This window comes from Streptomyces sp. CNH287 (assembly GCF_000424825.1).
On record NZ_AUKQ01000006.1, the window covers coordinates 204,612 to 262,282 of the forward strand.

Annotated in this window: 44 protein-coding genes, 1 tRNA gene and 4 pseudogenes (2 of these 49 cut by a window edge); 36 read left to right on the plus strand and 13 right to left on the minus strand. The window is 70.0% G+C overall.

Features of this window, described 5'->3' with window-relative positions; translation table 11 throughout:
* A protein-coding gene (locus H299_RS0110290) for an HAD family hydrolase (RefSeq protein WP_027748344.1) crosses the window boundary here: on the minus strand, positions 1-470 show its 5' portion. The gene continues 370 nt to the left of window position 1, outside the view; 470 of the gene's 840 nt are visible here — the first part of the coding sequence; its start codon is at positions 468-470; the stop codon falls past the left edge of the window.
* A gap of 461 nt (positions 471-931) precedes the next feature.
* On the opposite strand from H299_RS0110290, the gene ssd reads away from it, so the two are divergent.
* The 7 genes and pseudogenes from ssd to H299_RS38235 all read left to right on the plus strand — a co-directional run.
* Positions 932-2,092, plus strand: coding sequence for a septum site-determining protein Ssd (gene ssd, locus H299_RS33275; RefSeq protein ID WP_027748345.1), 1,161 nt, complete (start codon positions 932-934; stop codon positions 2,090-2,092).
* 128 nt (positions 2,093-2,220) lie between these two features.
* Positions 2,221-3,351, plus strand: a complete 1,131-nt coding sequence (locus tag H299_RS0110300) for a TadA family conjugal transfer-associated ATPase (protein WP_051262345.1) — start codon at positions 2,221-2,223, stop codon at positions 3,349-3,351.
* On the plus strand, positions 3,348-4,259 hold the full coding sequence (locus tag H299_RS0110305; protein ID WP_051262304.1) for a type II secretion system F family protein: 912 nt from the start codon (positions 3,348-3,350) through the stop codon (positions 4,257-4,259). The genes H299_RS0110300 and H299_RS0110305 overlap by 4 nt, the downstream gene beginning before the upstream one ends.
* Complete coding sequence (locus H299_RS0110310) at positions 4,256-5,083, plus strand: type II secretion system F family protein (RefSeq protein WP_078512611.1); 828 nt, start codon at positions 4,256-4,258, stop codon at positions 5,081-5,083. Before H299_RS0110305 ends, H299_RS0110310 begins: the two co-directional genes overlap by 4 nt.
* Before the next feature lie 123 nt (positions 5,084-5,206).
* A complete protein-coding gene (locus H299_RS0110315; protein WP_078512612.1) occupies positions 5,207-5,422 on the plus strand; it encodes a DUF4244 domain-containing protein in 216 nt (71 codons plus the stop codon).
* A complete protein-coding gene (locus tag H299_RS33280) occupies positions 5,409-5,843 on the plus strand; it encodes a TadE family type IV pilus minor pilin (protein ID WP_486587223.1) in 435 nt (144 codons plus the stop codon). Before H299_RS0110315 ends, H299_RS33280 begins: the two co-directional genes overlap by 14 nt.
* Before the next feature lie 80 nt (positions 5,844-5,923).
* Positions 5,924-6,151 (plus strand): annotated as a pseudogene (locus H299_RS38235) (Rv3654c family TadE-like protein); the annotation flags it as partial.
* Positions 6,152-6,247: 96 nt separating this feature from the next.
* Here H299_RS38235 and H299_RS0110330 read toward each other — a convergent pair.
* Positions 6,248-8,629 (minus strand): DEAD/DEAH box helicase, encoded by a 2,382-nt coding sequence (locus H299_RS0110330; RefSeq protein ID WP_027748351.1) that lies wholly within the window; start codon positions 8,627-8,629, stop codon positions 6,248-6,250.
* 145 nt (positions 8,630-8,774) lie between these two features.
* On the opposite strand from H299_RS0110330, the gene bldG reads away from it, so the two are divergent.
* The 12 genes from bldG to H299_RS0110390 all read left to right on the plus strand — a co-directional run bounded on the left by bldG (position 8,775) and on the right by H299_RS0110390 (position 25,720).
* A complete protein-coding gene (gene bldG / locus H299_RS0110335) occupies positions 8,775-9,116 on the plus strand; it encodes an anti-sigma factor antagonist BldG (protein ID WP_027748352.1) in 342 nt (113 codons plus the stop codon).
* A gap of 148 nt (positions 9,117-9,264) precedes the next feature.
* Positions 9,265-9,708, plus strand: coding sequence for an ATP-binding protein (locus H299_RS0110340; protein ID WP_027748353.1), 444 nt, complete (start codon positions 9,265-9,267; stop codon positions 9,706-9,708).
* A 238-nt stretch (positions 9,709-9,946) separates the two neighbouring features.
* Positions 9,947-12,343 (plus strand): sodium-translocating pyrophosphatase, encoded by a 2,397-nt coding sequence (locus H299_RS0110345; protein ID WP_027748354.1) that lies wholly within the window; start codon positions 9,947-9,949, stop codon positions 12,341-12,343.
* A gap of 226 nt (positions 12,344-12,569) precedes the next feature.
* A complete protein-coding gene (locus tag H299_RS33285) occupies positions 12,570-13,139 on the plus strand; it encodes a hypothetical protein (RefSeq protein WP_037758465.1) in 570 nt (189 codons plus the stop codon).
* 157 nt (positions 13,140-13,296) lie between these two features.
* Positions 13,297-14,868 (plus strand): DUF7059 domain-containing protein, encoded by a 1,572-nt coding sequence (locus tag H299_RS0110355; RefSeq protein ID WP_027748355.1) that lies wholly within the window; start codon positions 13,297-13,299, stop codon positions 14,866-14,868.
* Between the two features lie 52 nt (positions 14,869-14,920).
* Positions 14,921-15,118, plus strand: a complete 198-nt coding sequence (locus tag H299_RS0110360) for a hypothetical protein (protein WP_027748356.1) — start codon at positions 14,921-14,923, stop codon at positions 15,116-15,118.
* A 154-nt stretch (positions 15,119-15,272) separates the two neighbouring features.
* Positions 15,273-18,158: a type I DNA topoisomerase gene (gene topA / locus H299_RS0110365; protein ID WP_027748357.1), complete on the plus strand. Its 2,886-nt coding sequence runs from the start codon at positions 15,273-15,275 to the stop codon at positions 18,156-18,158.
* 106 nt (positions 18,159-18,264) lie between these two features.
* Positions 18,265-21,381 (plus strand): dTMP kinase, encoded by a 3,117-nt coding sequence (gene tmk / locus H299_RS0110370; RefSeq protein WP_027748358.1) that lies wholly within the window; start codon positions 18,265-18,267, stop codon positions 21,379-21,381.
* Positions 21,382-21,522: 141 nt separating this feature from the next.
* Complete coding sequence (locus H299_RS0110375; protein WP_027748359.1) at positions 21,523-22,734, plus strand: DNA polymerase III subunit delta'; 1,212 nt, start codon at positions 21,523-21,525, stop codon at positions 22,732-22,734.
* 96 nt (positions 22,735-22,830) lie between these two features.
* Positions 22,831-24,432: an alpha/beta hydrolase gene (locus tag H299_RS0110380; protein ID WP_027748360.1), complete on the plus strand. Its 1,602-nt coding sequence runs from the start codon at positions 22,831-22,833 to the stop codon at positions 24,430-24,432.
* 107 nt (positions 24,433-24,539) lie between these two features.
* Positions 24,540-24,616, plus strand: a tRNA-Thr gene (locus tag H299_RS0110385).
* Between the two features lie 258 nt (positions 24,617-24,874).
* On the plus strand, positions 24,875-25,720 hold the full coding sequence (locus H299_RS0110390; RefSeq protein WP_027748361.1) for a DUF6414 family protein: 846 nt from the start codon (positions 24,875-24,877) through the stop codon (positions 25,718-25,720).
* A 186-nt stretch (positions 25,721-25,906) separates the two neighbouring features.
* Here the strand turns inward: H299_RS0110390 and H299_RS0110395 are convergent, their stop codons facing one another.
* The 4 genes from H299_RS0110395 to H299_RS0110410 all read right to left on the minus strand — a co-directional run bounded on the left by H299_RS0110395 (position 25,907) and on the right by H299_RS0110410 (position 32,011).
* A complete protein-coding gene (locus H299_RS0110395; protein ID WP_027748362.1) occupies positions 25,907-26,962 on the minus strand; it encodes a hypothetical protein in 1,056 nt (351 codons plus the stop codon).
* Positions 26,959-29,367, minus strand: coding sequence for a hypothetical protein (locus H299_RS0110400; RefSeq protein WP_027748363.1), 2,409 nt, complete (start codon positions 29,365-29,367; stop codon positions 26,959-26,961). Before H299_RS0110400 ends, H299_RS0110395 begins: the two co-directional genes overlap by 4 nt.
* 353 nt (positions 29,368-29,720) lie before the next feature.
* Complete coding sequence (locus tag H299_RS0110405; RefSeq protein ID WP_027748364.1) at positions 29,721-31,334, minus strand: site-specific integrase; 1,614 nt, start codon at positions 31,332-31,334, stop codon at positions 29,721-29,723.
* Positions 31,331-32,011: a helix-turn-helix domain-containing protein gene (locus tag H299_RS0110410; RefSeq protein ID WP_486587224.1), complete on the minus strand. Its 681-nt coding sequence runs from the start codon at positions 32,009-32,011 to the stop codon at positions 31,331-31,333. The genes H299_RS0110405 and H299_RS0110410 overlap by 4 nt, the downstream gene beginning before the upstream one ends.
* A 96-nt stretch (positions 32,012-32,107) precedes the next feature.
* On the opposite strand from H299_RS0110410, the gene H299_RS0110415 reads away from it, so the two are divergent.
* From H299_RS0110415 to H299_RS33295, 5 genes and pseudogenes are all read left to right on the plus strand, one after another.
* Positions 32,108-32,347, plus strand: coding sequence for a hypothetical protein (locus H299_RS0110415; protein ID WP_027748366.1), 240 nt, complete (start codon positions 32,108-32,110; stop codon positions 32,345-32,347).
* 233 nt (positions 32,348-32,580) lie between these two features.
* A complete protein-coding gene (locus H299_RS0110420) occupies positions 32,581-33,870 on the plus strand; it encodes a DUF3631 domain-containing protein (RefSeq protein WP_027748367.1) in 1,290 nt (429 codons plus the stop codon).
* Between the two features lie 481 nt (positions 33,871-34,351).
* Positions 34,352-35,152: a DUF2637 domain-containing protein gene (locus tag H299_RS33290; RefSeq protein ID WP_037758468.1), complete on the plus strand. Its 801-nt coding sequence runs from the start codon at positions 34,352-34,354 to the stop codon at positions 35,150-35,152.
* A gap of 328 nt (positions 35,153-35,480) precedes the next feature.
* Positions 35,481-36,040, plus strand: a pseudogene (mobC, locus tag H299_RS38240) (plasmid mobilization relaxosome protein MobC).
* Positions 36,037-37,775, plus strand: a pseudogene (locus H299_RS33295) (relaxase/mobilization nuclease domain-containing protein). Before mobC ends, H299_RS33295 begins: the two co-directional pseudogenes overlap by 4 nt.
* Before the next feature lie 116 nt (positions 37,776-37,891).
* On the opposite strand, the gene H299_RS33300 reads toward H299_RS33295, so the two are convergent.
* On the minus strand, positions 37,892-38,776 hold the full coding sequence (locus H299_RS33300; RefSeq protein WP_027748369.1) for an aminoglycoside phosphotransferase family protein: 885 nt from the start codon (positions 38,774-38,776) through the stop codon (positions 37,892-37,894).
* Positions 38,773-40,083 carry an NsdA family TPR-like regulatory protein gene (locus tag H299_RS33305; RefSeq protein ID WP_486587225.1) on the minus strand — a complete coding sequence of 437 codons (1,311 nt, stop codon included), beginning with the start codon at positions 40,081-40,083 and terminating at the stop codon, positions 38,773-38,775. Before H299_RS33305 ends, H299_RS33300 begins: the two co-directional genes overlap by 4 nt.
* A gap of 296 nt (positions 40,084-40,379) precedes the next feature.
* Here H299_RS33305 and H299_RS37500 point away from each other — a divergent pair, with 296 nt between their 5' ends.
* From H299_RS37500 to H299_RS0110485, 9 genes are all read left to right on the plus strand, one after another.
* On the plus strand, positions 40,380-40,862 hold the full coding sequence (locus H299_RS37500; RefSeq protein WP_158692310.1) for an ATP-binding protein: 483 nt from the start codon (positions 40,380-40,382) through the stop codon (positions 40,860-40,862).
* Between the two features lie 345 nt (positions 40,863-41,207).
* Positions 41,208-41,411: a DUF5999 family protein gene (locus H299_RS40375; protein WP_078512613.1), complete on the plus strand. Its 204-nt coding sequence runs from the start codon at positions 41,208-41,210 to the stop codon at positions 41,409-41,411.
* Entirely contained in the window at positions 41,408-42,076 is a 669-nt protein-coding gene (locus tag H299_RS33315; protein ID WP_037758470.1) for a hypothetical protein, read from the plus strand. Before H299_RS40375 ends, H299_RS33315 begins: the two co-directional genes overlap by 4 nt.
* A 113-nt stretch (positions 42,077-42,189) precedes the next feature.
* The gene (locus H299_RS33320) at positions 42,190-43,131 is read left to right on the plus strand and encodes an endonuclease/exonuclease/phosphatase family protein (RefSeq protein ID WP_037758471.1); all 942 of its coding nucleotides are present in this window, start codon (positions 42,190-42,192) and stop codon (positions 43,129-43,131) included.
* Between the two features lie 589 nt (positions 43,132-43,720).
* Positions 43,721-44,065, plus strand: coding sequence for an HAD hydrolase-like protein (locus H299_RS39575; RefSeq protein WP_158692311.1), 345 nt, complete (start codon positions 43,721-43,723; stop codon positions 44,063-44,065).
* Between the two features lie 17 nt (positions 44,066-44,082).
* Complete coding sequence (locus H299_RS0110470; RefSeq protein ID WP_199782424.1) at positions 44,083-44,922, plus strand: hypothetical protein; 840 nt, start codon at positions 44,083-44,085, stop codon at positions 44,920-44,922.
* Positions 44,919-45,980 (plus strand): hypothetical protein, encoded by a 1,062-nt coding sequence (locus tag H299_RS0110475; RefSeq protein WP_027748373.1) that lies wholly within the window; start codon positions 44,919-44,921, stop codon positions 45,978-45,980. The genes H299_RS0110470 and H299_RS0110475 overlap by 4 nt, the downstream gene beginning before the upstream one ends.
* 246 nt (positions 45,981-46,226) lie before the next feature.
* Positions 46,227-47,288 carry a tryptophan--tRNA ligase gene (gene trpS, locus H299_RS0110480; RefSeq protein WP_027748374.1) on the plus strand — a complete coding sequence of 354 codons (1,062 nt, stop codon included), beginning with the start codon at positions 46,227-46,229 and terminating at the stop codon, positions 47,286-47,288.
* A 21-nt stretch (positions 47,289-47,309) separates the two neighbouring features.
* A complete protein-coding gene (locus tag H299_RS0110485; protein ID WP_158692312.1) occupies positions 47,310-48,353 on the plus strand; it encodes a protein kinase family protein in 1,044 nt (347 codons plus the stop codon).
* 177 nt (positions 48,354-48,530) lie between these two features.
* Here the strand turns inward: H299_RS0110485 and H299_RS33330 are convergent.
* Positions 48,531-48,943: pseudogene (locus H299_RS33330) on the minus strand (NUDIX hydrolase).
* A gap of 88 nt (positions 48,944-49,031) precedes the next feature.
* On the opposite strand from H299_RS33330, the gene H299_RS39580 reads away from it, so the two are divergent.
* A complete protein-coding gene (locus tag H299_RS39580) occupies positions 49,032-49,208 on the plus strand; it encodes a hypothetical protein (protein ID WP_158692313.1) in 177 nt (58 codons plus the stop codon).
* Between the two features lie 641 nt (positions 49,209-49,849).
* Positions 49,850-51,784 carry a DNA cytosine methyltransferase gene (locus H299_RS33335; protein ID WP_037758473.1) on the plus strand — a complete coding sequence of 645 codons (1,935 nt, stop codon included), beginning with the start codon at positions 49,850-49,852 and terminating at the stop codon, positions 51,782-51,784.
* 193 nt (positions 51,785-51,977) lie between these two features.
* Here H299_RS33335 and H299_RS33340 read toward each other — a convergent pair whose 3' ends face one another.
* Positions 51,978-52,538, minus strand: coding sequence for a very short patch repair endonuclease (locus H299_RS33340; protein WP_078512615.1), 561 nt, complete (start codon positions 52,536-52,538; stop codon positions 51,978-51,980).
* Between H299_RS33340 and H299_RS0110510 the strand changes: the two genes are divergently transcribed.
* A complete protein-coding gene (locus H299_RS0110510; RefSeq protein ID WP_027748377.1) occupies positions 52,537-52,725 on the plus strand; it encodes an AbrB/MazE/SpoVT family DNA-binding domain-containing protein in 189 nt (62 codons plus the stop codon). The genes H299_RS33340 and H299_RS0110510 overlap by 2 nt on opposite strands.
* Positions 52,726-52,774: 49 nt before the next feature.
* Here the strand turns inward: H299_RS0110510 and H299_RS0110515 are convergent, their stop codons facing one another.
* The 3 genes in view from H299_RS0110515 to H299_RS0110525 are tightly spaced (each overlapping or abutting the next) and all read right to left on the minus strand, a layout consistent with a single transcriptional unit that may run on beyond the window.
* Positions 52,775-54,784 carry an AIPR family protein gene (locus H299_RS0110515; RefSeq protein WP_027748378.1) on the minus strand — a complete coding sequence of 670 codons (2,010 nt, stop codon included), beginning with the start codon at positions 54,782-54,784 and terminating at the stop codon, positions 52,775-52,777.
* Positions 54,777-55,796, minus strand: a complete 1,020-nt coding sequence (locus tag H299_RS0110520; RefSeq protein ID WP_027748379.1) for a PD-(D/E)XK motif protein — start codon at positions 55,794-55,796, stop codon at positions 54,777-54,779. Before H299_RS0110520 ends, H299_RS0110515 begins: the two co-directional genes overlap by 8 nt.
* Positions 55,793-57,671, minus strand: partial view of a Z1 domain-containing protein gene (locus H299_RS0110525; protein WP_027748380.1) — the 3' portion only. Its footprint extends 899 nt past the window's final position; only the last 1,879 of its 2,778 coding nucleotides appear in the window; its start codon lies off the right edge, out of view; it ends in the stop codon at positions 55,793-55,795. Before H299_RS0110525 ends, H299_RS0110520 begins: the two co-directional genes overlap by 4 nt.

A 57,671-nucleotide genomic window follows, 5' to 3' on the forward strand; every position in this document is an offset into this window, starting at 1 on the left:
CCGGTGAAGACGCCGTCCTCGACCACCATCCGCGTGGCCACCACGCGGTCGGCGCCGATCAACTGGCCGATCGGCTCGACGACCTCCGCGCCGGAGGTCGAGACGATCACGACGTCCCGGCCGGCGAGATGATGCTCCTCGATGAGGGCGGCGGCCTCGTCGTAGATGATCGGGTCGATCAGGTCATGGATGGTCTCGGCGACGATCTCCCGCACCTGCTGGACGTTCCAGCCTTTGCAGAGCGCGGAGAGGTACTCGCGCATGCGCTCCATCTGGTCGTGATCCGCGCCGCCGAGCAGAAACACGAACTGGGCGTAGGCGGTACGGAGTACGGCCCGGCGATTGATCAGGCCACCATGGTAGAAGGACTTACTGAAGGTGAGCGTGCTCGACTTCGCAATGACCGTCTTGTCCAGGTCGAAGAAGGCAGCCGTACGGGGCAGCGACTGGATTTCCACAACTGCGAGCATAGGCGCCCACCATTCGGCGTAAGCTAGGGCGCGGTGGTTTGCTTGAGAAGGCTCTCGGGTACACCATGGAAGTCACGGATCGTTCGCGACCGTGCTAACCCGGCCCGACTCCTCCCCCCCCCGAGTCGGCCGTGGGGACGACCCCCGCTCTCCCCCCCGGCGGGGGTCGTCGCATGTCCGGACGCCTTTTGGCTCTTGAGTCGGCACTCCCCTCCCTTCCGCGGCCGCACCTGGCCGCGTCGCGCCGGGCCGCTGGGACCAGTAAATACGTAACTGGGCGTAATCAGCGGGCTGCTCTCCGGAAGTCACCGGTATGAGCTAGCAAGTTATCCACAACTGCTGAGTTGTCCACGGATTTCGACCATGATCCCCAAGTTTTTCCGGTTCGCCGCATCGTGATTTCCGGCGGTGTCCGCAGGAGTTTGCGGAGCCGGTATCCGAAGCGTGAAGGGGGTTGGAGCGTGGCCGAAACCATCTTGATTGTCACGGAGGACGAGCGGCTCCTCGACGACCTGCTGCGGTTGTGTGCGGCAGCGGGCGCCGAGGCGGAAGTGGCGCATGGCGCGCCGGTGGACCGGGTGGAGTGGGCCCGGTGGGGTGGCGCGGCCTCCTGGGAGCGTTCGCCACTGGTGCTGGTGGGCGACGACTGCGCCGGCGTCTCGTCGGGCCTCGGCCAGGGCGGTGGCCGTCCGCCGGCCACCCGGCGGCGGTCCGGGGTGCTGCTGGTCGGCCGGAATCCGGACGACTCCGGTGTGTGGGAGCGCGGTGCCGGGATCGGGGCGGAGGGCGTGGTGGTGCTGCCCGATGCGGAGAGCTGGCTGACGGGCCGGATCGCCGACGCGGCCGAGGGCCTCGGAGATCCCGCGCTGACCGTCGGCGTGCTCGGCGGCCGTGGCGGTGCCGGGGCCTCCACCCTCGCCTGCGCCCTGGCCGTCACTGCGGCACACCAGGGGCGGCGCACGATCCTGATCGACGGTGACCCGCTGGGCGGCGGCCTCGACGTCCTGCTCGGCGCAGAGCGGACGGAGGGACTGCGATGGCCGGCGTTCGCGGAGTCGCGGGGCCGGGTGGGCGGCGCCGCGCTCGAGGAATCGCTCCCGAGGTCGCACGACTTGAGCGTGCTCAGCTGGGACCGTGGCGATTCCGTGCTGATCCCGGGCGAGGCCATGAGGTCCGTGCTGGGCGCGGCCCGGCGCCGCGGCGGCGTGGTCGTGGTGGATCTGCCCCGCCGGATGGACGAGGCGGTGGCCGAGGCGCTCGCGCAGCTCGACCTCGGGCTGCTGGTGGTGCCCGCCGAACTGCGCGCGGTGGCGGCGGCGCACCGGGTGGCCTCCAGCGCCCGGATGGTCCTGCGCGATCTGCGCGCGGTGGTCCGTACGCCGGGTGTGCGCGAGGGCCGAGGCGCCCGCGGGTACGGCCCGGGGCTCGACGAGTACGAGGTGTCCGCCCTGCTGGGGCTGAGTCTCGCTGGTGAACTGCCGTGGGAGCCAGGTCTGTTGGAAGCCGTCGAGCGCGGCCGGCCGCCAGGGTCCGAGGAGGGGGGCGCGCTGGCGCGCTTCTGCCGCGAGTTCTGGGACCGCTCACTGGCCGGCGGCGTCGCAGGCGGAGGTGTCGCCGCGTGAGTGGCGCGCAGGCGGGCGACGTGGGCCGGGCAAGCAGGGCCGTCGACAGGGCGATCGGGAGCCGGGCGATCGGGGGCGGGCCGGTCGAGCGGCACGGCGCGGGCGGTGCGCTGCTGGACGCGGTGCGGATGCGGCTGGCCGAGATGGGCGCCGAGCCGACCCCGGCCCGGGTCGCGGCGGCGCTGCGCTCCCAGGGACGCCTGCTCGGGGACAGCGCGGTGCTGCGGGTGGTGGAGGCGCTGCGCTCCGAGTTGGTCGGCACAGGGCCGCTCGAGCCGCTGCTGGCCGATCCTGAGGTGACCGACGTCCTGGTCACGGGGCCGGACCAGGTGTGGATCGACCGGGGCGGCGGCCTCGAGCGGACGCGGGTCCGCTTCCCCGACGCCGCAGCGGTGCGCCGTCTCGCCCAGCGGCTGGCCAACTCGGCCGGGCGGCGGCTGGACGACGCGCACCCCTGGGTGGACGCGCGGCTGCCGGACGGCACGCGGCTGCACGCGGTGCTGCCGCCGGTCGCCGTGGGCTCGACCTGCCTCTCGCTGCGTGTGGTGCGCCCCCGCGCCTTCGCCCTCGCCGAGCTGATGGCGGCCGGGACGGTGCCGCCCGGCGGCGACCGCTTGCTGCGGGCGGTGCTGGACGCCCGGCTGTCCTTCCTGGTGAGCGGGGGGACGGGGTCGGGGAAGAGCACTCTGCTGAGCAGCCTGCTGAGTCTGGTGGGCCCGCACGAGCGGATCGTGCTCGCCGAGGACTCGTCGGAGCTGCGCCCCGACCACCCGCATGTGGTGCGGCTGGAGGGGCGCCCCGCCAATCAGGAGGGCGTCGGCCTGGTGGCACTGCGGGACCTGGTGCGCCAGGCCCTGCGGATGCGCCCCGACCGGCTGGTGGTCGGCGAGGTCCGGGGCGTCGAGGTGACGGATTTGCTCATCGCCCTGAACACGGGCCATGAGGGCGGCTGCGGCACGGTGCACGCCAACGCCGCGGCCGACGTGCCCGCCCGGCTGGAGGCGCTGGCCGCGACGGCGGGGCTGGACCGTGCGGCCCTGCACAGTCAGCTGGCCGCCGCGCTGGATCTGGTGGTGCATCTCGTGCGGGACCGCACGGGCCGCCGCCGGATCGCCGAGATCCATGTCCTGGAGCGCGACGGGAACGGGCTGGTGAGCACGGTCCCGGCCGCGTTGTGGAGCGCGGAGGGGTTCGTGGCCCGGCGTGGCCGCCAGCGCCTGGAGTGGCTCTGCGCGCGCAGGGGCGGAGGTGCGGGATGACGGCCGGGGGAGTCGCGGGCGGTGCGGCCGTCGCGGGTGTGGCCGCGCAGCCGCTGCCGGTCGGCGTCGCGATGCTCTGCGCGGGCGCGGCGGCCTGGCTGGTCACCGGGCACCGCGCCGGGGAGCGGCGGGTCCGGGTGGTGCTGGAGGGCCGCGTCGGGGCGCCGCCTGGCGCGGCCCGCTCGGCGCGGGCCGCGGAGCTGCGGGCCCGGCTGCGGCGACGCGTCGGGCACGAGTGGTGGTGCCTGCCGGGCGGGTTCGTGCTGGCGCTGCTCGCGGCGTCACCGCTCCCGGCACTCGCCGGTGCCGCGGCGGTTCCGCTGGTCCGCCGCCGGCTGACGGTCCGTGGCAGGCAGCGTGCGGCGGGGCGCCGCGAGGCTGCCGTGATCGCTCTGTGTGCCGCAGTGGCAGGCGAGTTGAGAGCGGGGCTGCTGCCGGGGCAGGCCCTGCTCAGAGCCGGTGCCGCGACGCTCGGAGACGAGGGCTCGGCGCTGCTGGCGGCGGCCCGCTTCGGCGGCGACGTACCGGCGGCCTTGCGCGCGGCGGCGATGCTGCCCGGTGCCGACGGGCTCCGCGGGGCAGCCGCCTGCTGGCAGGTGTCGGCCGACGGTGGCGCCGGGCTGGCGACGGGGCTGGAGCGGGTGGCTGGTGCGCTGCGGGCGGAGCTCGACCAGCGCGAGGAGCTGCGGGCCCAGCTGGCGGGCCCGCGATCCACCGCCGTCGTCCTCGCGGTGCTGCCGCTGTTCGGCTTGTTCCTGGGCAGTGTCATGGGTGCGGAGCCGTTGCGGGTGCTGCTGCACACCACTCCTGGAGTGATCTGTCTTGCGGTCGGCGGTCTGTTGGAGTGGGCCGGGCTGGCGTGGGTGGCCTGGTTGGTGCGAGTGGCCGAGGGCGGTGGGCCGTCATGACTGGCGGGTCCGTCCCCAGCCTGTGGACAGCGCTCGCGGCTGCGGCAGCCGCGGTCTGCGCCCTGGACGCGCTGTGTGCCTGGCGGCGCGACCTGGAGCGCCGTCGGCGCATGCACGGTCTGCTGGTCACCAAGCTGCCCGAGCAAGTCGGTTCGGCGGCCGGCCGACGCGGGAGGAGGCCGGGCGGTGCGGCGGGACGTGCGGTGGCCGCGCTCCGGTCGGGCGGGGTGCTGGCGCTGGCGGTGCCGGCGGTGCTGGCGTTCGGGGTGATCGTCGTCGGCGGCGTGCCGGGCGTGCTCGGCGGCTGCGCCGCGGCCTACGCCGGCGGGCGCTGGCTGCGGCGGCGCGCGGGCGAGCGCCTGGCGACGGCGGCGCGGCGGGATGCGAAGGTCTCGGCCGCACAGCTGCCGCTGGCGGCGGAACTGCTCGCCGCCTGCTTCGCGGCGGGCTCGGGACCGGGAGAGGCCGCCGCGGCGGTCGGCCACTCGCTGCCCGGCCCGCTGGGCGACCGGCTGCTGCGGGCGGCCACCGAACTGCGGCTGGGCGGCGACCCGGGCGTGGTCTGGGAGAGATTCGGCGCCCTCGCCGGGCATGAGGGCCTGGGCCGCTGCATGGAGCGGGCCGCGACGACAGGGGTGCCCGCCGTGGAGCCCGTGTCCCGCCTGGCGGGGGAGTGGCGCGCGCGGCGGGCCCGTACGGCGGCGGCGCGGGCACGGCGGGCCTCCGTTCTGGTCACGGGGCCGTTGGGGCTGTGCTTCCTGCCCGCCTTCCTGGCGGTGGGCGTGGTGCCCGTGGTGCTCGGCCTGGCCGATTCGCTGCTGTGAACGGGCGCGTGGCTGGCAGCGGCGTCCCGGGAGCGGGATTCCCGGCGTGATTCCGGGCGTGATTCCGACAAAGCAGTACCGACACCGCAGTACCGACAAACGGATGTATGAGGGGGACGGGAAATGCTGGGGCGAGTACGCCGGGCCGCGCGAAGCCGATGGCACCTGCTGCGGTGCGCCCGGGGCGGCGGCGACCGCGGAATGAGTACAGCCGAGTACGCCGTGGGCACCATCGCGGCGTGCGCCTTCGCGGCGGTGCTCTACAAGATCCTCACCAGCGCCGCCGTCCGTGGCGCGTTGCAGGGGCTGATCGAGAAGGCGCTCCATGCGGGCGGCTGACGGGTATGGCGACCGGGGGCAGGTGACGGCCGAGACGGCCGTGGCGATCCCGTCGCTGGTGCTGCTGCTGGGGATGCTGCTGTGGGGGCTGATGTCTTCGGCAGCCCTGGTCCAGTGTGTGGACGGAGCAAGGGCGGGCGCGCGGGCGGCGGCGCGGGGCGAGCCGGGGAACGCGGTGGTGCGCGCGGCGCGGTCCGCGGCGCCGGAGGGCGCGGTGGTCGAGCTGTCCCGCGAGCGCGGCCTGATCCGGGTCCGGGTGCGGACCGAGTCGGCGGGCCCGGCCCTGTTGGCCGTGCCGCTGCGCGCGGAGGTGGTGGCGATGGCGGAACCGACGGCCACTAGCGGGCAGCCCGGCGAGCGGAGGCAACCGGCGGAGACTTACCGGTCCCCCGAGCGTGCGCGGCCCGAGGAGGCCCGGTGAACCCGGAGGCGGCCGTTCGGCCCGCAGCACTGGCGGCACCGCCCCCCTGGCGGAGCGACCGGGGTTCGGCATCGGTGTGGGTGGCGCTGTGCGCGGCGGGCTTGTGCGCGGTCTTCGGCGCGCTGCTGGCACTCGGTCAGGTGGTGAGTGCGCGTCACCGGGTCGCGGGTGCGGCGGACATGGCCGCGCTGGCCGCCGCCGACCGCGCGCTGGCGGGCACCGCCGAGGCGTGCGGTGCGGCCCGGCGGGTGGCCGAGGCCCAGGACGCCCGGCTGGTCCGCTGCTCGGTGGCGGGCGAGATCGCCGATCTCACCGCGAGCGTGAGCGCCGGTCCGTACGCCGCGCGGGCGCGCTCCCGTGCGGGGCCCGTCGGCGCGGAGCGCTGGAGCCGGGCCGGCGGGCGGTCAGGGGGCTCCGTCCAGGAGCCGCCGGAGCAGCCGGATCGCACCGGCCTTGTGCAGCGGGTCGTTGCCGTTGCCGCACTTGGGCGACTGGATGCAGGAGGGGCAGCCTGCCTCGCACTCACAGGAGGTGATCGCCTCGCAGGTGGCCGTGAGCCACTCGCGGGCCGTGCGGAAGGCCCGTTCGGCGAAGCCCGCGCCGCCGGGGTGGCCGTCGTAGACGAAGACGGTGGGCAGCCCGGTGTCGGGGTGCAGAGGCACGGAGACGCCGCCGATGTCCCAGCGGTCGCAGGTGGCGAAGAGGGGGAGCAGCCCGATCGACGCGTGCTCGGCCGCGTGCAGCGCGCCGGGCAGGATCTCGGGGCCGACCCGGGCCGCGTCCAGCTGGTCCTCGGTGACGGTCCACCAGACGGCGCGGGTGCGCAGCGTCCGCGGCGGCAGGTCGAGCTTCGCCTCGCCCAGGACTTCGCCGGTGGTCAGCTTGCGGCGGAGATAGGAGACGACCTGGTTGGTGACCTCGACCGAGCCGAAGCGCAGGCTGCCCTCCCCCCAGGGGACGACGGTGTCGGTCTCGATGACCGCGACGGCGGTGGTGTCCCGGGCCATCGTCGACCAGGGCGGGCTGGATTCCTCCACGAGCGCGACGGAATCCGCCAGGTCCAGCCGCTGTACGACGTAGGTGCGCCCCTGGTGCAGATGGACGGCGCCCTCGTGGACGCTGGTGTGGGCCGCCGCGGCGTCGACCGTGCCCAGCAGCCGTCCCGTCTCCGCCTCGACGATCTGGACGGGCCTGCCGCCGCTGCCGCGGATGTCGGTGAGCCCGGCGGCCCGTTCGCGGCGCGTCCAGTACCAGGAGGCGCCCCTGCGTCGGAGCAGCCCGCGCTCCTCGAGCTGCCGTACCAGGCCTGGGGCCTCGCTGCCGAAGAGCGCCGAGTCGGCCTCGGTGAGCGGGATCTCGGCGGCCGCGGCACACAGGTGCGGGGCCAGTACGTAGGGGTTGTCCGGGTCCAGCACGGTGGATTCGACCGGGTGCCGGAAGACGGAGTCGGGATGATGGACGAGATAGGTGTCCAGCGGGTCGTCCCGGGCGACGAGGACGGCGAGTGCGCCCCCGCCCGTACGCCCGGCGCGCCCCGCCTGCTGCCACAGGGAGGCGCGGGTGCCCGGATAGCCGGTGATCAGGACGGCGTCCAGGCCGGAGACGTCCACACCCAGCTCGAGTGCCGTGGTGGCAGCCAGGCCCAGGAGCGCCCCGGAGTGCAGGTCGCGCTCCAGCGCGCGGCGCTCCTCGGGGAGGTAGCCGCCCCGGTAGGCGGCGACCCGCCCGGGCAGGTCGCGGTCGATCTGGGCGAGCCGGTCCTGGGCGATGAGGGAGATCAGCTCGGCGCCGCGCCGCGAGCGTACGAAGGCGACGGTGCGGACGCCCTGGACGGCCAGGTCGGTGAGCAGTTCGGCGGTCTCGGCCGTGGCCGTACGGCGGACGGGCGCGCCGCGCTCGCCCCGCAGTTCGGTCAGCGGCGGCTCCCAGAGCGCGAAGACCAGTTCGCCGCGGGGCGAGGTGTCCTCCGTGACGGCGGTGACCGGCACCCCGGTGAGCCGGGACGCCGCCTCGGCGGGGTCGGCGGAGGTCGCGGAGGCGAGGAGGAAGACGGGGTCGGAGCCGTAGCGGGCGCAGACGCGGCGCAGCCGCCGCAGAACCTGGGCGACGTGGGAGCCGAAGACGCCGCGATAGGTGTGGCACTCGTCGACGACGACGTAGCGCAGCGCGCGCAGGAAGGAGGACCAGCGTGCGTGGGCGGGCAGCAGGCTCCGGTGGAGCATGTCCGGGTTGGTGAGCACGTAGTTGCCGAAGAGTCGAACCCACTCGCGTTCCTCGAACGGAGTGTCACCGTCGAAGACGGCGGGGCGTACGGCGGTGCCCAGCGGCGCGGCCAGTTCCGTGACGGCGCGGCGCTGGTCGGCGGCCAGCGCCTTGGTGGGGGCGAGGTAGAGGGCCGTGGTGCCGCGGCCGTTCGGTGCCTCGGAGCCGTCCAGCAGGGTGCTCAGCGTCGGCACGAGATACGCGAGGGACTTGCCGGAGGCGGTGCCGGTCGCCACGACGGTCGAGGTTCCGCCCAGCGCGTAAGCGGCGGTGCGCGCCTGGTGTTCCCAGGGGCGTTCGATACCGCTGGCATGCACGGCATCGATCACTTCCGGCCGGATCTGAACAGGCCAGTCCGCATGGCGTCCGGCCCGAGGGGGCACATGCTCCGTATGGGTGATGCGGGCAGCGCGTTCGGGCCCGGCCGCGAGGCGGCCGAGCACGGTCAGCGGCTGGTGGTGGTTGGCCATCGGCACCGAGTCTGTCACCAGCCTGATGGACAATGGCCGCAAGGCGTCGTGCATGCCTGCTGGTAAGTGATTGAATGCTTCTGCGGCTGCCGATCCGTCCCCTGCCGTCGCCCGCCTCGGGCGGGAGACCCCAGGAGGGGAGCCCCCAGAGGGGATGCCCCAGGGGCGGACCGCTCGATAGCAAGGTGCTGGAGGATCCGTGGACCTGTCCCTGTCGACCCGTACTGTTGGCGATCGTACGATCGTCGAGGTCGGTGGCGAGATTGATGTATACACCGCGCCCAAGTTGCGCGAGCAGCTCGTCGAGCTGGTGAACGACGGCAGCTACCACCTCGTCGTGGACATGGAAGGCGTCGACTTCCTGGACTCCACCGGTCTCGGTGTGCTCGTCGGCGGGCTCAAGCGCGTGCGCGCGCACGAGGGCTCGTTGCGCCTGGTCTGCAACCAGGAGCGCATTCTGAAGATCTTCCGTATCACCGGTCTGACCAAGGTGTTCCCGATCCACGGCTCGGTCGACGATGCCGTGTCGGCCACCGACTGACGTACCCCGCCGTCCGGTCCGGCCACCGGGCCGGACGGCTGGACCGGACACCGGAAGCGCGGGTGCCGGGCCCCGGCGAGGGCCTGGCGTCCGTGGACGCACAGATGAATGCACATCCGCAGATCACCCGTAGACCGAGGGGGATGGCATGGCCACCGTGGAACTCCGTTTCAGCGCGCTTCCCGAGCATGTGCGGACGGCGCGGCTGGTGGCCGCCGCTGTGGCGCGCCGGGCCGGGGTCGACGAGGCCGTGCTGGACGAGGTGCGCCTCGCCGTCGGTGAGGCCTGCTCGCGCGCGGTGGGCCTGCACATGAGCAACGGCGTCGACAGCCCGGTGCGGGTGGCGCTGATCGAGGACGAGAAGAAGTTCTCCATCGAGGTCGGCGACGAAGCGCCCGGATCGACCGGAGCCCTCGTGCCCGGGGCCCGTGGCGAGACCTCCGGCCGTGCCGCCGACGCCGACGGGGCCGAAGGCGAGATGGGCCTCGCCGTGATCAGTGGACTGGTCGACGATGTCGAGATCACCGCAGATGAGAAGGGCGGGATTATCCGTATGAGCTGGCCTGCGACGCCCGCTCCGGTACTCCCCTGACACCTCTCTGATTGATCGTTAAAAAGATCATTTACTGGCCGAGTCAATTCGGCGACCCCCCTCTAACGGGGGAATTCTTCACGCTCACTCCATTCGATCTTCGCTGTCTGGCGGCGAATTCCTGCTGCTGCGCTCTGTTTTGATCTAGAGGCGCTACCTAGAATCCGTCCACCATCTTTGCAGCAGGACGCCTGAGCGTGCTTGCGCGCGCCCATGTGCCAAACGTCAAGGAGGACGAATGGCAGGGCATATCAGCCCACTTCAGAAGCACCAGCACCTCGCTGATGCCGTACTGACGAGCGGCAACCGCGGTCTCGTGATCGTGATCGCGCTCGTGGCGCTCGCCGCCCTCGGTGTCGGCGTGGTGCTGGTGCGGCAAGTACTCGCCGCCGGCGAGGGCACCGACAGCATGAAGGAGATCGCGGCAGCGGTGCAGGAAGGCGCGAACGCCTATCTGGCCAGGCAGTTGCGCACGCTCGGCGTATTCGCCGTGGTGGTCTTCTTCCTGCTCTTCCTGCTCCCGGCGGACGATTCGACACAGCGGCTCGGCCGTTCGTTGTTCTTCCTGGTGGGTGCGGGATTCTCGGCGGCCACCGGCTATATCGGCATGTGGCTGGCAGTGCGCAGCAATGTGCGTGTGGCGGCGGCGGCCCGAGAGGCGACGCCCGCACCGGGTGAGCCTGCCAAGGACCTCACCGCGGTCGCGCATGCCGCGACGAAGATCGCTTTCCGTACGGGCGGTGTCGTCGGCATGTTCACCGTCGGGCTCGGTCTGCTCGGCGCCGCGGCGGTCGTGCTCGTCTACACCGACGACGCGCCCAAGGTGCTGGAGGGATTCGGTCTCGGCGCCGCACTGATCGCGATGTTCATGAGGGTCGGCGGCGGCATCTTCACCAAGGCCGCCGACGTCGGCGCGGACCTCGTCGGCAAGGTCGAGCAGGGCATCCCCGAGGACGACCCGCGCAACGCCGCCACCATCGCCGACAACGTGGGCGACAACGTCGGCGACTGCGCGGGCATGGCCGCCGACCTCTTCGAGTCCTACGCCGTCACGCTGGTCGCCGCGCTGATCCTGGGCACTGCCGTCTTCGGCGACGCGGGCCTCGCGTTCCCGTTGCTGGTCCCGGCTATCGGGGTCGTCACCGCGATGATCGGCATCTTCACGGTCGCGCCGCGCCGTTCCGACCGCAGCGGCATGACCGCGATCAACCGCGGCTTCTTCATCTCCGCGGTGATCTCGCTGGTGCTCGTCGCCATCGCGGCGTTCACCTACCTCCCGTCCAGCTACGCGGACCTGGACGGCGCGCCGGAGGACATCCTCGCGCAGGACGGCAACCCGCAGGTGCTGGCCGTCCTCGCGGTCGCCATCGGCATCGTGCTGGCCGCCCTCATCCAGCAGCTGACGGGGTACTTCACGGAGACCAGCCGCAAGCCCGTACGGGACGTCGGCCGGACGTCCCTGACCGGCCCGGCCACGGTCGTCCTCTCCGGGATCTCCCTGGGCCTGGAGTCGGCCGTGTACACGGCGTTGCTGATCGGCCTGAGCGTCTACGGCGCCATGCTGCTCGGCGGCGGCACCCTGATGCTGGCGCTGTTCGCGGTCGCCCTGGCCGGCACCGGCCTGCTGACGACCGTCGGCGTCATCGTCGCCATGGACACCTTCGGACCGGTCTCGGACAACGCGCAGGGCATCGCCGAGATGTCGGGTGACGTCGAGGGCGCGGGCGCGCAGGTGCTCACCGACCTCGACGCGGTCGGCAACACCACGAAGGCCATCACCAAGGGCATCGCCATCGCCACGGCCGTGCTCGCCGCGGCGGCGCTCTTCGGGTCGTACCGCATCGAGCTGTCCAAGGCGCTGGACGAGGAGCTGGGCAGCGTCGGCGCGGCCACGGCCGAGATGCTGGAAGTGCTGGACATCGCCCAGCCCAGCACCCTGGTGGGCCTGATGCTGGGTGCCAGCGTCGTCTTCCTCTTCTCCGGGCTGGCGATCAACGCAGTGTCCCGTTCGGCGGGGGCGGTCGTCTTCGAGGTGCGCCGCCAGTTCCGGGAGAAGCCCGGGATCATGGACTACACGGAGAAGCCGGAGTACGGCCGTGTGGTGGACATCTGCACCAAGGACGCGCTCCGCGAGCTGACCACGCCAGGGCTGCTCGCGGTCTTCGCGCCGATCTGCGTCGGCTTCACCTTCGGAGTCGGGGCGCTCGCCGCGTTCCTCGCGGGCGCGATCGGCGCGGGCACGCTGATGGCCGTCTTCCTGTCCAACTCCGGTGGTGCCTGGGACAACGCCAAGAAGATGGTCGAGGACGGCCATCACGGCGGAAAGGGAAGCGAGGCCCACGAGGCGACGGTCATCGGCGATACCGTCGGCGACCCGTTCAAGGACACCGCCGGACCGGCGATCAACCCGCTGCTGAAGGTGATGAACCTGGTGGCTCTGCTGATCGCCCCCGCCGTGGTGCAGTTCAGCTACGGCGACGACAAGAGCGCGGGGGTGCGTGCGGTCATCGCGCTGCTCTCCGCCGCGATCATCGTCGGCGCGGTGTACGTCTCCAAGCGGCGCGGGATCTCGGTGGGTGAGGAAGACAACACCGAGCGGGTGGCCAAGTCCGGCGACCCGGTGGCCGCCTCCTGAGCGAGACCGGTCAGCCGGCTGGCTGACCAGCCGTAATGTCGGGGTGGGCGGGGCGCGTTGGCGTCCCCGCCCACCCTTCGGTCTGCCTGGGTCGGGTGGCAGGGCGGCAGCGCCGTAGGGTGGCGCAAATGGCGCAACTAGGAGCAGAAGCCTCGCCCGACTCTCCGTGGATGGCCGCCTGGCGTGTAAGTTCCGGGCCGGAAGAGCCACGGAAGGGACCGATCCGGTGAAGAAGAAGCTCACGGCCGCACTGTCCGGCGGTGCGGCACTCGTACTGGCGCTGATGGGTTGCAGCAGCGACGACAGCGACGCGAAGACGGACGACTGGGCCAAGAAGGTCTGCGACCAGGTGAAGCCACAGGTCACGAAGATCCAGAAGGCGAACGCCTCCATCAACGAGGCGTCCCAGCAGAAGAAGTCACCCGAAGAGGTGAAGAAGATCGACTCTGCCGCCTTCCAGAACATCTCCGAGGCGTACAAGGCGCTCGCCGACGCCGTCGACAAGGCCGGCGAGCCGCCCGTGGACAAGGGCGAGAAGCTCCAGACGGACGCGGTCAAGGAGCTGCGGGGGCTCTCCAAGGAGTACGCCGGCCTCAAGACGACGGTCGACGAGATGAGCACCAAGGACCAGGCCGACTTCGCCTCCGGGCTCACGGAGCTGGCGACCAAACTCGGCAAGCTCGGCAAGAGCGGCGACGAGTCGCTCCAGAAGCTCCAGTCCGGCGACCTGGGCAAGGCGATGGCCAAGCAGGAGGGCTGCAAGAGGCCGTCCACGGGGGCCACGCAGGGCGCGTGACGCCCCGTCGGCCCGCGCCGCGCCGCGCTTCCTCCCGTCCCGGAAGTGCCTTAGTTCCCGCCTCGCCCGCCCCGTGTCAGGGCCCCCTGTGCCCGGTGGCGGGCCCTTCCCGGTGCGCCCCGGCGCCGAACATGCCCCGCGCGCCACAATGGATGCCGTGAGTACGCACCCGCTCCCCGAGCCCAGGCCCGAGTCCGTCCGCCGACTGCGCGAGGCACTGCTCGCCACCCGATTCACCGCCGACGGACTGCTGGAGCTGCTCGGCGCCCCCGCCTACACGGCGCTCGCCCGCAGCGAGACCGTCCCGGCGCTGCGCGCCACCCGGGCGGGCGGGCGCCTGGCCACGCTTGTCCAGCTGTTCCTGCTCCAGCAGCCCGTCAGCCGCGAGCGGGTACGGGCCGTGCTGCCGCTGGACGAGGCGCTCGCGGGCGGCTGGCTCACCGACGCGGCCGAGCCCCCGCACACCACCGCGCCCCGCTCCGCCGCAGCCCCCGTCCGCGCGACCGTCGACATCCGCCCCTACAGCGGCCCCGAGGGCCAGGACTGGTGGATCGTCTCCGACCTCGGCTGCGCCGTCGGCGGTGCGGGAGGTGCCGCCGGTGCCGCGCGCCTCTCCGGCGTGCCCCGCCAGGACGTCGTCCTCGGCGTCGGCGGCGCCTCCACCACCCTCGCCGGGATCACCGTACGTACGCCCGTCGCCCGGGTGCTCGACCTCGGCACCGGCTCCGGCCTCCAGGCCCTGCACGCCGCCCAGCACGCCACCCGCGTCACCGCCACCGACGTGAATCCGCGCGCCCTGCGGTTCACCCGCCTCACCCTGGCGCTCTCCGGCGCGCCCGAGGCCGACCTGCGACAGGGCCCGCTCTTCGCGCCGGTGGCCGGCGAGGAGGGCTACGACCTGATCGTCTCCAACCCGCCGTTCGTCATCTCCCCGGGTGCCCGGCTCACCTACCGCGACGGCGGGATGAGCGGCGACGACCTGTGCCGCACCCTCGTCGAGCAGGCCGCCGCGCACCTGGCCGCCGGCGGCTACTGCCAGCTGCTCGCCAACTGGGAGCACCGCGAGGGCGAGGACTGGCGGGACCGGGTGTCCTCGTGGGTGCCCGGCGGCTGCGACGCCTGGATCGTGCAGCGCGAGGTGCAGGACGTCACGCAGTACGCCGAGCTGTGGCTGCGCGACGGCGGCGACCACCTCTGCGACCCGGCCGACTACGCGGCCCGCTACGACGCCTGGCTGGACGAATTCGCGTCACGTGGCACGAAGGCGGTCGGATTTGGCTGGATCACGCTGCGCGCGACGGACGCGGCCCAGCCGTCCGTGATCGCCGAGGAGTGGCCGCACTCCGTCGAGCAGCCGCTCGGGGAGGTCGTACGCGCCCACTTCGACCGGCAGGACTTCCTGCGCGGCACCGACGACGCCGCGCTGCTCGCCTGGCACTTCAAGCTGGCCGACCACGTGGTCCAGGAGCAGGTCGGACTGCCCGGCGCGGAGGACCCCGAGCACGTCGTGCTCCGCCAGCACCGGGGCATGCGGCGCGCCACCCAGGTGGACACCGTCGGCGCGGGGTTCGCCGGGGTGTGCGACGGGTCACTGCCGGCCGGCCGGATTCTGGACGCCATCGCGCAGCTCCTCGGCGAGGACCCCGTCGGGCTGCGCGACCGTACGCCGGAGGCGATCCGGCTCCTGGTCGAGCAGGGCTTCCTGCTGCCGGTCCCGGCGGCGGCGTAGCGTTCACCCGGCGTTCGTGAGTACGTCCACCGCGGGTGCCAGGGTGGCCCGCATGGAAAGCGGACCCGCGGTCCTGGCCGGAGCGTCCTTCGCCGCCTTCGGCGCCGGACTGCTGCTGTGGACGGCGACACGCGCGTGGCGGCACGAGCCCGTCGCCGAGGGGGTGCCGCCGGGTCTGGCCGTGGCGCTGACCGGCGGCTTCGGTGTGCTGGCGGCCGTCGGAGGTGTCTGGATGCTGCTCTCCGCCTGACCGCGTCCGGTCTTCGAGGCGGCAGGAATGGCGGTTGTCGGGTTACCGTTCGAGTGGCGTTGTGGACTTTTCCCGTTTGACATGGGGGCGGGAGGTACCGTCACACTCCGCAGCGACACAGCGACACCGATGCCGACCGGAGAGAAGAGCGAAGTTGTCCCCGACCAGCGAGACCGCGAACGGCGGGCGCCGACTCGTGATCGTAGAGTCGCCCGCCAAGGCCAAGACGATCAAGGGCTATCTCGGCCCCGGCTACGTTGTCGAGGCCAGCGTCGGGCATATCCGCGATCTTCCGAACGGCGCGGCCGAGGTGCCGGCCAAGTACAAGGGCGAGCCCTGGGCCCGCCTCGGCGTGAACGTCGACCATGACTTCGAGCCGCTGTACGTGGTCAACAGTGACAAGAAGGACCAGGTCAAGAAGCTCAAGTCGCTGCTGGCCGAGTCGGACGAACTCTTCCTGGCCACGGATGAGGACCGGGAGGGCGAGGCCATCGCCTGGCACCTCCAGGAGGTACTCAAGCCGAAGGTCCCCGTCCGCCGGATGGTCTTCCACGAGATCACCAAGGACGCCATCCGCGCCGCCGTCGACAACCCGCGCGATCTGAACCAGAAGCTCGTCGACGCCCAGGAGACCCGCCGCATCCTGGACCGCCTCTACGGGTACGAGGTCTCGCCTGTCCTGTGGAAGAAGGTCATGCCGAAGCTCTCGGCGGGCCGGGTCCAGTCCGTGGCCACCCGGCTCGTCGTCGAGCGGGAGCGGGAGCGGATGGCCTTCCGCACCGCCGAGTACTGGGACCTGACCGGCACCTTCGCGACGGGCCGCACCGGCGACGCCTCCGACCCGGGCACCTTCGGCGCGCGGCTGACCGCCGTCGACGGGCGGCGCGTCGCCCAGGGCCGGGACTTCGGCTCCGACGGGCAGCTCAAGAGCGCCAGCGCCACCGCGCGGGTGCTCCAGCTGGACGAGGCCGCCGCCCGCGGGCTGGCCGCGGCGCTGGCGGACACCGCGTTCTCGGTCCGCTCGGTCGAGTCCAAGCCGTACCGCCGCTCCCCGTACGCCCCCTTCCGCACGACCACCCTCCAGCAGGAGGCGAGCCGCAAGCTCGGTTTCGGCGCGAAGGTGACCATGCAGGTGGCGCAGAAGCTGTACGAGAACGGCTTCATCACCTATATGCGCACCGACTCCACGACCCTCTCGGGCACCGCGATCGCCGCCGCCCGCGCCCAGGTCACCCAGCTCTACGGGGCCGACTACCTGCCGGACAAGCCGCGTACGTACAACGCCAAGGTCAAGAACGCGCAGGAGGCGCACGAGGCGATCCGCCCCTCCGGCGACCGCTTCCGCACGCCGGCCGAGACGGGCCTCACCGGTGAGCGCTTCAAGCTCTACGAGCTGATCTGGAAGCGGACCGTGGCCTCGCAGATGAAGGACGCGACCGGCCAGTCGGTCACCGTGAAGGCCGGCGGGCGCAGCTCGGACGGCCGGGACGCCGAGTTCAGCACCACCGGCAAGATCATCAGCTTCCACGGCTTCCTCAAGGCCTACGTCGAGGGCGCCGACGACCCCAACGCCGAGCTGGACGACCGCGAGCGCCGCCTCCCGCAGGTCACCGAGGGCGACGCGCTGAGCGCCCAGGAGATCACCGCCGACGGGCACGCCACCAAGCCCCCGGCCCGCTACACCGAGGCCACCTTGGTCAAGGAGCTGGAGGAGCGGGAGATCGGCCGCCCCTCGACGTACGCCTCGATCATCGGCACCATCCTCGACCGCCGCTACGTCTTCAAGAAGGGCACCGCGCTGGTGCCCTCCTTCCTCTCCTTCGCCGTCGTCGGCCTGCTGGAGAAGCACTTCGGCCGCCTGGTCGACTACGACTTCACCGCCAAGATGGAGGACGACCTCGATCAGATCGCGGCCGGCGACGCCGAGTCGGTGCCCTGGCTGCGGCGCTTCTACTTCGGCGTCGGCGAGGGCGAGGACGCCCCCGGCACCGCCGGAGCAGCCGCCGGAACGGCCGCCGACTCGGGCAACGGCGACGGCGACCACCTGGGCGGCCTCAAGGAACTGGTCTCCGACCTCGGCGCGATCGACGCGCGGGGTATCTCCTCGTTCCCCATCGGCGACGGCATCATGCTGCGCGTGGGCCGCTACGGCCCGTACGTGGAGAAGCCGTCGGAGAACCCGGACGAGCCCGGCCAGCGCGCCGACGTGCCCGACGACCTCCCGCCGGACGAGCTGAGCGTCGCCTACGCCGAGGAGCTGCTCGCCAAGCCGAGCGGCGACTTCGAACTGGGCGCGGACCCGGAGACGGGGCGGCAGATCGTCGCCAAGGACGGGCGGTACGGCCCGTACGTCACCGAGGTGCTGCCCGAGGGCACGCCGAAGACGGGCAAGAACGCGGTCAAGCCGCGTACGGCCTCCCTCTTCAAGTCGATGTCCCTCGATTCGGTGACGCTGGCGGACGCGCTCAAGCTGCTGTCCCTGCCCCGCGTCGTCGGTACGGACCCCGAGTCGGGCACCGAGATCACCGCGCAGAACGGCCGCTACGGGCCCTACATGAAGAAGGGGACGGACTCGCGCTCGCTCGAGTCCGAGGACCAGCTCTTCACCATCACGCTGGACGAGGCGCTGGCGATCTACGCCCAGCCCAAGCAGCGCGGCCGGGCCGCGGCCAAGCCGCCGCTCAAGGAGCTGGGCACCGACCCGGCGAGCGAGCGTCCGGTGGTCGTCAAGGACGGCCGGTTCGGCCCGTACGTCACCGACGGTGAGACCAACGCGACGCTGCGCCGGGACGACGAGGTCGAGACGATCACCGCCGAGCGGGCGTACGAACTGCTGGCCGACAAGCGGGCGAAGGGGCCGGTCAAGAAGAAGGCGACGGCGAAGAAGACCGCTGCCAAGAAGGCACCCGCCAAGAAGGCCCCGGCGAAGAAGGCTGCGGCCAAGAAGACGGCGGCGAAGAAGACCGCTGCCAAGAAGGCCCCCGCCAAGAAGACGGCCGCGGCGAAGAGCGCCGCAGGCGAGGCCCCGCCGGCCGAGTAGTCCGCCCGAGTAGCCCGTCGAACGGTCCGCGCAGGTCCGGCCGCGGCCCCGCCCAATTGTTCGGGCGGGGCCGCTCCGTGTCGGCGGCTGGCTATACGCTGGCAGGATGACGCGTGCAGAGCAGCCAACAGGCGTGGCCCCCGGCGGGCCCGCCGCAGACGACGCCCTCGCTGCGGAGTCCCGTGAGCGCGCCGTGCGGGCACTCCTGCGCTACGGGCCGCTCCGGCGGCTGTGGAGCGCCCAGTTCACCGGGGGGATCGGCGACGCGCTCGCCGTCCTTGTGCTGTTGCTGCTCGCGCTCCAAGCGGCCGACCTCGCCCCGCTCGTCGGCGGTGAGGCGGTCTTCGGCGGCGGTTACCAGGGCTTCGCGTTCGCCGTCGCGGCGGTCCTGGGCACCCGGATGCTGGCGACGTTCCTCTTCGGCGCCGTACTGCTCGGCCCGCTCTCCACGCTGACCGCACCCGGCGGCCCGCTCGACCGCCGCTGGACGATGATCGGTGCCGACGGCTTCCGTGCCGTCGCCCTCATCATCGCCCCGCTGTGGATCGACTGGACCCCGTCGAGCGCCTTCGCCGTCCTCCTCGTCACCGTCTTCGTGACGGGCGTCGCCGAGCGCTTCTGGACGGTGGCCAAGGACGGCGCCGCCCCGGCGCTGCTCCCCGCGCCGCCCCCCGAGGGTGCGGCCGTCCGCCCCCTGCCGGACCATCAGGACGCCCTGCGGCGGCTGTGGCTGCGTACGGGCTTCGTCGCCCTCCCGGTCGCCGCCGCCGCGCTGGTCGCCGTCACGCTCGTGAGCAACCTGCTCGGCGCCGGCATCGACTGGTTCGACACGCACCAGGTGGCCCTCGCCTCCTACGTGGCCGCCGGGCTGTTCGCCGCCTCGCTCTCCGTCCTCTACTTCCTGGAGCTGCCGGAGACCGAGACGCCGCGCCCGCGCTCGCCGCTGGAAGGGCTGCGCCGCCCCCGCTCGGGCGAGGTCCCGGACCGCGGGCGCACCGGCTCCCTCCCGCTCTTCGTCGTCGCCTGCGCGGCCATCGCCGCCGCCATCGCCGCCGCCGTCTCCCTCGCCGCGCTGCACGCCGCGGACCTGGGCGGCGGCCCGGTCAGCTTCGGGCTGCTCGTCCTCGCGCTCACGGGCGGCACCGCCGCGGGCATCCGCCTCGCGCCCCGTACGCTGCCCGCGCTCTCCCGGCGCAGGCTGCTCGCCCTGGCCATCGGGGTTACCGGCATCGTGCTGCTGGCGGCCGGCCTCACCCCCGATCCGGCGACGGTGCTGGCGCTCGTCCTCGCTGCCGGAATCACCGCCGGCGTCGCCGCGCACACCGGGCACACGCTGCTCGAGCAGGAGACCGAGACGTTCCGGGTGCCCCGTACGACGGAGCACCTCCAGGCGGTCGTCCGGCTCTCGATCGCGCTGGCCGCCGTCATCGCCCCGCTGCTGGCCGGGGTCATCGGCCCGCACCGCATGGAGAACGGCGCCTTCGTCTTCGCGCACGGCGGCGCCGCCTTCACCCTGATGCTCGTCGGCGCCCTGCTGCTGCCCGTCGCGGCGCTCCTGCTGGGCCGCGCGGACGACCGTGCCGGCGTGCCGCTGCGGCATGACCTGCGGGACGCCTTCGGCGGCTCCGGCCCCACCCAGGCGCCCGCCGCGCAGGGCTTCTTCCTCGCGGTCGAGGGCGGCGACGGCGCGGGCAAGTCGACCCAGGTCGAGGCCGTCGCCCAGTGGATACGGAACAAGGGCCACGAGGTCGTGGTCACCCGAGAGCCGGGCGCGACCCCCATCGGCAAGCGCCTGCGGTCCATCCTGCTGGACGTCTCCTCGGCCGGTCTCTCCGACCGCGCCGAGGCCCTGCTCTACGCCGCCGACCGCGCCGAGCACGTCGACTCGGTGGTCCGTCCGGCGCTGGAGCGCGGCGCCGTCGTCGTCTCGGACCGCTACACCGACTCCTCCGTCGCCTACCAGGGCGCGGGCCGCGAGCTGTCGCCGACGGAGGTCGCGCGGATCTCCCGCTGGGCGACGGACGGCCTCGTCCCGCACCTGACGGTGCTGCTCGACATCTCGCCGGAGACGGCCCGGGAGCGCTTCACCGAGGCGCCGGACCGGCTGGAGTCGGAGTCCCACTCGTTCCATCAGCGGGTGCGCGCCGGATTCCTGGCGCTGGCCGCCGCCGACCCCGCGCGCTACCTCATCGTGGACGCCGGGCAGGAGGCGGAGGACGTCACCACCGTCGTCCGGCACCGGCTCGACCAGGTGCTGCCGCTCTCCGAGGCCGAGATCAAGGCCCGCGAGGAGGCGCGCCGCGCGGCCGAGGAGGAGGCCCGCAGGCTGGCGGAGGAGGAGGCCGCGCGCAAGGCCGAGGAGGAGCGCCTCGAGCGCGAACGGCAGGCGCAGATCGCCCGGTTGCGCGCAGAGGAGGAGGAGCGCAAGCGCCGCGAGGCCGAGTTGGAGCGGCAGCGCGAGGAGGCCCGCCGTGCCGAGGAGGCTCGGCAGGCGGCCGAGGAGGCCCGGCTGCGCGCCGAGGAGGAGCGCAAGCGGCGTGAGGCCGAGGAGGAGCAGCGCCGCCAGGAGCAGGAGCGGCTGCGCCGCCGTGCCGAGGAGGAGGCCCGGCTGCGCGCCGAGGCCAACGAACGGCGCCTGGAGAAGCAGCGCAAGGCCGAGGAGGCGCTGCTCCGGGCGGAGCGGGTCCGTGCGGCCGAGCGCGAGGCGGAGGCGGCAGCCGCCGCTGCGGCCGAGGCGGCCCGGGTGGAGGCGGCCCGGGCCGAGGCGGCAGCCGCGGAGGCGGCCGAGCGTGAGCGCGCGCACCCGGACAACGCGTCCACGGCGCAGATCCCCGTCGTCGGCGGACCGGACGACTCGGATGCCGAGAGCACCCAGGAGGTGCCGCGCCCGCAGACCGACGCCGACGCGGCGCAGACCGTCCAGATCCCGCGCGTCGCCCCGCAGGAGGACGAGACGACCGTCATGCCGGCCGTGCGGCCGGAGGGCCCGGGAGAGGCGGAGCGCACCCGGGAGCTGCCGCAGCTGCCGGAGGACGCGGTGCCGGGCGGCGGCACCCCGCAGCCCGGCGCGCGGCGGCGCCGTCCCGAGTGGGCCGAGGAGACCCCGCTGGACGACATGCCGACGCTGGCCGACGAACTGCTCGGCCCGCGCGAGGACGCGGACGAGGAGCGGCGCGAGGACGGCGCGGAGGACGGCGCGGAGGACGGGCGCCGCCGCCGCTGACCGCAGGGCCGGGCGCCGGTGCGGCGCGGTGTGCGCGGCGCGGTGTGTCAGTGGCGTCGCGCACAATGGGTCCGGTGCGGTCCGTACGGCGTGTCCGGGCCGTGGAGCAGCGGAGCAGCGGCGTACGCAGTCGGGAGAGCCATGCCGGTATGGGACGACCTGGTCGGGCAGGACCGCGTGATCACGCAGCTGGCCGCCGCCGCCCGGGACGCGGACGCGTACGCCACCGGCGGCGCCCCGGCCGCCGGTGGGAGCGCGCTCAGCGGCTCGTCCATGACACACGCCTGGCTGTTCATCGGGCCGCCAGGCTCCGGCAGGTCCACCACCGCGCGCGCCTTCGCGGCGGCGTTGCAGTGCGTCAGCCCCGACCGCGCGCTCGGCGGCCGGCCCGGCTGCGGCTTCTGCGACGGCTGCCACACGACGCTGGTGGGCACGCACGCCGACGTCGAGTTCGTCCGTACGGACCTGCTCACCATCGGCGTCAAGGAGACCCGGGAGCTGGTGCGCCGGGCCCAGCTCTCTCCGGCGGGCGGGCGCTGGCAGGTCATCGTCATCGAGGACGCCGACCGGCTCACCGAGGGCGCGGGGAACGTCCTGCTGAAGGCCGTCGAGGAGCCCGCGCCCCGTACGGTCTGGCTGCTCTGCGCGCCCTCCACGGAGGACGTGCTGCCCACGATCCGGTCGCGCTGCCGCACGCTGGGGCTGCGTACGCCGCCCGTGGAGGCCGTCGCCGAGGTGCTGGTGCGGCGCGACGGCATCGAGCCGGAGACGGCCGCCGTCGCCGCCCGCGCCACGCAGGGCCACATCGGGCGGGCCCGCCGGCTCGCCACCGACGAGCGGGCGCGGGAGCGCCGGGCCGCCGTGCTGCGGCTGCCGGGGCGGGTGGCAGATGTGGGGGAGGCGCTGAAGGCCGCGCAGGAGCTGGTCGACGCCGCGGCGGAGGACGCCAAGCAGGCCGGTGACGAGCGGGACACCCAGGAGACGGAGGCGCTGCGTGCCGCGCTGGGCGGCGCCGAGGGGAAGCGGATGCCGCGCGGGACGGCGGGGGCGATGAAGGAGCTGGAGGACCGCCAGAAGCGGCGCGCGACGCGGACGCAGCGCGATTCCCTGGACCTGGCCCTCACCGACCTGACGAGCTTCTACCGCGACGTGCTGGCGCGGCAGCTGGGCTCTGGCGTCGCGCTGGCCAACGACGAGGTCCGGCCGGCGGTGGAGCGGCTCGCCGCCGCGTCCCGACCGGAGCACACGCTGCGGCGTATCGAGGCCATCCTCGACTGCCGCCAGGCCCTCGACCGGAACGTCGCGCCGCTGCTCGCGGTCGAGGCACTGGCGATGTCGCTACGGGCGGGCTGACACCCCGTCCGGATACGCTCGTGAGCGATCATGAGACCCCGCACGCGCGACGCCTCCGGCGCCTGTACGGTGCCGCACTGCTAGGGATTGGGCGCAATGGACACCAGGCGACTCCTCCGGACGACCTCGACCCTGTTGGTGGCGGCCGTGCTGCTGGTCCCGGGCTGCTCGTCCGGGGGCGGCGACGGGGACTCGGAGGGCGAGGGCGGGCGCAAGGACGCCGCCCCCACCACCACCCGCGAGCCCGGCGGCGGCGCCGAGCCGCTCAAGGCGCTTCCCGCCAAGGTCCCCGCCGAGCTGGCGCCCTACTACGAGCAGAAGCTCACCTGGCGCGACTGCGGAGCCCCCGGCTTCCAGTGCACCACCCTGCGGGTCCCGCTCGACTACGAGCAGCCGGACGACGACGCGCGCCTTGAGCTCGCGGTCTCCCGTAAGAAGGCGGGCGGGGACGGGGAGCGCATCGGCTCGCTGATGGTCAACCCGGGCGGTCCGGGCGGCTCCGCGATCGACTACCTCCAGCAGGCGGCGGCGATCGGCTTCCCGGCCGAACTGCGCGAGCGCTACGACCTGGTGGGCATGGACCCGCGCGGAGTGGCCCGCAGCGAGCCCGTCGAGTGCCTCTCCGACCGCGAGATGGACGCCTACACGCGGGTCGACCAGACCCCGGACGACGCCGCGGAGACGGACGCGCTGGTCGACGCGTACCAGGGCTTCGCCAAGGGCTGCGAGCAGCGCTCCGGCGGCCTGCTCGGGCACGTCTCCACGATCGAGGCGGCCCGCGACATGGATGTGCTGCGCGCGGCGCTGGGCGACCGGAAGCTGTACTACTACGGAGCGTCGTACGGCACCTTCCTCGGCGCCACCTACGCCGGGCTCTACCCCAAGAACACCGGCCGCCTCGTACTGGACGGGGCGATGGACCCCTCGCTGACCGCCCACGAGCTGAACGTGCAGCAGACCGGCGGCTTCGACACCGCCTTCGAGGCGTTCGCCAAGGACTGCGTCCGCCGCTCCGACTGCCCGCTGGGCGGCAAGAGCGCCAAGGACGCGGCGGCCAGGCTGAGCGCCTTCTTCAAGAAGACCGACGCCAAGCCCGTGGCCACCGGCGGGCCGCGCACGCTCACCGAGTCGCTGGCCACCACCGGCGTGATCCAGTCGATGTACGCCGAGGCGCTCTGGCCGCAGCTGCGCGAGGCGCTGTCGGCGGCGATGAAGGGCGACGGCAGGGGCCTGCTCGCCCTGGCCGACGGCTACTACGAGCGGGAGCCGGACGGCAGCTACGGCAGCATCATGTTCGCCAACCCGGCGGTGAACTGCCTGGACCTGCCGCCCGCCTTCTCCGGCCCGGAGGAGGTGGAGAAGGCGGTGCCCGAGTTCGAGAAGGCGTCCTCCGTCTTCGGCCGCGGCTTCGCCTGGGCCTCCCTGGGCTGCGCCTACTGGCAGCAGGAGCCCACGGGCGAGCCGCATCACATCGAGGCCGACGGCGCGGCGCCGATGGTCGTCGTCGGCACCACCCGCGACCCGGCCACCCCGTACATCTGGGCCCAGGGCCTGGCGGGCCAGCTGTCCTCGGCCCGGCTGCTGACCTTCGAGGGCGACGGGCACACGGCGTTCATGGGCAACGACTGCATCGACTCCGCGATCACCGGCTACCTCCTGGACGGCAAGGCCCCCGACGACGGCAAGCGCTGCACCTGACCCCGCCCGCACGCCCCTCCGCGCGCCCCCCCGCGAAAGGCGGTCGGACCACCCCGCAGACCTGTGTAAACTGTTCCCGCTGCGCCCGCTTGCCGGAGCACCAGCAAGCCGCCTTAGCTCAGTCGGCCAGAGCGACGCACTCGTAATGCGTAGGTCGGGGGTTCGACTCCCCCAGGCGGCTCCACCAAACCCCAGGTCACACACCCCGTGACCTGGGGTTTTTGCTTGCTCAGGGCGCGACACCTCTCACGTCTGTGGTGCCGTCGGTTTGCTTGCGTGAGCGATGCGTGAGCGCGTGAGCTTCGTGACCCAGTGTCGCCCACCAGGAACAGCCTGCAATGAATCGCCGGGCGGCCGAACCCAGACAGTCGGAAGACGCAGCACATAGCAACCGACAGCTCGCGATCTCTCGTTGTCAGAGGAAAGTGCGACACTCTTCTCTATGGCACTGCGGTCACCCATCTACCTCGACACTGAAACTCTGCTCGCTCAGGCGGAGTACCACGAAATTCCCATAGCGCCCAGCCAGGCGGAGGTCGTTGAGAAGACTGTGCGCAAGAGGTCCGGAGGCGGAAAAGCCAGCATCTCCGGCCTTGGATTGGACGCCTCTGTGGGTACCGATGTAGAGCGCCAGTCGACCTACAGCCTGCAGCCGAGGGAACTCGCCACGGTGAGCAAGGTGATCGACTCACTGATCGCCGAGTCCGCAGTCACGGTCAACCCAGAAGGTGATACAGCTCTCACAAGAGATGCCCTCATTGAGATCGAAGGACGCACACGCATCACCGCAGCGAGTCTGGCCGGCAAGATGTTCTTTATCTTTCGTCGACTCATGGAGGCTGCGGAAGGGGACCTGGACAGCATCCTCAACTTCAGTGCCGATGACCTTCCAGTTGTCGAGCAGTTCAGGCAGGTCTACCTGAGGAATGAGCTGCTCCCCATTCCGATCTTGTTGGAGTTGGCGGATTCATCCTTGCCGCACAAGGTCTACATCAACGTGCGACCTGACCACTTCATCGATGACGCGTCAGCCAACAGGGTCGAGGGTGATGTTCGCGTTCTCGGAAGCATTAGGCGGCTGATCCCAGGAGGTGACGAAGGGTATTTTGGTGCCGAGGAATGGCTACTTCACGGCTGGGAACACATGATGCGGCGCACGCTCATGACTCAAATCGACGAAGTCGTGAGAGATGTAGTAAGTGAGCTGCAGCTAAATCTGCCGTCCGAGGACGTCCATGCCTATATCGCGGGACCAGCCGTCGTCGTAGATGCGATAGCGCTCTACTGAAGGTTCTCTGCGAGCCTCATGTCCTGCCGGTCGGTGTAGCCACCTACCCCGACTCAATCCTGAGCCCTGCCTAACCGTCATCGCAGCATGGTGATCGAGTAAGGAGGCCATGTCCCATGGCGATCACCCCGTATCCCACTTCGGGATTCCTTCGGCCCACCAAGGGGGACACCGGGCAGGACTCGGTCATCCCGTGTATGGGTCCAGGGTGATGAAGGTCCGCCTGGCGTCGGCCAGGGTTTGGCGGAGGTCGAAGGATGTCGAGCGGATCAGGGGTATCGGGTAGCTGGGGTAGGCATCGGCGTGCGCGGCAGCCGTGATCAGTTGACAGGTGGCGAGGACCGTGGTCAGTAGGCTGGTGGTGAAGAGGGTCTGAGGGTCTGGGGTGGTAGGGGTGTTGGGGCGGACCAGAACGGCAACGATGCTGCGGTGCCAGGGAAGGGCCAGCCCGTTGGGGAGTGCCAGGGCGCGGGCGAGGGCCTTGGCTAGGCGGCCTATGGCATCGGGGGAGGTAGCCTGCGTATTGCCCCAGATGCGGGCCAGCAGGGAATTGCCGTGCCGCACGCTGGGACGGTATGAGGACGGGTTGAGTACCTCGCGTCGTGCGTGTCGTACACTCTCGAGGAAGTCACCAAAGGATCCGTACGTGTCCTCGTCGCGCTTCACCCGGTCCCAGAAACTGGCCGTTACCGACTTGTTCCGCGCGTGCACCGACTGGAGCCGCTCCAGCATGGCCCCTTCCAGGGCAAATATGAGGTGGCAGAGCTGGTCGACGGAAGCTTCTTCCGAGTTGAGAGGGCAGGCGATGCGCCAGGTGAGGTCCTCGATCATGACCGTGGCCAGTCGGCCGCCGAGTCGCGGAAACCAAACCGGGAGGCTGACCGGGGAGGAGATTTGGGGGAAATCCAGAGTGCTGCGCGCCAGCAGGACCACTGCCCGCCGGTCTGAGGTGTCGTTGCCGATCAGGTGCTTTTCACAAGCCTCTTGGTTGTTCTGGAGCAGTTCGACGAAATCGTCGAGTACTGCATTGGTGTTGTCGAAGCGGGTCTTGCGCACCACCAAGACCACGACGGGATGGCCCGCGAGGTGTTCCTGTACCTCTCGGGCGTAGTCGGCCCGGTTCTCGCGAACCTGGAACCAGAACCCGCTGAGCTCACTGTCCGACGCGGCGAGCCGGTCCCTGATCTCGGCGGCAAGGCGGCCTGGTGGGAGCTGCTCGTCGGCGAAGGTCGTAGGGATCATGCGGCCACTTCTCCTTGGGTAGTCGCGGCGATTCGGCCCAGCAGACGGATCTTGGGCCAGACCCATTCGTCGTCGTGGTTGAGGAAGTTGCTCTCCGTTGCACTGGACAGCAGGCGGTCCGCGGTGATCCCGGTACTCGGACCGAGCCGCGCGACGATTTCGGTGAAGTCGTTCATGCTGCATCGCATGCTCTCCGGTGAAGCGCGAACGATCTCACTCAGACAGCGGTACACAGAGCGCAGCCATACCGTATCCGTGCCTTGACGCTCACCCATCGCCTCGGAGGCCGCCCTCCGGAAGAATTCGTACTCCCGGCTGCGTGCGATGTGGCTCACGCGTAGCCGCAGTTCGGCGAACTCCGTGGCATCTTCCTGCTTGAGGTGCAGGTCGGACTGACGCCGTTCCTGCTTGATGAGGAAGTCGACGAAGTCGCGAAGCAGGTTCACGGTGAGCCACGGGTGGCCAGCCGTCTCCGCGTAGACAGAGTCGATGAAGCCTGCGTCCAGGGACACTTGCTGGCTCAGCACCTTCTGCATGAACCGGGCGAACTCGCTGTCCTCCGAGCCGCTTTCGTGTGCGAACAGCGGGAAGGGATCCTGACGGACGTACGGACTGAGCTGATTCTGTTCCATCAAGATGAAATGTGCGTCAGGCTGCTGCCCGAGGAACACCAGAAGGTTTTCCCTGGCGAACTGGACCATCTGGTTGAGAAGGGGCTGGACCACCGTGTACCTCATGCCGGGGTCACGCCTTAGGGCTTGTTCAAGGACCCCGAAGAGGGTTTCGTACTCGTCGAGGACGAACACTGTGCGCCTGCTGTCCGGCGCCGCGCCGTCCGCACAGTGGTTGACCAGCCGCGCGAAGAACGTGCCGGGAATCCGACGGCCCTCGTCTAGGGCGTCGCAGATACGCTCGTAGCAGTCGCCGTCGTTGGCGAGTTCACCAGTGGAGGAGCAGGTCTGGCTGACCACGACCGCCTCCCCGGTCGTCGAGGCGAGATCGAAGCCAGCGGTGGTCTTGCCGCTGCGCCGCACACTGCACCAGAGTCGAACACCGTTGCGACTCTCGAAGGTCCGGAGTAGATCGTGCACGCTGTGCCGGTGCACGCGGTAGTACCTGAGTTTGCCGGGTTCCTCCAGCGGGAAGTCGCGGGCCAGGTTGACCTGGAGGCGCTGGTTGCGCACAGACGCGGTGCCCTGCCGGTAGGAGCGGCCCACCAGGAGCTCGAGTACCTGGTCGCGTGTCTGTGCGATGGACTCGGAGGCGGGCTCCCCTGGGACGACGACAGCCTCTCTCAGCCGCCCGTCCTGCTCGATGAAGGCCCGTAGGTCGGACGGAAGCGGCGCCACGATGACGGCGACCCCTCGCCTGTGGGCCTCCTCCAGGTCGCGTCGGTTGACATAGCCACCGTCGAGGTAGCACTGCACCTCGATCATTTGCTGGTATGGCGACCGGGTGGACGGGCGGAGAGAAATGTCGAGTCGCTGCTCCGCTAGGGAGTACTGGGACAGGGCCGGCAGCGGTACGTGCTGGCGATTGACGCCCAACCGATCGAACGCTGACACGGTAGGCAGGACGCTGCTCAGCAGGCCGTGAATAACGTGCTTGCGGCCGATCTGCTGCTGGAGTAGGAGCACATCGTCCATGACAAGGAAGGGCAGCGTGTGGAACCAGGCCCGTGTGTGATCCAGGAGGACGTCCCGCCCGGTGAGGTTGCCGAAGTCGACTCGGGCGTAACCCACGATGATGCTGAACAGCATGCAGGAGTTCAGAGCGCGGAGGTCGCGTGCTGATTCGAGGTCCATGGCGGTGGGCAGGCGCGTGGAGTAGAACTCGATAGGCAGGTCGAGGAACCGCTGCAGGCCATTGAGTGATTTCACCAGGGCGTACTGCTCAGACTCGCCCTGTCCGATCTGATAGTTGAAGCCCTTCTGGAAGATGTCCTGCGCGTGTCCGGACAGGGCGAGGGCGATCTTTGGGAGCAGCGTCCTGGCTTCTTCCTGGCCCGCCAGACGGTCTAGGAAGGAGGTGAAATCCTCGGCGAGGCGGTTCCGGTAATAGGTAGACCACTGGAAGATGTGCCGGTCGCTGAGATCTTGGAGGGCCTCAAGGAACTCCTCCAGCCAGCCCTCCTCTGCGGTCTCGACCTGCGCCAACTCTTCGGGCGCCAGCGCCTCCGAGGGTGGCGGCCCGTGCAGCTTCTCGTCGAGACGGGCCAGCAGGGCGTTCCGGCGTTTCTTCAGGAATGCGTGTGTGAACACGGTCCGAATCCGGGCCTCCCACTCGGCCAGGTCATGGATGGGAAGGCTCCCTATCAACCCGTTGGCCAGATCCTGCGCCTGGTCAGGCTTGACGGCCCTGCACAGTCCTTCGATCTCACGCAGAGCAGCGTCGACAGTGGACATCCACCACCCGTTCTGAAGGGCCGTCACCTGACTCGGAAAGCCTATAGGAGAGGTCGCGCTGCAGTGGGGGAAGTCGCATCTCCGGTGGTCCCGTCGGCTCGCGGCCGGGGAAGTAGGGGACTGCTGCATGCGTGGATGAGGTCGAGTCTCATGCTCAGAGGGCCGCGGCGGGCTTCAAGGCGGTCTAGCACTGGATGGGTCAATCGGTGCCCAGTCGGCTTCGTTGGGGGCGCCGGTGCGGTAGGCCCGTTCGATCTCGGTAACGATCTTGTGCCCAAGTCTTTCCGGATGGTTCAGGGGCGGCGGTCGAGATGCTGCGAAGGTGGCTTCCGTGCACGGAGGAGCCGCGAACCCTATTGCTTGGACTTCTTTCGCTTGCTCTTCCTCTTGCCCTCGGCCTGCGCCTTCTTGGCTCGCTTGGCCTTCTTGCGGGCCTTCTCCGCCTTGCGCGCGGCCTCTTCCGCCTCTGCCTTCCGCTGGAGCGGCACCAGCTTGGCGGTGGCCTCGGCGGCGTTCTTGCCGACGTGAGGGAGGACGCTCTGGTAGATGTCCCGCGTGATCCGGGTGTCGCTGTGGCCGAGGGTGTCGGACACGATCTTGACGTCGACGCCGGCGGCGAGCATGAGCGTGGCCGCGCCGTGGCGGAGGTCGTGGAGCCGGATTGGCGGGAGGCCGGAGGCGGCGACGAGGCGTTCGAAGAGGTCGGTGACCTTGCCGGGGTGCAGCCAGGAGCCGTCTTCCTGGGTGAAGACCAGACCCGTCTCCACCCAGGCTGACCCCCACTCGACGCGGTCGGCCTGTTGCTGCTTGCGGTGGCGCTTGAGGACGCGGACCGTGTCGTCGTCGAGGGCGACGACGCGAAAGCCGCTGTCCGTCTTGGGCTCGGACGCCTCGACCTCCCAGCCGTCCTGTACGAGCTGGCCGATCACGGTGAGGGAGTGCCGGTCGAGGTTGGTCTCCGACCAGGGCTGCCCGCACGTCTCACCGCGTCGCAGGCCGCGGAAGGCGATCAGGTGCCACATGGCGTACAGGCGGTCTTCGGCGACGAAGTCGAGGAAGGCGCCGGTCTGTTCCGGTGTCCAGACCATGACGGGGGAGGGCTTCTCGCCGGTCTGCTGCCACCTGGCGACCCGCTCGTCCGTCCACACCAGCGCCTTCGGCCGACGGACGGGGTCGATCTCGACGTGGGCTGCCGGGTTGAACGTGATGATCTGCTGGCCGATCGCGTCGTTCAGGGCGGCGCGGAGCGTGGCCTTGATGTGCTGGCGCGTGGAGGGCCCGGTGACGCGGCGGAAGGGAGGCATCGCGGCGATCGCCGCCTTCATGGCCTTGCGGCGGGCCCGGTTCCTTGCGCCCTTCCACGGGATGGTCGCAAGCTCTTCTACCGCCGCGCGCCGCTGGGCGTTCTGCTCCAGGAGTTCGGCGTTGGCGTCGGCGATGGCGGTGAACATCTCGCTGAGGTGGCTCACACGCAGCCGGTCGAGGCGCCGGCCGCCGATGCGGGGCTTGAGGTGCACCCGGATGTCGGTCTCGTAGCGGCTGATGCCTGACTTCCGGATGCGCTTGCCCGCTAGCCACCTGTCCAGCCACTCGCCCACGGTGAGGCTGCCGACCAAGTCCTGCCCGGCTTTGAGTCGCCGCCGGGTCTCCTCCACGTCGGGGACGGGCAGCTTGTCGCGGCTGACCTCGGCCAGCATTTCGGCGATCAGCTGAACGCCCTCGGGGTCGTCGCCGTCAGCGAGCCCGAGCAGGGCGCGTACGTGGTCGAGATCGGCCTGCGCGGCCTTGAGGCTGCCGTACCCGCCTCGGGCGAAGGAGCGTCGGCGGCCGTCCTCGTGAGGCGGCAGCTCCTGGCGTATGGAGTAGGTGCAGTGGTTCCTGCTGTTTCGCCTGGGACAGGAGGAGCCGAGTTCCTTGCCGGTCTTGGGGTCGCGGCAGGAGCAGCGGCGGTAGGTGGAGCCCTTCAAAGGCGTTCCTCCGGGGTGGTTCCGGGTTCGGTTTCTGGTGGGTCGACGTCGCCCAGTGCGGGTGGCAGGTCGGGTGGGGTAGCGCCCTCCTCGCGGAGTTCGCGGCGTAGGTGGCGAAGGGTGTACTTGGCGGAGGTGGCCTGGTCGGCGTACTTGGTTCGCTTGCGCTCGGCTTCTTCCTGCTGGGCGCGGGTGGTTGCCGTCCTGGTGGTGAACCGTGCCTGTTCTTCCTCTTCCAGCGAGGCGAGGGCGGTGCGTACGAGGCTGGCGTGGTGCTCGAATTCGGGGACGAGGCCCGCGTCGTACATGGACACCTCCTGCTCGCCGGTGAAGCGCCGCAGGGCGTCCCAGGTGGGGATGAGGTCGTGGAAGGGGAGTTCCTGGGTCTGCTCGACGTATCCGACCGGGAAGATCAGGCAGACCGGGTACGTGTCCAGGGCCGCGGCCAGGACCATGACGTCCACCAGCGGGAGGTTGGCCCGGCGCCCCGACTCCATGTTGGCGATCACGTTGCGCGGGATGGGGTGACCGAGCCGCTCGCACGCGTCCGCCAGCTCCTGCGCGCTCCACCCCATCTCCCTCCTTCTCCGCCGGACTTCGCCGGCGACGTTGGCCTTGACCCGGTCCGCCCACTCCGGGACGTCGTCCTCATCAGCATCCAAACTGCACTGTGTCATACAGACACATTAGCTTCCCGAAGATGGTTGGTAGACGCCTGGAGCCGAACGTGAGGGCCACGTTCGCCGAGGGCTGTGCTGAAAGGGACGCACTGCATGCGCGAAAACGCGACGGCCGGACCCGCGAAGGGCTCGAAGGGGATGAGCCGGGAGGAGCTGCTGGCCCTTCCGGTGGCTATTGATCTGGACACAAGTAACCGGGCGCTGGGGCTCGGACGCAGCAAAGGCTACGAGTTGGCGAAGCGGGGTGCGTACCCGTGCAAGGTGCTGCGGCTCGGCAACGCCTATCGGGTCGTGACCGCGGATCTGCTCGGCCTGCTGGGGATGGCGGCTTGAAGGGGCGGCACCGTAGCAGGCGGTTCTGCGCTGAGCTGACACAGAAGCGCTGGACTGTTGCCGGGGATGGACGTACGGTCCGTGTTCCCCCGCGACGGCCTGGTGCCCGCGAGAAGGGGACGGGCCCCCGGCGGCGCAACGCCGGAGGCCCCAGCAACCCCGAACGGCCCGTGAAGAACCAACTCGGCGGCAAGGGCGCGCAAGCCCGCCACCGCCAGACGAGGAGCTGCCCTGTGGAACCTGCCGGACCCGAGCCCTATTCCGAGCCGAGCAAGACTTCGTGGCCGCCGGTCGCCACTCCCGGCAGACCTGGCTGCCACGCAGATGAAGTCGGCGCGACCACCGACGGCAGTACCTCAGACCCGCTCTCGACGGACCGGCCTGCGGATGAGGAGGTAGAGCCTGATCCCGAGCCGACGGACGGCTCGGAACTGCTGGACGAACTGCGGTCGCAGATAGCCAAGTTCGTGATCCTGCCTTCGGCGGAGGCACTGGACGCGGTCACGCTGTGGGTGGCGGCGACACATCTGCAGCCCGCGTGGCAGCACGCGCCACGGCTCGCGGTGGTCGGACCGGCGAAGCGGTGCGGCAAGTCGAGACTGCTGGACGTGCTGACCGAGACGGTGCATGAGCCGATGCTCACGATCAACCCCACACCGGCGGCGGTCTTCCGCTCGATTACCGAGGAGCCACCCACCCTCCTCGTGGACGAGGCGGACACCATCTTCGACACGCCGAAGCAGGCGGAGAAGAACGAGGAGATGCGCGGCCTGCTCAACGCGGGCCACCAACGCAACCGGTTCGTCACCCGGGTCGTCGGCAACGATCACACCCCGCACCGGTTCGCCACCTTCGCGATGGCGGCCCTCGCGGGGATCGGCGACCTGCCCGACACGGTCATGGACAGGTCGGTGGTGATCCGTATGCGGCGTAGGGCCGAGGGCGAGAAGGTCAAGCCCTTCCGCTCCCGCCGCGACATCCCCGCGCTGCATGATCTTCGCGACCGCATCGCCGCCTGGGCGAGGCCGCTACTCGATGAAGCCGCGGGTCTGGAACCGGAGCTGCCGGTCGAGGACCGCGCGGCCGACACCTGGGAGCCCCTGGTGATCGTCGCCGACCTGGCCGCCGAGTCTTGGCCACGCCGGGCCCGCGCGGCATGTGCGCGGATGGTCGCCGCCGAAGTGGCAGCCGAGGAGGACCACCCCAGCGGTGCGCGGATCCTCGCCGACATCCGCCGGGTTTTCGCCGCCCAGCGTGAGGTCGACAGCCTCTCCACCGAGGAACTCCTCCACCATCTACGCCAGGACCCCGAGAGCCCCTGGGCGGAATGGGGGCGCAGCGGGCTGACCGCCCGTGACCTCAGTGCGATGCTGCGCGAGTTCGGCATCAAGTCCGGCAACGTACGTATGACGGACGGAACGCAGCGCAAGGGGTACATGCGCAACAAGTTCCTCGACGCTTGGCGGCGCTACTGCCCCACCGTCCACCCCGTCGACGCCGCCCCCGCACCCAGCGAGGGCTGAGACCTCGCACCCCCGGTTGCCGTACTTGCCGTCCCTGACGTGATGCCGCAGGTCAAGTGGCACGCGGTCAAGACAGCAGCCGGGGCCAAGACGGCAGCCGGGGCCAAGACGGCAACGCGATCATGACCGGCACGCTGTCCGCGCAAGACGCTGCCCAGATCCGTCTTCCACCGTCTTGGGGGTCTCTGCCGTATCACCGCAGTTCACGGCCCTGTCGGCCGAGACGGAAGCCGCAATGGCGCTGTAGCGGCCGGTCAGGGTCACACCGGAGGGGACCCCGGCGGGAAGACGCCGACAGGGCTGCCGAGACAGAGGTCCGAGGCCGCTGCCGTAACGGCCCTGACCTGCACATGCAACGGCCAAGACTGCCAAGACACCGCCCACGACTACCCCAGGAGTATCCGCACTTGACCACCCAACCCCCGCTTCATCCCGAGCGCCGCAAGCCGCCGATTCGCCGACCCGGCGAAGGCCGGTCGCGATGACGAAGCAGGACGCCGAGCGGTCCGTGGTGATTGCAGCAGGCGCCGTCATCGTGGCCCTCACCGCCGGAGCATTCTGGCTCTCGTACGCACATCTGGCCGAGGTCGCCGGGCAACACGGATTGGGCGACTCCCCAGTGCGCCGCTGGGCCTGGCCCGCCACGCTGGACACGTTCATCGTCGCGGGCGAGCTGCTCATGCTCCGTGCGGGCCTACGCCGGATCACCGACCGGTGGGCCATAGGCGTGACCGCCATCGGATCGGTCGGCTCCATCGCGCTGAATGTGGCCGGGGTCAGCGGTACCCGCGACGCCGGCGCCGTGCCCTGGCTCGACTACGTGGTCGCCGCTGTTCCCCCGACAGCCGCGCTGCTGGCCTTCGGTGTCCTGATGCGACAGGTTCACCAGCTCGTCGACGGCCCGGCCGCCCACCCGGGCGCAGGTTCCGGACAGGCGCCGGAACCACCGGTCACCGTGCCTATCCGGCCGGCCGAGCCGCCGGCCGCAGCTGTCCACCCCGCTGAGCCCCCGACCGCCGTATGCACCCCTCCCTCGGAACCATCCTCCGAGGTTTCGGAGAGCAGGCCGCGTGGTGGCCGCCCGCCCAAGGCCACGATCGAGGAGCTTGCGGAGATCGGCCGAGCCGCCGCCTATGAGCACCGCAAGCTCTCCCGGAACCTTCTCCGAAAGGCCGTGAAGGCGAGGGAGCTGACGATCGGCAGCGAACGGCAGACCGAGGTGATGGAGATCCTCCGGCCGGAACTCGAAGCCGCCGGGATCACCGTTGCCGCCAGCGGCTGACCGCCTGCCCCACTGGGTGACCGGAACCCTTCCGGTCACCCGGTCACCCCTTCGCCATCCGCTATCCACACCTGTGGACCGGGGGCCCGGCCGTCTCCCCACCAAGCCCCCGGCCCTCTGCAACCGCCTGCCCTCCAGCCCTCCCCGGAGAACGCCCGTGATGCACGACCAGCACCACCCCGAGGGAAGCCCCGACGAGCCGCTGCCGCTGACGACCACGACCCTGATGGGGCGGTTGCGCCGCGCATTCGGACGGCCTGCCCCTGGCGGAGCCAGTAGTACCCCGAGTCCGACTCAAGGCCGGTCTTCGGGGATCTCCGCCCCGGGGGTGGCGGAGACGGCCCAGCGCCAGGGGGCGCCGAGCCCGGAGGCCGGGGCCGAGGGTGGCCCCGACCCGGACACACTCCACGCCGCTCAGCGCGAGATCCTCCGCCCCTCCCGTACCGCCGAGCCCACGACAGGCGAGCCCGTCGTGAAGAACGTCCGCCCCGCGATCCGCCGCTTCACCGGCGACAAGCGCGTCGAACGCGTCGCCCCCTGCGCTTCCTTCCCGAGGAACGCGACCGCCTCCAGAAACTGGCTTCGGAACACGGCTACAAGGGCGAATCCGGCTTCGCCGCCGACATCGTCCTCGCCTTCGTCACCGGCCGGTTCACCGCGAACCTCCCGCTGTCCGAGGACCGCCGCCGCACCCAGGTCTTCCGCGCCCAGGTCCTGCGCCAGCTCAACCGCGTCGGCGTCAACATCAACCAGATCGTCCGTGCCCTCAACAGCGACCTCACCCCGCCAGACATCCGCCAGCGCCTCGACGAACTCCACCACATGCTGGAGCTGATCGCCGAGGCGCTGCGTCGGCCCGCTGCCCCGGACGAGGAAGCCTCCGCGTGATCGCCGCCATTAAGGCAGCGGGGACAAGGACCCGTGGCCTCCTCGCCTATCTCTACGGGCCCGGCCGAGACGACGAGCACCTCGACCCGCACATCGTCGCCGCCTTCGCGATGCTCGGCATGCCCGACCCCGGCCGCGGCGAGAACGCCACCCTCACCCAGCTCGCGCACCACCTCGACCAGCCCGTACGGCTGCGCAACAGTGAGTTCGGCAATAAGATCACCGACCACGTCTGGCACTGCCCCGTCCGCACGGCTCCCGAGGACCGCTACCTCTCCGACGTCGAGTGGGGCGAGATCGCCCAGCGCATCGTGGCCGCCGCCGGCATCGCCCCCGAAGGCGACGACCTGGCCTGCCGCTGGATCGCCGTACGCCACGCAGACGACCACATCCACATCCTCGCCACCACAGTCCGCGAAGACGGCCGGCGACCCAAGCTCCACGACAGCGGCATACGAGTCGGCGACGCATGCCGCGAAATCGAGAAGGACTACGGCCTGCGCCGCCTGAAGAAGGGCGACCGCACCAGAACCCGTCGACCGACCCAGGCCGAGATGCACAAGGCGAAGCGCCTGGACTGGGAGCAGACCAGCCAGCAGTGGCTGGAGGAGCGCATCCGCGCAGCCATCCCGCACGCCACCAACGCCGAGGAACTGCTCGCCTACCTGGAAGCCGACGGCCTTGCGGTCAAATCCCGCCGCGGCCCCTCCGGAGACCTCCTCGGCTATGCCGTCGGTCGCCCCGACGACCTCAACAAGGACGGCGAACAGATCTTCCACCCCGGCGGGAAGATCGCCCCTGACCTCACCCTGCCCAAGCTGAGGGCTCGCCTGGAGACCAGCGCGCCGGAGGAACACCCCACCGCCCGCCGCACCGGCCCACCACCGTCTGGCACCGGGCAACCGACGCCCTGGAAACCCTCCAGGTCGAACTCCCCGACACCACCAGTGACGGAGATACCGGCGGAGACGCGCGGGCCCAGGCACATGTCACAGCCCTCGGCGAACTGATCGAGGCCACGGCACAGAACGCGCCCGAGAACCTGCGCCCAGAACTCCGAGCCGCCTCAAAGGCGTTCGCCCGGGCCCAGCGATCCCAGATCCAGGCGGAAGACCGCGCCGCCGACGCTGTGCGCATCGCGGCCCGCGACATCGTCAACACCGCCACCGGCCGGGACGGCAGCGCCCTCGCCGCGCTGCTGGCAGCCCTCGTCTGGTCGACCATCCTCGCCCGACGCTGGCACGAGTCGAAGCACCACGCCCACCAGGCCGACGCCGCCCGCCGGGCCCTCCAGCACCTCCAGGCCGCAGCCGATCACGCACTCGCCCCCACGCTCACCGAACTGGAGCACCGCCGACCGAAGGAAGAAGCCCGCCGCACCCTGGCCAACGACGTCCGCGCAGCCGTTCCCGACCACGCCGAACGCATCCTCACCGACCCCAGTTGGCCCGCCCTCGCCACGGTCCTCGCCGACGCCGAAGCAGGCGGGCACAAACCCCACCGGCTCCTCAAGGAGGCCGCCGCCCAGCGCGAACTGCACACCGCCCGCCAGCCCGCCCGCGTCCTGATCACCCGCATCCAGCACACCAGCCGCAACCCCATCCCCAACCGCCGCGCCGAAGCTGCCCGCCGACGCACGACCATCCCGGAGCAGGCCACTGCTCAGCAGCTGTCGAGCACCCAGCCCGTACCGGCCGCCGTACCCACCACTCAGCAGCTCGGAAGACGCCGATAGGTGTTCGGCGTACGCACCAGGGCCGTGGGTGGCCGCCCTCGCTTCCGTCCTGCCTGTGAAGTCAGGGTGTACGGCATCAGCCGACATCGTCCAGGCCAGCCAAGGCTCGGCGGAAGCTACATGATCCCCGTCCATTGCCAGGGCCTCGGCCCCAGTCGCCCACGGAGGCAGTCCACTCGGTGCTGGGCTTGGCGGCGCCAGTCCGGGTTGCTGGCGGCGTGCAGCGCGGCATAGGTCGCCATCCGAAGCTCGCGGGCTCCGGCAAAGAGCGCGTAACCCTCCCAGCGCGTGACGTCCGTGCCGTAGGCCGAGCAGAACTCGGCGTATTCGTCCCTGCTCACGCCACCGGTCGTGGTCAACTTCACCGCGGTGGAGACCAGATCCCATTCGGGAGGGCCGATCGAGAATCGCTCCAGGTCCATCACCACGGGTCCACCAGCGGTCCGCACGATGTTCCTGTCCCAGGCGTCTCCGTGCACGACGGAATCGGCCTTGCCGACTGGTCGGCGGTGCCACTGCTCCTCCAGCTCGGTGCAGCGGCTGGTGAGCCAGTCCCGGTCGCCCTGGGGAAGCGTCGTCGCCTCGGTGACGCGTTCCGCGACGCGCACGAACGGGTCCAGGTGGCCGATGCCGAACTCAGGGGGTGGCAGCGAGTGGAGACGCTTGAGGACCGCGGCGATGTCGGTCATCGATCCGGGTTCGTAGGGAGGGAGTTCTTCCCAGAACGTCACGGACCGATCGTCGATGTCGACGGGCTGATCGACCGGTCCAGGCCGTACCGCCGGGATGCCGTGCTGCGCCAGCCACCGGGCGACGCGCACTTCCCGGAGGGCAGCCTTGCCCTGGCCGGGCCTTGTGATCCGTGCGATCACAGAGCCTGGGAGGCGCCAGGTCTCGTTCTCGGCGATGCGGACCGGCTCCGCCTCGCCCGAGTCAAGACCGACTGCCGCACATGCCCTCTCCAGCACGCTGCGAGCACCCGAGGCACCGGATGTCCTCATGACTTCACGGTACCGGCGATCCGCTCGCGCAGGTCACGGGCGTCGGTGATTCCGGGATGGGCGCCCGCGAACCGTCCGAGCTGCCGCAGGTCGTCGATTGCCCGCTTGGAGGTGAGGCGCCCGACCTCGTCGAGGGCTTTGTGACCGATCCGGGCAGCTTCACGGGGATCGCCCTTGGCCATGGTGAGCGAGGCCAACTTGGTACGCGAGAGCGCTCTGGACCGCTTGAAGGCGTGATCGTGTCCGTTGACGGCGTCGGAGAAGCGTCGTTGGGCCTGGCCCGGGTCCTGCCCGGCGAGGACGGCGAGATCGAACAGCGCGTGCGCGGTGTCACCGGCGTGCTGAGCGCGGTCGTAGTAGGCCATCCAGGGCGGGTCCTCGTCCGGTCGGGAGTCGGAGAAGGCGTCATCGGCCAGTCCCACCGCCGTCATCGTCTCTTTGACGTTGCCCAGCTTCGCGAACGCTCTGGCGCGTGCCGTCTGGAGCATGGCGCGCTCCGTGGCCGTGATGCGATCGGAGCGGACGAGCCCCTTCTCCGCGAAGGTCAGTGCCTCGTCGCCGTCGCTGAGAGAGGATGCCTGGCGGGACAGCAGGCTGTACGTCTTGGCACGCAGGTGCCACTCTCTGGCTTCCTCAGCGCAGTCGGCTGCGAAGGTGAACGTCCGCCGAGCGTCGTCGTGGGCGTGAGAGTCGAACGCGCTCGCGCCCACCGCGATGCCAAGGCGGGAGACGGACGCGAACAGCTGCGGGCGCAGGGAATCGGCACATTCCGCGTGGAGCAGGCCAGCGGCCCAGCGCATGGCACGGGCAGCGACATCACGGACCATCCCGCCACCGCCGTAGGCGTTGTCCCAGTCGTGGATGCTGCTGGCGATTCCGCGTAGCTGTTCTATGTCGAGTGGCCGGATGGTGGCGGGAGGCTCCCCCTGCGTCTGCGGTGAAAGCAGGTGCACGAGGTCCGTCGGGACGAAGGCGGCGAGGCCCCCGGCCTGGAGGAGGGATCGTCGGTCCACGGGCTCAGGTCTCCTCGCAAGTGGTGCTGACTCGTCACCATCCAGGATGCGGCCTGCCGCGAGTTGGACAGGTCGGTCCGCCGGGCGCACGGCCTTTCTGTCGGCATCAGCCCGCTTCTTCCCGGCATCGCCGAACGCCATGGGCCACGCTCTCTCAAGGACTCCGCCCGTCTCCAGGACAGCGTCGAGCCGCTTCACCAGCTCCAGTTGGCAGCTCGGGTACGTGGCCTTCTCGATCGCGAGAATCACGTCGTCGCTGGCCTGCACGAGTCTGCCGAGCTGGCGGGCCGACATTTTGTCGTGTGCTTTCCGACGGAGGCGGAGCTCGGCTCCGAACCACGCTTGCGGGGACTCCTCCGGATGGAGCTGCTTCTCTGGCTGTGGCATTCCTCGGCCCCTGGATACGTGATGCCGATACGTGAACCTCTCGGCATCGGGCTACTGCACGATCGCGCTCTGTCCTGCCTCAATGGTTGCTGACCGGTTCGCAATCAGTACACACCGCAACTGAGCCTCGCCGACGGGGTTCTGGCAGAACGGACGGAACTGCGATGGAGCAACTCGCCGAACCCGCTGTCCAGGACGTTGCCGTGCGAGCCGCGACGAACAGCCTCCCGGGCCAGCTCGACATGCGGCTACATCTGACGCCGAGCGCGCTGTGGCGGGTGCGGCGCATCGTCGCCGACCACCTGAGCCTGTGGGGCACCGACCTTGAGGACCTGTGCGACCGGACGCTCGTCACCGTGAACGAACTGCTGACCAACGTCGTTGAGCACGTCGCTCCGGACGCGTCAGGCCGCAAGAGCGCTCAACTCCTCGTCCAGCGCGTACCGAGCGGTCTGTGCGTGAACGTGCGGGACCACGACAAGCGCCGACCGCGGGACGTGAACCCCTCCCTCCATGACGAGAACGGCCGCGGCATCCCGCTGCTTCGCTCCCTGACAGACGACTTCGGGGTTTCCTCTCACGCCGCCGGTAAGGACGTCTGGGCCCTGATCCTCCATGAGGAGCACACCAGCCGGGACACGACGGGCGCGACGCCCTCCGCCGGCCGCCGCCTCCACGTGCACTGAAGCCGACCCCCGACCCGCCTACGCCCCAAAGCGCTTACCCGAGCGACGACACGGAGAGTCCACGCAGTGACCCATCGACGGACACGGCCCTCGGGGCCAGCCGGCCCTGCGGCCGTACACACCAATCCGTTCATCGATCCGGATTCCGGGTCGCTCGGCGACAACCGATCACCCTCGCTCCGTTCCGAGACCGCGTCGGGCCGGAGATGCCAGCGCACCTCCCCCCGTGGCACCGCTGGCCACCCTCCGGCTCGACGCACAGCCCGAAATCGCCTCTCCCGAGTCACCGCCCGGCCTCCAGCACTCTGCCCTCCCCACCCACGCAACCTGCGACCGGAGATCCGCATGTGCGCGCATCGTCCCTCGTGTCCATCAGCCCTGGCCTCTGACCGGGAGGCAGCCCACCTGGCAGCGTGCGCCCCTGAGCAGGGCTGGAGCCTGCTGTGCAACGGCGTCCTGCTCTTCGACGACACCGGGGAACTGCTGCCGGACGGGACCGTCATCGCCCCGCACCGGTCAGGCGTGCTTGGGACGGGAGCAGCCGCGTGAGCAACGCCGCCCACCCTCCGCTCATCCCCTACGTTGCGCGCCGGGCGGGGGAGGAGGGTGCGTCCGAGTCCATGCTGAGCGTGCTGCCGGGGGGCGCCGGGTTGTGCTACCGGGCGGAGGTGGCGGGGGACCGTGATCTGAGGGGTGTGCTGTGGGGCCGCTGCTCCCAGACCCGGGACCCTTCTGGCCGCCCGGCCGGAAAGCCGCAGTTCAAGGAGGTGCATCCTTCACGTCAGCGGGAAACCATGACCGGCCTGCGCTGCCAGGTGTGCGCCCATCGCGCTGAGCGCACCCGCGAAGGCTACTTGTTCCTTCTCCCGCTCCCGGCCGCAGCCGAGGGCAGTGTGCCGCCGGAGTGGCCGGAGGGGATGCTGACCGCGCATCCCCCGCTGTGTCCGGGCTGCGCCCGCCTCGCGGTCGATCTGTGCCCTCTCCTGGCCCGGGGTCACGTCGCGGTGCGGGCGGGGTTGCCTCGTCTGTACGGGGTGATCGGCGCTCGCTACCGCTACGACTCCCGCCGGGGCCTGGAGGCGGTCACACCCGAGGAACACCAAGCGGTCTTCGGTTACCGCGACTCCCGCTCCCGCTGGGTGCTGGCCTCCCAGATGGTTCGCCAACTCACCGACTGCACCACAACCGACCTGGCACGCCAGATCGGCCGCTGAAGCTCCCGTCTGCCGGTGTCCTCCCCCGGCATCGGCAGACGGGTCCCACGTGGCTGCCGAGAGCACCTGGCAGCCCCACCACGGTTCACCGCGAAGGAAAGGGAGAGGCACTGATGCCCTCAGCGTCCGAAGAGTTCCGTGTCGTGTCCTGGAATGTGGCCCACAACGGGACCGACCGTGACGGCGGCAATGAGCGGTGGCATCTGGCCATGGACATCCTGACGCTGCTGCGCCCGCATGTGGTGCTGAGGCAGGAACTCACTCACGCCCACCAGCACGGTGGTCGCGCTCTGTGGGCCGAAGCCGCCCGGCTCGGCGGCCAGGGCAGGCCGCCGTTCACCGCGCACCTGGCTCCGGCTACACCGGAGTCCCCCAACCCCACCGGGGTCTACCTCGACCCCACGTTGTGCTCCACCACTCGCTGCTTCACGCACACGACCGCCATGTGGCACCCGGCGTGCAACCCGGTCATCCGCCTCAAGGGTGCCGTAGGTGAACTGTCGCTGGCTTCCTTCCACCTGTGCTCCTTCGACCCCGCCCGACGGGCCGGCGAGGCCAAACGCCTCACGACACTGGGCAAGCCCGGCATGGCCGCCATCCTCGGCGGCGACTGCAACTCCTACCCCCATCGGCCTCAGCACGAGAAGGCGCCGCTCCCCGACTGGTCCGTGGTCAGCGACCGCTCCCACTTCGAGCACCGCACCCACCAACGCGACGGCATACGGGTTTCTGACACCGCCCCCGACGAGATCCTCGCGGGCGATCACGATGGACGGTCACCGGTGTTCACCGAACTCGGTCACCACGCCGCAACCCTCCTCGGCCAGCCTGACGCGCTCACTCCCACCGCCTCTCTCACCCGCACCGACCAGGGCCCGCCACAGCGCATAGACCGCCTCTATGCCACCCCGGCCATCGCCCAGACCCTCACCCGCTTGGAAGTCCTCGACAACGAGGGGGTCCGCGAGGTCTCCGACCACGCCGCCCTTCTCGCCACCTTCCACCTTCCCGCCCTCAGGCGGGCACTGGCCCCTGCCTCCGCTCTCGCGGCCTGACCCGAAGGAACCGTTCCATGCGACCACAGCAACTGGACCTGGCCCGCATTCCCCACCGCGGCCCCATTCAAGGGCGAAATCAAAGTGCCCCTCGCCCGCGGGCCCATCACCGCGGATACCGACGGCTGAGCCAGCTTCCGCGTGATCAGCGCTTATGCGTCGTGCATCACCACATGCGAGAAGCAGCTGCGCTGCGGCCCCCACGAGTGGCGCGTGCAAGGGATGAATTCCGGCCAAGAAACCGCACGCTCTGTGTTGACTCGCTCGCTCTCCGGAGGGGTCACGTATCCGTGACCGGGTCATGGAAGGGCTGGGTGCTGCCGTGAACCGGCCGAGCCCAGACGCACGCCCAACGCTGCTTCTGGACGCGTGTGGGGTGCTGCTGGGGGAGCCGACCCGCCCCCTGTTCGCGGCAGTCGCTGCCTCGTGCGGCGTGTCCTCAGACTTCGTGGCCTCGGTGTTCAAGGAGAGCTTCCGGGACGAGCTGTGGAGTGGCCGCTTGGCGGAGGACGCTTTCTGGCGGGACCTCGCGACCGCCTGCGGGGCAGAACGTCCACTGCCTTCGTGGCGAGCGATCCTCAATACCGCCATGTGCGCGATGCCCGCCGTACGCCGCCTCCCGGCGTGGACACGGAGCGCGCGACTCGTCGTGCTCTCCAACCACCGCCACGAGTGGCTCCTGCCCCGTCTCGACGCCACCGGCGTCCTCAGCTATGCCGATGAGGTGTGCGTCTCCAGCCGTACGGGGCTGCTGAAACCGGACCCCGCCGCCTTCGAACATGCTCTACGCGGCGGCACGGAGCGGTCGCAGGCGCTGTACGTAGACGACAAGCCGGGGAATGTGAGCGCGGCCCGTACACGGAATATCCCCAGTGTGCTGGCGGATGCCGAAGGGCGCTGGCTGGGCGAGGTAGAAGCGTGGCTGACGCGATGAGGGAGCACGTTGACCAGGTGCTCGACCCCTCGTTCGAGGACAGGATGTCCGGTCTTGTCGTAGCACTTGAACCAGCCGTCACCGATGTGCCGTACAGCGGCAGGCAGTGGGTGTTCTACGGGAGCATGCCGCTGGGGCAGGGGCGCGGTGGAAGTGACGTGGATGCGCTGTTGTTGCACGACGGCAGTGCGTACCACCCTCCGCAGCGCCGGGACGGGTCCTGGGGAACGACTCCCGTGACCCTCTATGTGCTCTCCTACCAGGACCTGAGGGCAGACGGTCTGGAGCGCCGCTTCGGCGGGTACTTCACCCTCAAGCTGTTCAGCCCTTTCCTCACCGACGGCCCGCTGAATGAGGGGCGTCTAGCTGAGAGCACCGCTCGGTTCCTGGCTCCTCTGGCGGAGGCCATCGCGGCGGAGAGCGGCCAGACCCTGCACAGCAAGGACCAGCTGCTGGCCCACGGCTACCTGGCGTTCTTGGACCTGTACCCGGATTTCGCCGGATACCTTGCGCGGCTGGCCCGAGACCGAGAGCTGTGGCGACGCGTCTGGGGGCATCAACGCCGCGTGTATGTCCAGGCGCTGCGCACCGCTGGGTACATCGCGCCCTGCCGCAGCGGACGCTGGTCCTACACAGGCCGCCATGCCGTCGGTGATCCGGCGCGAGAGCGCGCCCGCTGCGCCGCCCGGTTCTGGGCGTTCGGAGCGGTGTGTCACCGGGCCGATGCCAGCTTCCCTGACACGTACTTCGCGAAGACGGACACGCACGCCCCGCACCGCGAGCAGTTGCAGGCACGGGCTGTCGTGCTGCGGATCGCCGAGGGCGAGCAGCCTGGGGCAGGGGTGACGACAGGGTGAAGGAGGTTTCCCTGAACGCCTGGCACGCCACCTGTAGTAGCCGGACCGCCGAGCAAGAGGAGAAACGGGTAAGGCAGTTCGCCCTGCGTCCCGTCTCCCGCGACGGCTGGCCCCTGCGGGACCAGTTCCCCCAGCCGGACGAGGTGTGGGCGTGGCAGCGCTTCGACGTCGGCGCCTGGGCGGCCGGACCGGAGCAGCGATTTCCGGTCCGTGTCGGATTCGCCGGGGACCGGCTGCACCTTGGACATCTGGGACTGGCGCGTACGGCAGCACGGCTGGCTGCCGCAGGCGGCCGACTGCTGGTCTTCGACTCGGCCGCAGCCGGCTCCATGATCGAGGAATTCCGAGCCGCCGTCGAGCACTACGCCGCGGCTCCGCCGGAGATGGAGGTCTGCCGGGAGGGCCCCGCACTGCGGCAGGTGCAGCACCAGGCGCTCGACGCGCTACGGGTGGAGAAGCTGCGGCGGCTCTACGGCTGGGACGACAGCACCCCGGCGAGCGTCTTCATGGATCTGGCCGCCATGCTGGGCTTCTACCTGCACAGCTCGGAGGAGGCCCCCGGCGGTGGAGTGGCATTGGTGGACGCGTTGCAGGCGCCGCACGCCGCGTTGCTGCCCCGCCTCGCCCGTGCGACGGGCAGACCGCCGCCCACACTGCTGTACCGCAGACTGTTCCCCAGTCTGCGCCGCGCAGGCGAACGGGGCAGTGTGCATGACGAGGCATCGGTGGTGTTCGGCGACGACGGCGAGGCCACCATCCGCCGCAAGTTCCGGCGCGCGGTGACCGGAGGGCGGCACACCGCCCAGGCACAGCGGGACCTCGGCGGCGACCCTGTGCGCTGCTCCGCCTTCGCCATGATCGAGCTGGCGTGCTCGCGCACCACTGCACAGTCGGCTCTGGAGCGTTGCCGGAGCGGTCAGGTGCTGTGCGGGCAGTGCAAGGACGAGCATGCCGACAGCGTCGTCGAGGGGGTCCGGGCCGCGGGCACGCCACCACCAGGTCGACGACCGGCTCACCACGCTGTTACGGCAGCTCGAAGTACGCCACGCGCCGAGTAAGGCGAGCGTGTTGTCAAGAGGGACCGGCACCTGGCCAGCCCCCCTCACCTGCGCATTGGAGACAGGCGAGGCGAGGACCTCGACGGCAGCGCTGGGCGAGGGCCATCTGGCTGGATGCAGGTGCACCTCGTCGACAACCCGTGCATGCACCGGTATTGGATGTACTCCAGCAGGCGGCCGGGGGTGACAATGAGCGCCTTGACCGACTCCGTCTGTGACGATCACGCGAAAGGCACGCTCACCCTCATGACTGACCAGCGAATGCTCACGGGAGACCGTCCGACAGGAAGACTGCACGTCGGTCACTACGTGGGGAGCCTCGCCAACCGCGTGAAGCTTCAGCACCAGTACGAGACCTTCCTGATCATCGCCGACCTGCACATGCTGACCACCAAGAACACCCGCGAGGACATCGCACAGATCTCCGCGAACGCACGTGAGATGGTGCTGGACGAACTCGCCGCCGGCATCGATCCGGAGCGCGCCACCTTCTACCTCCAGTCGGCGGTCCCGGAAGTCACCGAGCTCAACACGCTCTTCCAGAACCTGGTCACCGTGCCGCGCCTGGAGCGGGTGCCGAGCTTGAAGGACATGGCTCGCGACGCACACAAGGAAGAGATGCCCTACGGCCTGCTCGGCTACCCGGTGCTGCAAGCCGCCGACATCCTGTGCGTCAAGTCCCACGTGGTACCCGTCGGCAAGGACAACCACGCCCACGTCGAGGTAACCCGCGAGATCGCACGCCGCTTCAACCACCTCTACGGCGAGATCTTCCCCGTCCCCGACCTCGTGGAGAGCGACGTACCCACGCTCGTGGGAACCGACGGCCAGGGCAAGATGAGCAAGTCCATCGGCAACGTGATCTACCTGTCCGACAGCGAGGACGAGGTCCGCAAGAAGGTCGCCGGGATGTACACCGACCCCAACCGCGTGCGTGCCGACGTCCCCGGCACCGTCGAGGGCAACCCCGTCTTCATCTACCACGACGTCTTCAACGACAACCGCGCGGAAGTCGAGGACCTGAAAGGCCGCTACCGGGCCGGGACGGTCGGGGACGTCGAGGTCAAGGACAAACTCGCCGCCGCCGTCAACCGCTACCTCGACCCCATGCGCGAACGCCGCGCCCACTACGAGAGCCAGAGCGGACTCGTCGACGAGATCATCGTCGACGGCACCGAACGCACCCGCCGCGAAGTGCAGCAGGTCGTCTTCGACGTCCGCAAAGCCATGGGTTTGACCGGGGCCTACAACCAGCTACGCCGCAAGGCCGAGCGCTCCCGCAAGAGCAGGGAAGCCCTCCCGACCTGACACACCACTTTCAGGAGGATCATGGCTTCGGGCTTACCGGTGCGGGAGCTGAGCAGCTTCCGCACCGCCCGCATCATCCGCACCCTCCATACCGGTTCCTCGGGGGCGACCGTCCGCCTCGTCCAACAGCCCAGCGGTGACCTCCTGGCGGTCAAGACCTCACTCCAACCGCGCGTCCCGGCCAGCGCCCAGGCCGCGGCACGCGAAAGCATCGAGCCGTACTTCCCACGTCGCCTACCCGAGGTCCTTTTCGCCGGCAACCTCCAGGGCACCGACACGCTCGTCACGCGCTGCCCGTCCCCCACCACCCTCGCCGACTCCGTCGAGCGCCACGGCGCCGAAGGCCCCGCCCCGGACGTGTGGCAGGACGTCGTCACCACCCTCAGCCAGGTGTGGGAGGACTCCGCGCGGCCCGGCTTCCATCCGGCGCAGGCGACCCGGAAGCACGCGTTGCGTTGGCGGCGGGGCACGGCCGGGCTGCGCCACACCCTCCAGATGAAGGGGCTGGAGGTGCCGCTGTGGGCCCATGTGCTCGTCAACGGCTCCGACCACGGCCCCCTCGAAGGACTCCTCCAACGTCTCGGCCGCATCCCCCCGCCTGCGGTCCACGTTGCGTGCCAGGGCGACCCGCAGCCGCGCAACATCCTTCTTGACGATGAGGGACGCTGGCACCTGGTGGACTGGGAGTGGTCCGGCCTCCACCAGGACTGGCGCATGATGATCAGCCACCTCGTCGGCTGGTGGCACGTCGAGGATCTCCTCACCACCGCACACGGTGAGGCGACGGCAAGCCCGTCCGCTCTCACCCTGAACTACCCGCCACCGAACCCGACACGCACCAGAGGCTGGACTACCCCGGCCCTCCACGCCTTCCACCGCATGACCAACCCGGCCCACCACGACCAGGACCTCACGGCCCTGGCCCGGCACACCGCGATGCTCCTACTCCGGGAGGTCCCCCGCTCCCTCGACACGGCCCAATGCCACCTGCTCGCCCCCCTGCTCGGAGAAGCGATCCGCCTCATCGACGCACCTCACCCACTGCTGCCGCCCAGCGCGAACTGAACACCGCCTCTGCACCACCACCGAAGAACGGCCAACGGGTGGCGCGACGTCTGCACGCGGCCAACTGGCCCTGCCGCCACTGCAGGGCGGAACAACCGCCCCCGCCGACAGCAGAACGGCTGCGAAGGGCATCGCGCGCCGAACGTAGATCCCGATACAGCCCGTCCAGCCGAGGAGTTATCCCAGAGTTGTATCGAAGTGCTGCTGCACCGGCTCGTAGAGCCCATATGGCATGTAGGCGGGGATGTCAGCAAGGGCTACCCACACGAGCTCGGCCAGCTCGCCGGTGTCCGCGACGTAGGCCGCGCCGCCCACGACCTCGCAGGCCGTGTTCAATATCAGCTGGCCCGTCTTCGGATGGACCCGCTCGCCGAGAAGCTTGACGGTTGCCACCTCCAAACCGGTCTCTTCCTTCGTCTCGCGCACGGCGGCGTCCTCGCGGCTCTCGCCGGGCTCGATCTTGCCCGCTGGGAACTGCCAGGAGAGCTGACCCTCACTGACGCGGCGCCGCACCATGAGCACACGGCCCTCATGGACGACGATCGCCGTGGCGACGCCCGCGCTCGCTCGTCTGCGTTCTCCTGCGTCACCCCTGCTCCTTCGGCGCATTAGGGCGGAAAGATCGTACCGGCGGGGAGGAACCGGGTCACGGCGCCTCTTGGGAGCCACATCACGTCGATGTTCCAGCCGGTATCGGCACGTATGACCCTGCCCGCGAGGTTAGGTGGACGGACGAGCGTCGGTCGGCCCTCGATCCGGATCGAGCTCGGCCGTCTCTCGGTCACCACTTCACTCGCCGAAGCCCTCGACGACCCCCTCGGAGACCTGCTCGCCGAGGTGATCCTCATGGAATGATCGGGCGACAGCGGTCACAGCAGCACGGTCCCTGCAGTGCGCGATGCCGGCGCAATGGCAGCAGTCCGAGCAGAGGCCCGGACAACCACGCAGCCGATGAGACCGCACCGCAGTTGGGCGCCGACGCCAAATGGGGCGGAGCCGGAAGCCGGCTCGTAGTCAAGGCGATCGAGCGCCAGGGCGTCGGGCCTCCGCGCGACCTCTGAGCCGACGTGCGCCATTTCCACGCCCTTGGCGCGCGTGGCCTTCGGCGAGGTGAGCGAAGCAAGCTCGAACCGGAAGGGCAGGGCTCTGGGGCCAAGTCGGCCCAGGTGTTGCCTCGAAGCGCACGTTCCTGATTCGAACGTGTCTTCACCGGTGTTGTGTCGTTGTCATGACGGCGGGCAGGTGGTGTCGCGTCACACCCGCCCTAAGCGCACGCGCTGACGGTGACTTCCACTATGATCGATCACCTTGGGGCACAGAGCAACGATTCGAAGCCGCGGGTCGGAGGACCTGCGATGACCGTGGCTGGCATCGGAGAAACACCGACCGCCCGCTCTGCACATCCGGTTGGGAGACCTGCGGAAAACCTTGCTTTCACCAGCGCGTCTGTGTTCTCCTGGTGCTCGTTCATGTCACGCGTTACGGAGGATTGTGCTGTGAGTAAGGGGCACTATGAAGTACCTCTTGAACGCAGTGACTGCCTTGAGCTGCCTTCCCACCCTCACAGCTGCACTCCGGAGTCCTTCCAGGACTGGCTGGAGAGTTTCGGTAAGGGTAGGCGCCTGGCCATCGACCTCTTCTCCGGTGCTGGCGGTCTGAGTGCGGGCGTCGAGCGGGCTGGATGGTCCACGGCCGCTGCCGTGGACACTGACGAGCGCGCACTTGAGACCCACAGAGCCAACTTCCCCGGCATGAGCCTGCGGATGGATCTTGGTGACCCCGCGGAGCGGGACAGGCTGGAGACGATCCTTGGGCCCGCGAAGATCGATCTTGTCGCAGGGGGACCTCCGTGTCAGCCCTTCAGCAGGGCTGGGCGCAACAAGATCCGTGACCTGGTGAGAAACCACGGGCGGGATCCGGAGGACCGCCGGAAGGAGCTGTGGAGCGCCTATCTGGACATGGTCAAGCGGATCAGGCCGCGGGCGGTTCTCATGGAGAACGTTCCCGACATGGGGCTCCATGACGACTTCTTCGTGATCCGGACTATCGAGGAAGAGCTTGAAGAACTTGGTTACGCGACGCAGGTGCGGCTGGTCGACGCATGGAACTACGGCGTTCCGCAGCACCGGAAACGCCTCATCCTCCTCGCCAGGAGGGACGTCGAAGACTTCACCTGGCGTGAGCCCGACGGGCGGCGCACCACGCTGCGTGACGCGATCGGCGACCTACCGGAGCTGGAGGTCGTCGCCACCGAGCGGGTCGGGCAGCGAAAGCTGAGCTACCGCAAGCCGCGCAAGATCTCGGATTTCGCGGAGGAGATGCGGGACGGAGCGACCCGCGGTGTGATCTGGGACCACATGACCCGAAGGGTCCGCCCGGACGACTACCGGATTTTCCAGGTCATGGACTCAACCACGAAGTACTCCGAGCTGCACGAGAAGTTGGGCGAGAAGGAGAAGCAGTACCAGCGGTACAACCCAAACAAGTACACGGACAGGTACAAGAAGCTGGCCTGGAACGAACTCAGTCGTACCATTACGGCCCACATCGCCAAGGATGGCTACTGGTACATCCACCCGGAGCAGCTGCGGACGCTGACCGTGCGCGAGGCTGCTCGCGTGCAGACCTTCCCGGACCGGTTCCGGTTCGCGGGTACCCGGAGTGACGCCTTCCGGCAGATTGGCAATGCTGTGCCCCCGTTGCTGGGTAAGGCCGCTGCCGAGGTGCTGAAGCCAGACGACGGCTCCGACGGTACGTCCGGGCTCCAGCCGCGATGGCGGGAGATCCGGAACACTCTCACCGAATGGGCGGAACGACGACGGGCCGGCGCGGACTGGTATCAGCTCCCGAGTGAGGAGCCAGTGCCGCTCCATGCAGCCGTCGTGGCCATACTGTCCGGCGCCAAGGTCAGGCCGGACGCCATGGCGGACATCATGGAGATCGTCAGGAAGTCGAAGACCCTGACCTCGACAACGTTCAGGAAGCTGGTCGAGGCGGCACCCACGAAGCCCGCCCGCGCGCGAGTGGACCGCCTGACGCCACTGGTCGACAAGCCGAACGCTTGGCGGCTGGACCAAAAGCTCAAGGTGCCAGGCAAGCTGTCCATGAAGCCGTCCGAGGAAGCCCTGTACATGCTGCTGATCGGCGAGGACCTTATGCTGGTCGGGACGGGGACCCTGCGAGTTGCGGCGCGGGCTAACGGCGCCGACGAAGATCACGCGAATCGGCTCAGTGAGGGACGTGTCAACCTAGTGAAGCTGGTGGGTGCGGGGAACGATGCGCCGCTGCGTATGGCGGCGATCCGACTCATCGGTTCGGATCTGTGCCGGGACACCCAACCCGTATGTTCAGACTGTCCGCTCGTTGCTCACTGCGCTCGTCGTCGAGAGTTGTCAGACGACTTGCTGACTCTGGCCGTCGCAGGGGAGTAACTCGCCCCTCAGTACTCGTCGACGTGCTCAAGTCTCTCGTCGAGTCCCTCAACCCACGTTGGGGCGGGCAGGGCGTCGAAAGCTTCTCGGCGCCTCACGATCGCCTGCTCCAAGGCGTGGAGAGCGGTCGCTGAGCGACCATACGTTGCCTTCGACGTGGCTGGGGCGGATCCCTCATCGGCTTCGTCGGGATTCACCCTCGCGTCCGCGTGCTCTGACTCGTTGCGCCACGTGAGCGGACGCTGCCCGCCTGTTCCGGTTCGTGGGCCACGGCCGCCACTCGCCGAGCAGCTCCATCCGTGTCACGCCGGATCGCGCACTCCCAGATCCGCACCACGGTCCAACCGGCTGCCGTGGCCTCCGCGGTATTACGGTTGTCCCGCTCCCTGTTCGCTGCGATCTTCTCCTGCCAGAGAGCCGCGTTGGGGCCCTGGAACTCCTCAGGACAGTGCTCCGGACAGCCGTGCCAGAAGCAGCCGTCGACGAAGACGGCGACTCCGTACCTCGGCAGCACGAAGTCGGCGGTGCAGCGCGGGGCGATCCGGCGCTGAAGGCGGAACCGCAGGCCCAGTCGGTGTACGGCCTTCCTGAGAGCCACTTCGGGCCTGGTGTTCCTCGTGAGTCGACCGCGAAGGTGTTCGCCCTTCACGGTGGAGACCCACTGTCTCCCCGGTGCCACTCCACCTGCTTCGGCCACGATCCCAGCCCCAGCCTGTCGACGTCCTCCGGGAGGAGGGTGCCACACTCTCCTCATGCTTCGTGAACCAGCCGAGGTCAGTGTCGATGACCAGGGCCGTGTCGAGTTGCCGCTGGGACTGTTGGCAGAGGCCGGTCTCTCGCCGGGGACAGGTCTGGTCGCCTTCAGCGACGGTGATGGGCGCATTGTGCTGCGGCGCGCCGGGGACGCGGTCAGGGACCTGGTCGAGAAGGGGGCTCTCTGACCGCGTGGTGTGCCGGTTCCGGGCCGTCGTCAGCGCCTGGACTCGTCTCCTAAGGGGCCGGGTTGAACCCCTGACGTAGTGCCTCGATGCGGGTGTGCAGTGCTTGGACGGCCTGGACCTCGGGGACTTCCTGCTCCAGTTCGAGTCGCCTGCCGACGAACTGCGCCAGCTGCCGCTGCCACGGTTCGAGGGCGCGCGTCTCCTTGGCCCAGCGCTCGATCGCGTACCACTCGTCGGCGGGGACCAGCGCCGCCTCCTCTGCCGCTCCGGACTCGGTCCCGGCTCCGCCGGACAGCGCGGCCTCGTCCAGCGGGCTGTCGAGCAGCTCCGTCGACAGAGCGCGCGGTGTTGTCCAGGGGACCGCGGACACCGCGTCCCAGCAGGCCACCTTCTTGGCCCACTCCCCGACATGGTTCCCCTCCAGCGGGGTGGTCACCGCCCGCATGACCCTGGGGCACAGGTCGTGGATCGCGGACTCCAAGACGGGTGTCACCGCCTGGTCGCGCCAGATCCGGTCCAGATCGATCCGGCGGTCCGTGGCCAGGGAGAGGCGCGCCGTGGTGTAGGTGGTGATCATGCTCTTGTGGCTGCCGGCACCGTGGATGGCGGCGATGCGGTCAACGGCCTTGAACAGGACTGCCATGGCGATCAACCGCTGGCAGTACTGGAGGTCGACCCGGGGAGGGGCCTCCTCGACGCGAAGCATGAACTCGACGAAGTTCTTCTGGGCCCCGCGGCTGACCAGGTACGGGAGGCGGTGCCAGGAGTGGACGAACTTGGCGAGGTCCGCCTTCGTGAACTTCTTCTTCGGAGGGTTGAGCTTCTTGAACTGGCGCTGCCGTGCAGGTGTCCGGGCCTTCGCCAGCTCGTCCGTGTACTGGCCGCGCGCACGCTCGTAGAACCAGTGCGTCTCCTGACCGCTGCCGTCCGCAGCGGGGGCCCACAGGGAGCGGGTGATCCTCTGTATCTCCACGTGGTAGTCGTGGTTGGAACTGAAGTCGACCTGGGTGACCCGGTTCTGAGTGTTGGAGTACTCCGAGATCTTCGGAACGATCTCGGCGAGCCGGTCGGGAGCCACCTCCGTCAGCTTCATCTGCACCCGCGCGTCGGACAGGTCGGCCCTGTCACGGGTGAGCGCGTAGTGAAGCGAGGCAGTCGTCTGGCCCCCGTTCACGATCTGCAGGCCGTGGATACGGGAGATGTGGGTGGGCTCGCCGGTCGGGCCCGTCACGAAGTCGACCTGCGACGCCGTCGCGGTGATTCCGTTGTTGTAGGCCAGGAAACGGCCCGGCGCGTGCAGGAGGGTCTCCCGGATTCCGCGGTTGACCGAGCCACGGGTCTGAAGGAAGGAACGGACGTTCAGTTCCAGGAGCCGTGTGCCGTACTCGGCGTACAGCTCCGCGAGCATCTGTCCGGATATCACCGCCAAGGCGACGGAGTGGTCCTCCTCCGAGGAGGGCGCGGCGACGCAGGGGAGGGGAGGGGAGAAGGGCACCACTATCGGCTCGCCGAGCGAGCCCGACGTCGCGTGACGGTGCAGGCGGGCCAGGTCCCACACATCGTGGGTCACGGGGAGACCGTCGAGGTCCGACACCGGCACCTCGGTGAAGGTGCTGACACGGTTACTGAGCAGGAAGAGCCTGATCCGCTGCACCTCGGTGAGGGACTTCTCGACCGCCGCGCACATGTCGTACACGTCGAAGGACTCGTCGATGTGCTGCTGCAGCCCTTCGCGGCAGCGGGCCGCGAAGGTCAGGAGCCGTCTGAAGAACGTCTCGGTCTGTGCCTTGGTGAGCTTGGTCTCCAGCGGCGCCAGGTGGAAGTCCGTGACGAACAGGTCTAGAGACTCGCCCGACTCCCCCATCCCGTAGCCGTGGACCTCGTGTCCGTGTGCCTTGTGGTAGGCGGTGAAGGTGTTGGACACGACGCCGGCCTGTTCGAGGTCCTCGAAGACTCGCCTGGTGAACGCCTCGGGGGTGGTCGTCCCCTCGGCGTCGGCCGTCGCCTGGACGTCGGCGACCAAGCCGCGGGAGAACTCGTCCAAGTCCAGCTCAGCCATGGGATCCCTCGATCATCTCCCGCACCTCGTCGAGCTGGGCGCGGAAGGCGTCCAGCCGCGAGGTGCTCACGTGGTACGAGCAGTCGCCGACCCCTTCGGGGAGATCGGATTCGGTCAGCCTGGGGAAACCATCTCGCACATGCCAGAAGCGCAGGTCCCGCACGCTGAACCGGGGCTCGTCGTAGCAGTCCCGATGAGCCGGCAGGTAGCCGGCCTGGATGAGCAGTCCGTCGAAGCGAGCTCGAGCGGCGGGGTTGGTGAGCTGCTCCCGTATGCGATCGACCCGCCTGTTCAGGCTCTCGCCAGACCCACCTCGCCGCTCGTCCAGCTGCACGAGGGCGAGGAGCAGAGCAGGTGTGCCCGTGCCATCCAGCTGCCGCTCACTCGCGATCCGAATGTTCCGGGGTCGCTTGGCGGTGCTGGCCTTGGTCTCGATGGCCACGTCCGACAGTTGGAAGTCCTGGTTGGTCCCCGTGGGACCGGTCCAGGCGTCCACTGCCTCGGACTGGGAGAGCTCCGCGATCAGGGTGTCTCCCAGTAACAGGAGTTCGCCGTACAACCCACGCCGCGCCTCGGCGCTGAGTCCGTTCGTGCTGACGGCACGCAGGAGGTCCTGCCACCGGCCGAACCGCGCCACGGCGGCGGTCAGGGCGTCAGCAGCGCCCGAAGCCGCCTGCGCGGTGGCTGCCACGTCCGCGACGAGTGGGTTGAACACCTCCCGAAGTGCGTTCTCGGTCAGGATCACCTGCAGCTCGTACTCCAGGCGGGAGACCGCGCACAGGTTCATCTCGATCCCGGCAGCCCGTGGCAGACGGCCGACCGACCGTACGACGGGGTCGGCGGAGCGCGCGTCCGCACGGAGGACCAGCATGCGCTGCCGACCGGGGTGGGAGACGGAGAGGAAGATGTCGAGCGGGGAATCCGGGTACATGCGGATACTGGAGCGACCCGGAACGTCCTGCGGACCTTCCAGCTCCTGCCACTCGCCCTCGGTGACGTCGGTGACCGTCACGCCTCGTCCTCCTCCTCATCCTTGGTGTAGATGTCCTCCTGCAGCCAGACGGAGTTGGCCTCGTACTCGGTCTTGGACTGGTACTCGGAGTGCGGGAAGCTCAGCTGGAACCCCACGAGGGGGGTCTTCTGACCGGCGTCGGACGCGTCCGACACCGCGAGGGGGTAGACCAGCAGCAGCCCCTGGTCGGTCCGCCGCTGCCGCCGGATGTGCGGGCCGGCCGGAGTCTTGGGAGCTGACTGCTTGTCCTGCAGCTTCGCGACCTTCGCGGCGGCTTCTCGGGCCGCCTTCTTCTGGTCGTCGTCGAGGTCGATCATCTCGTCCGGCGGGCTGAGTACCCTGCGGATCGTGTACCGACCCTCGTCCCTGAACCTGGGATTGAGTGCCTTACGCGTCACGAGGCCGACCGTGTGCCCGGCGACTTCCTCAGGTGTTTCCGACGTCGTGCTGCCGACCAGGCAGACCGTCCAGTTGGCGAGTTCGCCGACCCTCGTGCACTGATCCACGTACTTCGCGATGAGCCTCGGCCGGACGCGCTGCGCCATGCGGTCGGTCTCGTAGGAGGTCAGGAACTCGGAGACGATCTCCGCCGGCACACCGTCCCATCGGATCTTGCCGTTCGGCGCTTCGGCCGGGACGGGCCTGGTGATCCCGTCCATGCGACGGACGAGCGTTTCCAGGGCCTGGTAGTTGCGCTCCACGGTGCTCTTCACGAGATTGAAGATCACGGTCTCCGGCCCCTCGCCCGAGTAGCTGAGCATGATCTTCGTGCTCTGCCGCATCTTGTTGGCCGCGGTTACGGTGAGGCCCAGAGAGGAGGCCCGCACCTTGAGACCGAACTGTGTCGGGGTGAGACCGAGGGTCGCCATCTCCTCGACCTCCCTGCGCAGTTCGTCGGTGGCGGCCGTGACCTCCACGTAGGCGTCCTCCAGAGCCGGCATGGTGTAGAGGCGGCACAGGTCCTCGTACCCGGGGCGGTAGCCGAACCACCGGCCCATCTGCAGCAGCGTGTCGTACGTCTTCGACGGCCGCAGGTAGTAACTGACCGTCAGTCCCTCCAGGGTGAGGCCGCGGGAGAGCTTCTGCCCTCCGATGGCGATCACCGAGAGGCCGTTCCTGCGGTTGTCGTAGTAGTCGAGGGCGTCCTTGGAGGAGCCGTTCACGGTCTTGACCTGGATCTTCCGGAGGGCCGGAAGGAGCTGGTCGGAGACCTTCTCCCAGGTCAGCCGCTCGGCCTGCTCGGCCTCGAAGCAGTCCGTGGTCGGGACGAAGTCCCTCTCCCACAGGTCACGGAACTCGGCACGGATCTCGGGCCCCTTCCCGTAGCGGTCCCGCACCATGTCCACGACGAGGTGCAGATGGTCCTGGACCTGCTCGTGCACCAGATTCTGCACAGCGGTGAAGCGGGTGACGTGCACCAGCATGGAGTTGTGGACCTTCGTCTGCCCCCGGGCCCGGCGGACGGCGCAGGAGAGCACGAACGACAGGAGCGCCTCGCGCAGGGACTTCGGGAGGTCTCCGGCGGGGACGTCACCCGACTTGTGACCGGAGGGGAGCCAGGCGTCACTGTCGTCCACGTGCCGGACGAGCGGCAGGGCCTGCACGTCGTCCTCGTCCTCATCCTCCACCTGGAGGCCGAAGACCCGCTCAGGACCCAGGTAGTTCGACGGGGACGGCAGACTGCGGATGAAGCTGGCGGGGAAGAGGTCCTCGCCAGCCTTGGCATTGTCCGCTTCGGGATCGATGTAGATGTTGGCGAACGGCGTGGCCGTGTAGCCCACGTACGCGGACTTGTCGAAGCTCTTCATGAGCTTGCGGATGGCCGCGTTGGTCTTGGTCGGGTCCGCCTCGGGGTTACGCACCGTGTTGATGGAG

Excerpts from the sequence above, each read along its gene's own strand:
- H299_RS40375 (WP_078512613.1), top strand. The coding sequence starts at position 41,208 with ATGTGCGCGCATCGTCCCTCGTGTCCATCAGCCCTGGCCTCTGACCGG.
- H299_RS39575 (WP_158692311.1), top strand. The coding sequence starts at position 43,721 with ATGTGCGCGATGCCCGCCGTACGCCGCCTCCCGGCGTGGACACGGAGC.
- H299_RS0110395 (WP_027748362.1), bottom strand. The coding sequence starts at position 26,962 with ATGATCCCTACGACCTTCGCCGACGAGCAGCTCCCACCAGGCCGCCTT.
- H299_RS0110415 (WP_027748366.1), top strand. The coding sequence starts at position 32,108 with ATGCGCGAAAACGCGACGGCCGGACCCGCGAAGGGCTCGAAGGGGATG.
- H299_RS0110380 (WP_027748360.1), top strand. The coding sequence starts at position 22,831 with ATGGACACCAGGCGACTCCTCCGGACGACCTCGACCCTGTTGGTGGCG.
- H299_RS33280 (WP_486587223.1), top strand. The coding sequence starts at position 5,409 with ATGCGGGCGGCTGACGGGTATGGCGACCGGGGGCAGGTGACGGCCGAG.
- H299_RS33305 (WP_486587225.1), bottom strand. The coding sequence starts at position 40,083 with ATGTCGGCCCGCCAGCTCGGCAGACTCGTGCAGGCCAGCGACGACGTG.
- H299_RS0110305 (WP_051262304.1), top strand. The coding sequence starts at position 3,348 with ATGACGGCCGGGGGAGTCGCGGGCGGTGCGGCCGTCGCGGGTGTGGCC.
- H299_RS0110360 (WP_027748356.1), top strand. The coding sequence starts at position 14,921 with ATGGAAAGCGGACCCGCGGTCCTGGCCGGAGCGTCCTTCGCCGCCTTC.
- H299_RS33290 (WP_037758468.1), top strand. The coding sequence starts at position 34,352 with ATGACGAAGCAGGACGCCGAGCGGTCCGTGGTGATTGCAGCAGGCGCC.
- H299_RS0110510 (WP_027748377.1), top strand. The coding sequence starts at position 52,537 with ATGCTTCGTGAACCAGCCGAGGTCAGTGTCGATGACCAGGGCCGTGTC.
- H299_RS0110485 (WP_158692312.1), top strand. The coding sequence starts at position 47,310 with ATGGCTTCGGGCTTACCGGTGCGGGAGCTGAGCAGCTTCCGCACCGCC.
- H299_RS0110390 (WP_027748361.1), top strand. The coding sequence starts at position 24,875 with ATGGCACTGCGGTCACCCATCTACCTCGACACTGAAACTCTGCTCGCT.
- tmk (WP_027748358.1), top strand. The coding sequence starts at position 18,265 with ATGACGCGTGCAGAGCAGCCAACAGGCGTGGCCCCCGGCGGGCCCGCC.
- H299_RS39580 (WP_158692313.1), top strand. The coding sequence starts at position 49,032 with ATGTTCCAGCCGGTATCGGCACGTATGACCCTGCCCGCGAGGTTAGGT.
- H299_RS0110345 (WP_027748354.1), top strand. The coding sequence starts at position 9,947 with ATGGCAGGGCATATCAGCCCACTTCAGAAGCACCAGCACCTCGCTGAT.
- H299_RS0110340 (WP_027748353.1), top strand. The coding sequence starts at position 9,265 with ATGGCCACCGTGGAACTCCGTTTCAGCGCGCTTCCCGAGCATGTGCGG.
- H299_RS0110400 (WP_027748363.1), bottom strand. The coding sequence starts at position 29,367 with ATGTCCACTGTCGACGCTGCTCTGCGTGAGATCGAAGGACTGTGCAGG.
- H299_RS0110300 (WP_051262345.1), top strand. The coding sequence starts at position 2,221 with ATGCGGCTGGCCGAGATGGGCGCCGAGCCGACCCCGGCCCGGGTCGCG.
- H299_RS0110330 (WP_027748351.1), bottom strand. The coding sequence starts at position 8,629 with ATGCACGACGCCTTGCGGCCATTGTCCATCAGGCTGGTGACAGACTCG.
- trpS (WP_027748374.1), top strand. The coding sequence starts at position 46,227 with ATGACTGACCAGCGAATGCTCACGGGAGACCGTCCGACAGGAAGACTG.
- H299_RS33300 (WP_027748369.1), bottom strand. The coding sequence starts at position 38,776 with ATGAGGACATCCGGTGCCTCGGGTGCTCGCAGCGTGCTGGAGAGGGCA.
- H299_RS33320 (WP_037758471.1), top strand. The coding sequence starts at position 42,190 with ATGCCCTCAGCGTCCGAAGAGTTCCGTGTCGTGTCCTGGAATGTGGCC.
- H299_RS33340 (WP_078512615.1), bottom strand. The coding sequence starts at position 52,538 with ATGAGGAGAGTGTGGCACCCTCCTCCCGGAGGACGTCGACAGGCTGGG.
- H299_RS0110375 (WP_027748359.1), top strand. The coding sequence starts at position 21,523 with ATGCCGGTATGGGACGACCTGGTCGGGCAGGACCGCGTGATCACGCAG.
- H299_RS0110410 (WP_486587224.1), bottom strand. The coding sequence starts at position 32,011 with ATGACACAGTGCAGTTTGGATGCTGATGAGGACGACGTCCCGGAGTGG.
- H299_RS0110515 (WP_027748378.1), bottom strand. The coding sequence starts at position 54,784 with ATGGCTGAGCTGGACTTGGACGAGTTCTCCCGCGGCTTGGTCGCCGAC.
- H299_RS0110315 (WP_078512612.1), top strand. The coding sequence starts at position 5,207 with ATGCTGGGGCGAGTACGCCGGGCCGCGCGAAGCCGATGGCACCTGCTG.
- H299_RS0110310 (WP_078512611.1), top strand. The coding sequence starts at position 4,256 with ATGACTGGCGGGTCCGTCCCCAGCCTGTGGACAGCGCTCGCGGCTGCG.